This is a genomic window from Chelativorans composti (assembly GCF_039541695.1).
GTDB classification, from domain to species: domain Bacteria; phylum Pseudomonadota; class Alphaproteobacteria; order Rhizobiales; family Rhizobiaceae; genus Chelativorans; species Chelativorans composti.
In genome coordinates, this window is sequence record NZ_BAABGS010000008.1 from 1 (window position 1) to 56,077 (window position 56,077).

The 56,077-nt window shown below is 63.5% G+C and carries 53 protein-coding genes, 1 tRNA gene and 3 pseudogenes (1 of these 57 cut by a window edge); 32 read left to right on the top strand and 25 right to left on the bottom strand.

Features of this window, described 5'->3' with window-relative positions; all coding sequences use genetic code 11:
* Positions 1-305: 305 nt before the first annotated feature.
* From ccoS to ABD906_RS00600, 9 genes are all read right to left on the bottom strand, one after another.
* Positions 306-467 carry a cbb3-type cytochrome oxidase assembly protein CcoS gene (ccoS, locus tag ABD906_RS00560; RefSeq protein WP_345097635.1) on the bottom strand — a complete coding sequence of 54 codons (162 nt, stop codon included), beginning with the start codon at positions 465-467 and terminating at the stop codon, positions 306-308.
* Entirely contained in the window at positions 464-2,722 is a 2,259-nt protein-coding gene (locus tag ABD906_RS00565) for a cation-translocating P-type ATPase (protein WP_345097636.1), read from the bottom strand. Before ABD906_RS00565 ends, ccoS begins: the two co-directional genes overlap by 4 nt.
* Positions 2,719-3,213: a FixH family protein gene (locus ABD906_RS00570; RefSeq protein WP_345097637.1), complete on the bottom strand. Its 495-nt coding sequence runs from the start codon at positions 3,211-3,213 to the stop codon at positions 2,719-2,721. The genes ABD906_RS00565 and ABD906_RS00570 overlap by 4 nt, the downstream gene beginning before the upstream one ends.
* Positions 3,214-3,225: 12 nt before the next feature.
* On the bottom strand, positions 3,226-4,788 hold the full coding sequence (gene ccoG, locus ABD906_RS00575; protein WP_345097638.1) for a cytochrome c oxidase accessory protein CcoG: 1,563 nt from the start codon (positions 4,786-4,788) through the stop codon (positions 3,226-3,228).
* 208 nt (positions 4,789-4,996) lie between these two features.
* Positions 4,997-5,869 (bottom strand): cytochrome-c oxidase, cbb3-type subunit III, encoded by an 873-nt coding sequence (gene ccoP / locus ABD906_RS00580; RefSeq protein WP_345097640.1) that lies wholly within the window; start codon positions 5,867-5,869, stop codon positions 4,997-4,999.
* Entirely contained in the window at positions 5,862-6,023 is a 162-nt protein-coding gene (locus ABD906_RS00585) for a cbb3-type cytochrome c oxidase subunit 3 (protein WP_345097641.1), read from the bottom strand. Before ABD906_RS00585 ends, ccoP begins: the two co-directional genes overlap by 8 nt.
* 11 nt (positions 6,024-6,034) lie before the next feature.
* Entirely contained in the window at positions 6,035-6,766 is a 732-nt protein-coding gene (ccoO, locus tag ABD906_RS00590) for a cytochrome-c oxidase, cbb3-type subunit II (protein WP_345097642.1), read from the bottom strand.
* 12 nt (positions 6,767-6,778) lie between these two features.
* Positions 6,779-8,410: a cytochrome-c oxidase, cbb3-type subunit I gene (gene ccoN, locus ABD906_RS00595; protein WP_345097643.1), complete on the bottom strand. Its 1,632-nt coding sequence runs from the start codon at positions 8,408-8,410 to the stop codon at positions 6,779-6,781.
* A gap of 207 nt (positions 8,411-8,617) precedes the next feature.
* Positions 8,618-9,436 carry a universal stress protein gene (locus ABD906_RS00600; protein WP_345097644.1) on the bottom strand — a complete coding sequence of 273 codons (819 nt, stop codon included), beginning with the start codon at positions 9,434-9,436 and terminating at the stop codon, positions 8,618-8,620.
* Positions 9,437-9,740: 304 nt separating this feature from the next.
* Here ABD906_RS00600 and ABD906_RS00605 point away from each other — a divergent pair, with 304 nt between their 5' ends.
* The 3 genes from ABD906_RS00605 to ABD906_RS00615 all read left to right on the top strand — a co-directional run bounded on the left by ABD906_RS00605 (position 9,741) and on the right by ABD906_RS00615 (position 12,515).
* Complete coding sequence (locus ABD906_RS00605; RefSeq protein WP_345097645.1) at positions 9,741-11,117, top strand: PAS domain-containing sensor histidine kinase; 1,377 nt, start codon at positions 9,741-9,743, stop codon at positions 11,115-11,117.
* Positions 11,107-11,730 carry a response regulator FixJ gene (fixJ, locus tag ABD906_RS00610; RefSeq protein WP_345097646.1) on the top strand — a complete coding sequence of 208 codons (624 nt, stop codon included), beginning with the start codon at positions 11,107-11,109 and terminating at the stop codon, positions 11,728-11,730. Before ABD906_RS00605 ends, fixJ begins: the two co-directional genes overlap by 11 nt.
* Before the next feature lie 134 nt (positions 11,731-11,864).
* Positions 11,865-12,515 carry a helix-turn-helix domain-containing protein gene (locus ABD906_RS00615; protein WP_345097647.1) on the top strand — a complete coding sequence of 217 codons (651 nt, stop codon included), beginning with the start codon at positions 11,865-11,867 and terminating at the stop codon, positions 12,513-12,515.
* A 102-nt stretch (positions 12,516-12,617) separates the two neighbouring features.
* Here ABD906_RS00615 and cydB read toward each other — a convergent pair whose 3' ends face one another.
* The 4 genes from cydB to ABD906_RS00635 form a co-directional block, all read right to left on the bottom strand.
* Positions 12,618-13,622 (bottom strand): cytochrome d ubiquinol oxidase subunit II, encoded by a 1,005-nt coding sequence (cydB, locus tag ABD906_RS00620; protein WP_345097725.1) that lies wholly within the window; start codon positions 13,620-13,622, stop codon positions 12,618-12,620.
* Between the two features lie 5 nt (positions 13,623-13,627).
* A complete protein-coding gene (locus ABD906_RS00625; RefSeq protein ID WP_345097648.1) occupies positions 13,628-15,061 on the bottom strand; it encodes a cytochrome ubiquinol oxidase subunit I in 1,434 nt (477 codons plus the stop codon).
* Positions 15,062-15,352: 291 nt separating this feature from the next.
* Positions 15,353-16,363: an asparaginase gene (locus ABD906_RS00630; protein ID WP_345097649.1), complete on the bottom strand. Its 1,011-nt coding sequence runs from the start codon at positions 16,361-16,363 to the stop codon at positions 15,353-15,355.
* Positions 16,364-16,491: 128 nt separating this feature from the next.
* Positions 16,492-17,178, bottom strand: coding sequence for an SDR family NAD(P)-dependent oxidoreductase (locus ABD906_RS00635; RefSeq protein ID WP_345097650.1), 687 nt, complete (start codon positions 17,176-17,178; stop codon positions 16,492-16,494).
* Positions 17,179-17,364: 186 nt separating this feature from the next.
* On the opposite strand from ABD906_RS00635, the gene ABD906_RS00640 reads away from it, so the two are divergent.
* Together ABD906_RS00640 and ABD906_RS00645 are read left to right on the top strand one after the other, a co-directional pair.
* Positions 17,365-17,658, top strand: coding sequence for a DUF982 domain-containing protein (locus tag ABD906_RS00640; RefSeq protein ID WP_345097651.1), 294 nt, complete (start codon positions 17,365-17,367; stop codon positions 17,656-17,658).
* Between the two features lie 132 nt (positions 17,659-17,790).
* A tRNA-Pro gene (locus ABD906_RS00645) sits at positions 17,791-17,867 on the top strand.
* Between the two features lie 613 nt (positions 17,868-18,480).
* Here ABD906_RS00645 and ABD906_RS00650 read toward each other — a convergent pair.
* Positions 18,481-18,882: a GFA family protein gene (locus ABD906_RS00650; protein ID WP_345097652.1), complete on the bottom strand. Its 402-nt coding sequence runs from the start codon at positions 18,880-18,882 to the stop codon at positions 18,481-18,483.
* Between the two features lie 234 nt (positions 18,883-19,116).
* Positions 19,117-20,493, bottom strand: coding sequence for a methylmalonyl-CoA mutase family protein (locus ABD906_RS00655; protein WP_345097653.1), 1,377 nt, complete (start codon positions 20,491-20,493; stop codon positions 19,117-19,119).
* A 257-nt stretch (positions 20,494-20,750) separates the two neighbouring features.
* Between ABD906_RS00655 and ABD906_RS00660 the strand changes: the two genes are divergently transcribed.
* Positions 20,751-22,301, top strand: coding sequence for a helicase HerA-like C-terminal domain-containing protein (locus tag ABD906_RS00660; protein ID WP_345097654.1), 1,551 nt, complete (start codon positions 20,751-20,753; stop codon positions 22,299-22,301).
* A gap of 191 nt (positions 22,302-22,492) precedes the next feature.
* Here ABD906_RS00660 and ABD906_RS00665 read toward each other — a convergent pair whose 3' ends face one another.
* Entirely contained in the window at positions 22,493-23,254 is a 762-nt protein-coding gene (locus ABD906_RS00665) for a L,D-transpeptidase (RefSeq protein WP_345097655.1), read from the bottom strand.
* A gap of 405 nt (positions 23,255-23,659) precedes the next feature.
* On the opposite strand from ABD906_RS00665, the gene ABD906_RS00670 reads away from it, so the two are divergent.
* The 3 genes from ABD906_RS00670 (at position 23,660) to ABD906_RS00680 (ending at position 25,840) form a co-directional block, all read left to right on the top strand.
* Positions 23,660-24,262: a superoxide dismutase gene (locus ABD906_RS00670; RefSeq protein WP_345097656.1), complete on the top strand. Its 603-nt coding sequence runs from the start codon at positions 23,660-23,662 to the stop codon at positions 24,260-24,262.
* Positions 24,263-24,484: 222 nt separating this feature from the next.
* Positions 24,485-24,925 (top strand): c-type cytochrome, encoded by a 441-nt coding sequence (locus ABD906_RS00675; RefSeq protein WP_345097657.1) that lies wholly within the window; start codon positions 24,485-24,487, stop codon positions 24,923-24,925.
* Positions 24,926-24,931: 6 nt separating this feature from the next.
* Positions 24,932-25,840, top strand: coding sequence for a c-type cytochrome (locus ABD906_RS00680; RefSeq protein ID WP_345097658.1), 909 nt, complete (start codon positions 24,932-24,934; stop codon positions 25,838-25,840).
* 116 nt (positions 25,841-25,956) lie between these two features.
* Here ABD906_RS00680 and ABD906_RS00685 read toward each other — a convergent pair whose 3' ends face one another.
* From ABD906_RS00685 to ABD906_RS00695, 3 genes are all read right to left on the bottom strand, one after another.
* Positions 25,957-28,059 carry a S9 family peptidase gene (locus tag ABD906_RS00685; RefSeq protein WP_345097659.1) on the bottom strand — a complete coding sequence of 701 codons (2,103 nt, stop codon included), beginning with the start codon at positions 28,057-28,059 and terminating at the stop codon, positions 25,957-25,959.
* 104 nt (positions 28,060-28,163) lie between these two features.
* Entirely contained in the window at positions 28,164-28,961 is a 798-nt protein-coding gene (locus ABD906_RS00690; protein ID WP_345097660.1) for a DUF6456 domain-containing protein, read from the bottom strand.
* 14 nt (positions 28,962-28,975) lie between these two features.
* Positions 28,976-29,353, bottom strand: a complete 378-nt coding sequence (locus tag ABD906_RS00695; protein ID WP_345097726.1) for a helix-turn-helix domain-containing protein — start codon at positions 29,351-29,353, stop codon at positions 28,976-28,978.
* Positions 29,354-29,609: 256 nt separating this feature from the next.
* On the opposite strand from ABD906_RS00695, the gene ABD906_RS00700 reads away from it, so the two are divergent.
* The gene (locus tag ABD906_RS00700; protein WP_345097661.1) at positions 29,610-29,891 is read left to right on the top strand and encodes a cytoplasmic protein; all 282 of its coding nucleotides are present in this window, start codon (positions 29,610-29,612) and stop codon (positions 29,889-29,891) included.
* 244 nt (positions 29,892-30,135) lie between these two features.
* Positions 30,136-30,549 (top strand): peptide-methionine (R)-S-oxide reductase MsrB, encoded by a 414-nt coding sequence (msrB, locus tag ABD906_RS00705; protein ID WP_345097662.1) that lies wholly within the window; start codon positions 30,136-30,138, stop codon positions 30,547-30,549.
* 105 nt (positions 30,550-30,654) lie between these two features.
* Here msrB and ABD906_RS00710 read toward each other — a convergent pair whose 3' ends face one another.
* On the bottom strand, positions 30,655-31,080 hold the full coding sequence (locus ABD906_RS00710; protein ID WP_345097663.1) for a SufE family protein: 426 nt from the start codon (positions 31,078-31,080) through the stop codon (positions 30,655-30,657).
* A 108-nt stretch (positions 31,081-31,188) separates the two neighbouring features.
* On the bottom strand, positions 31,189-31,527 hold the full coding sequence (locus ABD906_RS00715) for a DUF5330 domain-containing protein (protein WP_345097664.1): 339 nt from the start codon (positions 31,525-31,527) through the stop codon (positions 31,189-31,191).
* Between the two features lie 282 nt (positions 31,528-31,809).
* On the opposite strand from ABD906_RS00715, the gene ABD906_RS00720 reads away from it, so the two are divergent.
* The 3 genes from ABD906_RS00720 to ABD906_RS00730 all read left to right on the top strand — a co-directional run bounded on the left by ABD906_RS00720 (position 31,810) and on the right by ABD906_RS00730 (position 34,924).
* Positions 31,810-33,576, top strand: coding sequence for an ATP-binding protein (locus ABD906_RS00720; RefSeq protein WP_345097665.1), 1,767 nt, complete (start codon positions 31,810-31,812; stop codon positions 33,574-33,576).
* Positions 33,548-34,348 (top strand): peptidoglycan-binding domain-containing protein, encoded by an 801-nt coding sequence (locus ABD906_RS00725; protein WP_345097666.1) that lies wholly within the window; start codon positions 33,548-33,550, stop codon positions 34,346-34,348. Before ABD906_RS00720 ends, ABD906_RS00725 begins: the two co-directional genes overlap by 29 nt.
* A 231-nt stretch (positions 34,349-34,579) precedes the next feature.
* Positions 34,580-34,924 carry a DUF1491 family protein gene (locus ABD906_RS00730; protein WP_345097667.1) on the top strand — a complete coding sequence of 115 codons (345 nt, stop codon included), beginning with the start codon at positions 34,580-34,582 and terminating at the stop codon, positions 34,922-34,924.
* Here ABD906_RS00730 and ABD906_RS00735 read toward each other — a convergent pair.
* Positions 34,900-35,820, bottom strand: coding sequence for a hypothetical protein (locus ABD906_RS00735; protein WP_345097668.1), 921 nt, complete (start codon positions 35,818-35,820; stop codon positions 34,900-34,902). The genes ABD906_RS00730 and ABD906_RS00735 overlap by 25 nt on opposite strands.
* Before the next feature lie 203 nt (positions 35,821-36,023).
* Between ABD906_RS00735 and ABD906_RS00740 the strand changes: the two genes are divergently transcribed.
* Positions 36,024-36,248, top strand: coding sequence for a hypothetical protein (locus tag ABD906_RS00740; RefSeq protein WP_345097669.1), 225 nt, complete (start codon positions 36,024-36,026; stop codon positions 36,246-36,248).
* 80 nt (positions 36,249-36,328) lie between these two features.
* On the opposite strand, the gene ABD906_RS00745 is transcribed toward ABD906_RS00740, so the two are convergent.
* The 3 genes from ABD906_RS00745 to ABD906_RS00755 form a co-directional block, all read right to left on the bottom strand.
* Positions 36,329-36,874, bottom strand: coding sequence for a DUF1254 domain-containing protein (locus tag ABD906_RS00745; RefSeq protein ID WP_345097670.1), 546 nt, complete (start codon positions 36,872-36,874; stop codon positions 36,329-36,331).
* The gene (locus tag ABD906_RS00750) at positions 36,867-37,454 is read right to left on the bottom strand and encodes a DUF1214 domain-containing protein (RefSeq protein WP_345097671.1); all 588 of its coding nucleotides are present in this window, start codon (positions 37,452-37,454) and stop codon (positions 36,867-36,869) included. The genes ABD906_RS00745 and ABD906_RS00750 overlap by 8 nt, the downstream gene beginning before the upstream one ends.
* A gap of 180 nt (positions 37,455-37,634) precedes the next feature.
* Positions 37,635-39,776 (bottom strand): transglycosylase domain-containing protein, encoded by a 2,142-nt coding sequence (locus ABD906_RS00755; protein ID WP_345097672.1) that lies wholly within the window; start codon positions 39,774-39,776, stop codon positions 37,635-37,637.
* Positions 39,777-40,329: 553 nt separating this feature from the next.
* On the opposite strand from ABD906_RS00755, the gene ABD906_RS00760 reads away from it, so the two are divergent.
* The 17 genes and pseudogenes from ABD906_RS00760 to ABD906_RS16070 form a co-directional block, all read left to right on the top strand.
* On the top strand, positions 40,330-40,821 hold the full coding sequence (locus tag ABD906_RS00760; RefSeq protein WP_345097673.1) for a hypothetical protein: 492 nt from the start codon (positions 40,330-40,332) through the stop codon (positions 40,819-40,821).
* Positions 40,763-42,048, top strand: a pseudogene (locus ABD906_RS00765) (DNA-packaging protein). The gene ABD906_RS00760 and the pseudogene ABD906_RS00765 overlap by 59 nt, the downstream one beginning before the upstream one ends.
* Positions 42,049-43,898: 1,850 nt before the next feature.
* A pseudogene (locus ABD906_RS00770) lies at positions 43,899-44,624 on the top strand (phage portal protein); the annotation flags it as partial.
* Positions 44,617-44,943 carry a DUF6107 family protein gene (locus ABD906_RS00775; RefSeq protein ID WP_345097674.1) on the top strand — a complete coding sequence of 109 codons (327 nt, stop codon included), beginning with the start codon at positions 44,617-44,619 and terminating at the stop codon, positions 44,941-44,943. The pseudogene ABD906_RS00770 and the gene ABD906_RS00775, both read left to right, overlap by 8 nt.
* A gap of 128 nt (positions 44,944-45,071) precedes the next feature.
* Positions 45,072-45,737 (top strand): HK97 family phage prohead protease, encoded by a 666-nt coding sequence (locus tag ABD906_RS00780; protein ID WP_345097675.1) that lies wholly within the window; start codon positions 45,072-45,074, stop codon positions 45,735-45,737.
* Positions 45,738-45,746: 9 nt separating this feature from the next.
* On the top strand, positions 45,747-46,994 hold the full coding sequence (locus tag ABD906_RS00785) for a phage major capsid protein (protein WP_345097676.1): 1,248 nt from the start codon (positions 45,747-45,749) through the stop codon (positions 46,992-46,994).
* 247 nt (positions 46,995-47,241) lie between these two features.
* A complete protein-coding gene (locus ABD906_RS00790) occupies positions 47,242-47,814 on the top strand; it encodes a head-tail connector protein (protein WP_345097677.1) in 573 nt (190 codons plus the stop codon).
* Positions 47,811-48,146 (top strand): phage head closure protein, encoded by a 336-nt coding sequence (locus ABD906_RS00795; RefSeq protein ID WP_345097678.1) that lies wholly within the window; start codon positions 47,811-47,813, stop codon positions 48,144-48,146. The genes ABD906_RS00790 and ABD906_RS00795 overlap by 4 nt, the downstream gene beginning before the upstream one ends.
* 141 nt (positions 48,147-48,287) lie before the next feature.
* Positions 48,288-48,695 carry a DUF3168 domain-containing protein gene (locus ABD906_RS00800; protein WP_345097679.1) on the top strand — a complete coding sequence of 136 codons (408 nt, stop codon included), beginning with the start codon at positions 48,288-48,290 and terminating at the stop codon, positions 48,693-48,695.
* A gap of 90 nt (positions 48,696-48,785) precedes the next feature.
* A complete protein-coding gene (locus ABD906_RS00805) occupies positions 48,786-49,202 on the top strand; it encodes a phage major tail protein, TP901-1 family (RefSeq protein WP_345097680.1) in 417 nt (138 codons plus the stop codon).
* Positions 49,199-49,540: a gene transfer agent family protein gene (locus ABD906_RS00810; RefSeq protein ID WP_345097681.1), complete on the top strand. Its 342-nt coding sequence runs from the start codon at positions 49,199-49,201 to the stop codon at positions 49,538-49,540. Before ABD906_RS00805 ends, ABD906_RS00810 begins: the two co-directional genes overlap by 4 nt.
* On the top strand, positions 49,537-49,785 hold the full coding sequence (locus tag ABD906_RS00815) for a phage tail assembly chaperone (RefSeq protein ID WP_345097683.1): 249 nt from the start codon (positions 49,537-49,539) through the stop codon (positions 49,783-49,785). The genes ABD906_RS00810 and ABD906_RS00815 overlap by 4 nt, the downstream gene beginning before the upstream one ends.
* Positions 49,778-50,335, top strand: a complete 558-nt coding sequence (locus ABD906_RS00820) for a phage tail tape measure protein (RefSeq protein ID WP_345097684.1) — start codon at positions 49,778-49,780, stop codon at positions 50,333-50,335. The genes ABD906_RS00815 and ABD906_RS00820 overlap by 8 nt, the downstream gene beginning before the upstream one ends.
* A gap of 120 nt (positions 50,336-50,455) precedes the next feature.
* Positions 50,456-51,088, top strand: a complete 633-nt coding sequence (locus ABD906_RS00825) for a phage distal tail protein, Rcc01695 family (protein WP_345097685.1) — start codon at positions 50,456-50,458, stop codon at positions 51,086-51,088.
* Between the two features lie 71 nt (positions 51,089-51,159).
* A complete protein-coding gene (locus ABD906_RS00830; RefSeq protein WP_345097686.1) occupies positions 51,160-51,972 on the top strand; it encodes a DUF2163 domain-containing protein in 813 nt (270 codons plus the stop codon).
* Positions 51,969-52,421: an NlpC/P60 family protein gene (locus tag ABD906_RS00835; protein WP_345097687.1), complete on the top strand. Its 453-nt coding sequence runs from the start codon at positions 51,969-51,971 to the stop codon at positions 52,419-52,421. Before ABD906_RS00830 ends, ABD906_RS00835 begins: the two co-directional genes overlap by 4 nt.
* 3 nt (positions 52,422-52,424) lie before the next feature.
* Positions 52,425-56,077, top strand: a pseudogene (locus ABD906_RS16070) (baseplate multidomain protein megatron); it runs 233 nt beyond the window's last position.

The following is a 56,077-nucleotide window of genomic DNA, read 5'->3' on the forward strand; positions in this document are numbered from 1 at the left end:
TTCGTGACGATCTCGTCGGGCTTGTGTCGCTTGTTGGCCATTGTGGTCCTCCTTCATGGTCAAAACCATACTTCAAGGTGGACCCGTTCAATGGGGGTGGATCATGGCCGGCAACCTGGATCTCACAGCATTGCATCAATTAGTGTCCAGGCTGCTAAAGGAGCAGCTGGCCGGCCAAATCCCCTCGTCCAGCGTATGATTCCGCACCAGTCTAACCGTCACCAACGGATGGTGATCGGAAAAGCAGATGCGGGCCGAGACCTCGAGCGTTATTACCTGCTCGGGGCGCATCAGCGTTAGACGTGTCAGGACGTGGCCGGACGATCGTCCTCGTCGTCGATGAGGATGCGTTCGGCCGCGCCGTCCAGATCCTCATACTGACCGCTGCGCAGTGCCCAGAGGAAGCTGGCGAGGCCCAGTCCTCCCAGGAAAAGCGCAATCGGGATCAGTATCGAGAGAGTGGTCACATTACCTCCTGCAACTTGTGAGAGGCGCGCCTTGCGGTAGCGGCGGCGGAGCGCTTCTGTCCGCCGCCCAAGCGCAGAAGGCGCAGGGCATTGGCAACAACTATGACAGAAGAGCCAGACATGGCAACAGCCGCGACCAGGGGCGTGACGTAGCCGAGGATCGCGATCGGCACGGCAATCAGGTTGTAGACGACCGCGATGCCGAAGTTCTGTCGGATCAGTTGGCCGGAACGGCGGGCGACCCGGTGGGCAAAGGGCACGGCGTTCATGCTCTCGTGCAGGAACACGAAATCCGCCGCGTTGCGGCCAACGTCGGCGGCCGTGGCGGGCGCCATGGAGACATAGGCCGCGGCAAGGGCGGGAGCATCGTTCAAGCCGTCGCCCACCATCAGAACCTTGCGGCCCTCGGCGGCGAGCTCGGCCATACGGACGGCCTTCTCGCCCGGCAGGACGCCGGCGTGGTAGCGGGTGACACCCAGCTTGGTCGCGATCGCCTCCACCTGAGCGCGGGTGTCGCCGGACATGATCTCGACCTCGATGCCACGCTTGCGCAAGGCCTCGAGCGCCTCGGCGGCATCCTGACGGAGGCGGTTCTCGAAGCGGAAGGAAGCGAGGAGCTGGCCGTCGCGGGCAAGGACGGTGCCCTCGGCAGCGTCATCGCTCAGGGCCCAGGAGGCGCGGCCCAGACGGTAGACCGAAGAGCCGATCTTCGCCTCGACGCCGAAGCCGGGCTGCTCGGTGATGCCGGCGAGCTGGACGGGCTTCGTGTTCGCCGGCGCGGCAGCGGCGATGGCGCGGGACAGCGGGTGGTTCGAGCGGGCGCCAAGGGCCGCGGCAATGGCCAGCGCCTCAGCGTCGATCTCCCCGGCGTTGGCCAGGCGGGCCTCGCCAACGGTCAGCGTGCCCGTCTTGTCGAAGACGGCGGTGTCGATGTTGGCCAGGCGCTCCATGGCAGAGCCGTCCTTGGCCATGATGCCATGCTCGAACAGACGGCGGGCGGCCACCACCTGGACCATCGGAACGGCAAGGCCGAGGGCGCAGGGGCAGGTGATGATCAGCACGGCGATGGCGATGGTGATGGAGAGATGCCAGTCGCCGCCGCTCCAGATCATCCAGCCAATGAAGGTAAGAAGGGCGGTCAGGTGTACGACCGGCGCGTAGAGTGCGGAGACCCGGTCGGCAAGGCGGCGGTAGGCGGCACGGCTGCTCTCGGCGGCCTCCATGAGGCGGACCATTTCAGCTAGGAAGGAGTCCTTGGCCGCGGCCGTGGCCTTCATTGTGATTGGATGGGTGAGGTTCAGCATGCCGGCGCGGATGTCGCTGCCCGGCTGGGCGGGCTGCGGGGCGCTCTCGCCGGTGGCCATCGAGCAGTCGATGTCAGTGGAGCCTTCCATCACCACGCCGTCGACGGGAATGCGTTCGCCGACGGCCACGGCGATGACCATGCCGGGCTCGATCTCGTTCAGCGGGACGTAATCGCGGCTGCCGTCGGGGTGCAGGACGGTGGCGCCGCGCGGGGCGAGCCTGGCAAGGCTGGTGACGGCCACGCGGGCGCGGTTGCGCATCACATGGTCCAGCGTGCGGCCGATCAACAGGAAGAAGAGCAGGGACACCGCGCCGTCGAAATAGGCGTGAGGTCCGCTATGGATGGTCTCGTAGAGACTCAGCGCGTAAGCGAGAATGACGCCGATCGAGATCGGCACGTCCATGTTGGTGCGGCCGTGAAGCACCGCGTTCCAGGCCGATCGGAAGAAGATGCGGCCGGCATAGAACAGGGCGGGAATGGCAATCAGCGCGGAGATCCAGTGGAAGAGGTCGCGCGTGGCGGCCTCAGCGCCGGACCAGACGGAGACGGACAGGAGCATGATGTTGCCGGCGGCAAAGCCCGCAACGCCCGTCGCCCAGAGGAGTTCGGAGAGGACAGCGTCCTTCGTGCCTTCCTCCTCGAAGAGGTGCGGCGGGTAGCCAATGGAGACAAGCGACTCCACGATGGGCGGAAGCTTGCCTTCCCGGTACTTGATGGTGACGCGCCTGGTGGACAGGTTTACACGCGCGGAAAGGACGCCATCCAGCTTCGAGAGGGTGCTCTCGACGGCATGGATGCAGCCTCCGCAGTGAACATCCGGTACGGCCAGCTCGACCTGCATCACCCCGCCACCCAGCGAACGGCTGGCGAGACGGAGCTCCTCTGCCGACACGACAGGGCGCTCGGCCGCAGCCAGAGCACCCTCCGCCACCGGAGCGCAGCAGCTCATCTCAACACTCCCTCACGGATATGGATACGACGCACGTCACGGTATGGGAACTCCAGGCCAGCCTCGGCTTCGACCTCAATGATCCACGCCCCATCTCCCAGAGCGACGTCGGTGGCATAGCTGCCGTCAGGCTGCCGCTCCAGGACAAGAACCGTATCCTGCAGGCCGGAAACCGGGCGGTGGAGAAGGACCTGGACCCGGTCGAGCGGGATAACGGAACCGGACTTGTCCGTCAGGCCGTAGGAGAGCCTGCCATTCTCGAACCTGAGCACGGGCTGCCAGCCGAGCGAAAGCTGGTGACGCCCGCGCTCGGTGCGCTCATTGAACTCCTGGCTTGCCACGTAGGTGTTGGGAACGACCAGGCCCGTCCAGGTCCGGTTGGCAAAGACGGCCAGGGTGATGTTGACCGCTATGACCACACCGAAGAACGCGACCATGATCAGAAGCAGGTGGAATCCGGTGAATTCACGCTGATGTCCGGCCGTCTTCATGTCACGTCTCCCTTACGGTCTGATGAACTTTGCCCGGTAGACGGCGCGTTCGCCGCCTTCGACGTCCTGTACCACGAAGTGGAACAGTTCTTCTCTGCTTCTTGATCCATGGCGATGGCCATGATCCTGAGGCTCCTGGCTCACAAAGATGTGGATCTGGCGCAGGCGGTCCGGCTGGACCGTGAGGCGCAGCTCCGTTCCGGATTCCTCAAGCTCGGGCGAAGTCATCGTAGCACCCTCGAGGCCCTCGATCGACAGCACGAACTCGCGCGGCTGCGGGATCATGTTCAGGAGCTTGACGGTGTAACCGTTGCGGATCGAGCCGTCGGACAGAACCACGTACTGCGGATTGCGGTCGTGCAGGACGTTGACGTCGAGACGGTCGCGGGTGACCAGCACGTACAGCATGCCAAGGCCGACAGCCGCAAAGATTGTCGCATAGATGAGCGTCCGCAGCCGGAAGACGTGACGCCAGTCGAAACGGGCAACCTTGTCCGACAGCGTGCCGTCCGGGTTGCGCACGCGGCGCGGGTCGATGGGCTGGGTACCGTTGGCGGTGGCAAGCGCCATGTTGTCGTTGTACTCGCTCAGCGTCGCGTAGGAGATCAGGCCACGCTCCTTGCCGAGCTTGTCCATGACGTTGTCGCAGGCGTCGATACAAAGGGCGCAGGTGATGCACTCCAGCTGCTGTCCGTCACGGATGTCGATCCCCATCGGGCAGACCGCGACGCAGGCGTTGCAGTCCACGCAATCACCGACAACCTGACCTGCCGCCGCGGCCTTCTTGGCGTGGGCGGAACGCGGCTCGCCGCGCCAGGCGTTGTAGGTGACGGTGAGCGAGTTCTCGTCCAGCATCGCGCCCTGGATGCGCGGCCAGGGGCACATGTAGGTGCAGACCTGCTCGCGCATCAGGCCGCCGAAAACGTAGGTGGTGGCAGTCAGGATGGCGACGGTGGTGTAGGCCACCATGGGAGCCTGGCCCTTCGCGAAGTCGACCAGAAGCGTCGGCGCATCGGCAAAGTAGAAGATCCAGGCGCCGCCGGTCATGACGCCGATCAACAGCCAGCAGGCGTGAACAGTGGTCCGCTTGATGATCTTCTCGGCCGTCCACGGGCTCTTGTCGAGCTTGATGCGGGCATTGCGGTCGCCTTCGATCAGCCGCTCCACGGCGATGAAGAGGTCGACCCACACGGTCTGCGGGCAGGTGTAGCCGCACCAGGCACGACCGATGGTCGAGGTGATCAGGAACAGGCCGATGCCTGCCATCACGAGCAGGCCGGCGATGAAGAAGAATTCCTGGGGCCAGATCTCGATGAAGAAGAAGTAGAACCGGCGATGTGCCATGTCGACCAGGACGGCCTGGTCGGGGGCATAGGGACCACGGTCCCACCGCACCCAGGGCAACAGATAGTAGATGCCCAGGGTGATAAGCATCACAAGCCACTTGAAACGCCGGAACCGCCCTGTGACACGCTTTGGGTAGACCTTCTTGCGTGCCGCGTAGAGCGGCTGGCGATTGCGCTTCGCGTTGACGGGCTGTGCGTCGTCGTGGGGGATATCAGTAACGTTTGCCATGAGAACCCTTTGCGCCCCTTTGGCGCTTCGGGGCCTTGATCAGGATCAAATGGACCGGAATGCCGCAGGCGCAGAATGCCGCGCCCAAAAAATTCGGGGGAGGAACTTCCGGGACCAAAGTCCCTGAAGTATCTCCCCCGGCTTCCCCCCACGGGATGCGCTCTACATTGATACAGGAGCAATCGATCCAGTCATTGACCGGGATCAATTACTGTATCTGTTCGGCGCCTCCGAGCGAGTAGACGTAAACGGCCAGCTCCTTCACGGTGACGTCGCCGAGACGTGCATGCCAGGCGGGCATCACGCCATGCTTCGGCTTGCGGATCTGGGCTGCAATGTCGGCCTCGGTCGCGCCGTAGAGCCAGATCGCGTCGACCAGGTTGGGCGCGCCGACAGTCTGGTCACCGCGGCCATCCTCGCCATGGCAGGATGCGCAGTTGTCGACGAACAGCTGCTTGCCGGCCTCGGCGAGGGCAGGATTGGACGGCTCGCCCGACAGCGACTTCACGTAGGCAGCGATGCTACGGATCTCCTGACCGGTCAGCATCTCGCCGAATGCGGGCATCTCGGACACGCGGGTGTCCGGATCCGAGTTGTAGCGGATGCCGTGCGAAATGGTCTGGTAGATGTCCTGGATGGTGCCACCCCAGAGCCAGTCGTCGTCGTTCAAGTTCGGATAGCCAGGGAAGCCCTGGGCGCCGGTGCCGTGGCACTGCACGCAGTTCACCTTGAAGGCGGCCTCGCCGGCAGCGCGTGCGAAGCGATAGAGCGAGTCGTCCTTGACGATATCCTCGAGGGACTTCTCGGCGATCGCCGTCTTGATGGCAGCCTGGCTGTCGGCAACCTGGCCCATGGTCTCAGAGAGCTGGGCGCGGCTCGACCAGCCCAGCACACCCTTGGTGGCCGAGCTGATGAGCGGCCATGCCGGATAGGCAATGGTGTAGCCGATCGTCCAGATGATGGTGGCGTAGAAGGTCAGCAGCCACCAGCGCGGCATCGGATTGTTCAGTTCCCGAATGCCATCCCATTCATGGCCGGTCGTTTCGACACCGGAGAGTTCGTCAATATGCTTCTCAGTCATCGTGATCGTCCTTGAGTGGGATCATGGCTGCTTCCTGGGCCCGGACCTTGGCGCCGGGGCGGAACACGAAGAGGATCGTGCCGACGAAGAAGACCGTCATGCAGAGCAACCCCCAACTGTCAGCGAACTGGCGCAGAGCGGTATAAGTCTCCATGGATCCCTCCCTTAGCGGTAACCGCCGGTCTCGTCGTAGGTGGAGAAGTCGACGAGCGTGCCGAGCATCTGCAGGTAGGCGATGAGGGCGTCCATCTCGCTCACCATGTTCGGGTTGCCGTCGAAGTCACCCACCACGGCCTTGGGATAGCGGGCGAGGAGCTCCTCGTGATCCGCATCCGGGTTGGCCTGGGCGAGAAGGTCCGCGTTGGCGTTGGCGATCATCTCTTCCGTGTACGGGACGCCAACCTTCACGTTGGCGACGAGGTGGGTCGAGAAGTCGCCGATCTCAAGCGGCTTGTCCTTCAGGAAGCCGTAGCTCGGCATGACCGATTCCGGCACCACCGAACGCGGGTCGATGAGATGCTGCACGTGCCACTCGTTGGAGTAGCGGCCGCCGACGCGGGCGAGGTCGGGCCCCGTCCGCTTCGAGCCCCACTGGAACGGGTGGTCGTACATCGACTCCGCGGCGAGGCTGTAGTGGCCAAAGCGCTCGACCTCGTCACGGAAGGGACGGATCATCTGGCTGTGGCAGACATAGCAGCCTTCGCGGATGTAGATGTTGCGACCGGCGAGCTCCAGCGGCGAGTAGGGCCGCATGCCCTCAACCTTCTCGATGGTGTTCTCGAGATAGAAGAGGGGGACGATCTCCACGATGCCGCCGATGGTGACGACAAAGAGCGAGCCAACCAGAAGAAGTGTGGCATTGCGCTCGATAATATGATGTTTGTCGAGAAGTGCCATTCGTACGGCTCCTTATTCAGCTGGTTGCAGCGCCGGTGCCTTGCCGCCCATAGGCGCTTCCTCACGCACGTAGCCGCGGATCGTCATGTAGACGTTGTAGGCCATGATGACCGCACCCAGGAGGTACAGGGCACCACCGAGCGTACGCAGGACGTAATACGGATGCATGGCCGCGACGGTCTCGGCGAAGGTGTAGACCAGGAAGCCCTGATCGTCGTACTCGCGCCACATCAGGCCCTGCTGGATGCCGGACACCCACATGACAGCGGCGTAGATCACGATGCCGATGGTGGCGAGCCAGAAGTGCCAGCTGACCATGCGGATCGAGTACAGGCGCTCACGCTTCCACAGACGCGGCACGAGGAAGTAGATCGCACCGAAGGAGATCATGCCGACCCAGCCAAGGGCGCCGGAATGGACGTGACCAATGGTCCAGTCGGTGTAGTGGCTGAGAGAGTTGACCGACTTGATGGACATCATCGGGCCCTCGAAGGTGGACATGCCGTAGAAGGCGACCGCCATGACCATCATGCGGATGATCGGGTCGGTACGAAGCTTGTCCCAGGCGCCGGACAGGGTCATCAGACCGTTGATCATGCCGCCCCAGGACGGCATCCAGAGCATGATGGAGAAGACCATGCCAAGGGTCTGCGCCCAATCGGGGAGAGCGGTGTAGTGAAGGTGATGCGGACCGGCCCAGATGTAGAGGAAGATCAGCGCCCAGAAGTGAACGATCGACAGGCGGTAGGAGTAGACCGGGCGGTTGGCCTGCTTCGGCACGAAGTAGTACATCATGCCAAGGAAGCCGGCGGTCAGGAAGAAGCCCACCGCGTTATGGCCGTACCACCACTGGGTCAGCGCGTCCTGAACACCGGCGAAGAGCGAGTAGCTCTTGGAACCGATCAGCGAAACCGGCATCGACAGGTTGTTGACGATGTGCAGCATCGCGATGGTCACGATGAAGGAGAGGTAGAACCAGTTCGCGACGTAGATGTGAGGTTCCTTGCGCTTCAGGATCGTACCGAAGAACACCAGGAAGTAGCAGACCCAGACGATGGTGAGCCAAATGTCGACGTACCACTCCGGTTCCGCGTATTCGCGACTCTCGGTGATGCCCAGCACATAGCCGGTGGCGGCCATGATGATGAAGAGGTTGTAGCCCCAGAACACGAACCAGGCCAGGTTGCCGCCGAAAAGGCGGGCACGGCAGGTGCGCTGCACGCAGTAGAATGACGTGGCAATCAGTGCGTTACCGCCGAAGGCGAAGATGACCGCGGAGGTGTGGAGCGGACGGAGGCGACCAAAGGTCAGGAACGGTTCAAAGTTCAGCTGCGGGTAGGCGAGCTGAAGAGCCACAAAGACGCCCACCGCCAGTCCGACGACCGCCCAGAAAACGGTTGCGATCGCCCCGTAACGGATGGGGCCGTCCATGTAGGTCTCGGCTTCGTCCGAACGAAGCGGGATGGCTGCGGCGTTTGACTCTGCCCATGATATGTTGCGCATCAGGACAATCGTACCGCCCGCAAGCGCGAAAAACAGAACCCACATATGGGCTCTGAATGCGGAGTCTGCCCCCAAGGCTGCACCGGCGAGCGCAGCAAACGCCGCCAGTGGCAATAGAACAATCTCTTTTCCGTATTTCATTGAGCCTTCCTCGGATGAGTCGCGGAACGCATTGCTGCGGTCGCTCACGCTATCCATGGCCGTGTGCTCGGAGGAAAAGCCTTGATCTGAGTCAATCAATCGGGGCGAGAGGGTGCGCGGATTGTCACCCCTCGGGTCAAAATGAGCGATTTTCGTGATACGGTGCCCGTGACGACACGGCAGGTGGGGTGGGGTGGGGCGGGCTGGTCAGTGGGCCAGGAAAAGCGTCGCGGGCGGCTGGTCGAGCATGCCGCGGATCACGCTGCCAAGACTGGTGCGACGGACGCGGGAATGGGCGGTCGCACCCAGAACGAGCATGTCCGTGCCGCTTTCCGTGACGAACCTGCGCAGACGGCCAATGACGTCGCCGCCGGAGGCCGAAAGCATCTCGGTCCGCACTTCGGCGATATTCTTGTGGAGCAGATAGTTGGCGAGGTCCTGGCCGGAGGTCATGGCGGACAGATCCTTCTCGCCCGTCACGGTGACGATCGATACGCTCTCGGCGGCGCGGAGGAACGGAAGGGCATCGCGAACGGCGCGGGCGCTGCTTGCGCTTCCGTCCCATGCAATGGTGATCCTGGCCGGGAATGGTGAGCTGCCGCCCACCGGAACGATGACAACGGATCCGCCGCTTTCCAGCAAAAGCTCTTCGGTTGCGGCGTGGCGGAGGGCGTTGTCGGTGGTGGCCGCATCCAGAATTGTGAGATCGTTCACGCGGGCAAGCCGAACGAGCCTTGCAATCGCGATGCTGTCCGAGCGGGGTTCCACGGTCGCGAGAATTGCGGTGCCGCGGTTGCCGAGGTGCTTCTGAGTCTCGGCGGCGTTCAAGCGGGCGATCTCCTGCGCGCGTTCGGCGTGAAGGGATGGGTCAGCTTCGGATGTTGACGCTTCCTGCGGAGGCATGACGCACACGGTAAGGCGGGCGGCATTGCGCTCGGCGAGGGACGTGGCGAAAACGAGAGCAGGAGATGGCACAAACGGCTCGACGGCAACCGAGCCAACAAGCAGGCATTGTAGCTGCTCCATTTTTTCCGATACCCCTTTCAGCGCAAGCCAGCTCGGCGGTTCGGATGCAAGACCGATCCGTACTGCGTAAGGGATGCCTTCCTGATGCCCGCGCCAGCTATCCCTTCCCCCCAAATTCATGCAACATTACTATTGTTGCACCGACGATCCATTGAGACAGATCAACGAGTAACGGGAACGCGACGATGGGGCGCTTCTCTCTGCGATGCGTATCGTTGATAAATTTGCTACTACCTGCATATCTCGCGTCTCAAACCGCAGAGCGTTCACCCCACTTGTTCGATCGGCAACAGGGAGCGCCGTATTGAGTCTTGTATGGTTGTTACCGATTGCCCCGGCTCTCGTGCTGGGGGCGGCCTACCGATGGGGCAATGTCATCGGGGCGATTGTTTTTTCGGGGCTGGCAGCCATGGCGCTGGCTCTCTACGCCTTCGATTATGCCGATGTGCCGCTCGTTCCGGGACTTCTCTGCGTGTTGACCTGCGGGCTGGCGCTGCTGGCGGGCACCGCTTTCCGGGAGACGCAGGAGGAGGCGCTCAGGAACCGTCAGGACCTCGAGGCGAAACAGGCACATCTGCAATCGCTCCTCGATACGGTTCCCGACGCCACCGTGGTCATAGACGAGACGGGCAAGATCATCACGTTCAACGATGCCGCCATCCGCCAGTTCGGCTACGAGGCGGAAGAGGTGCTCGGCAAGAACATCAGCATGCTGATGCCGGAACCGTATCGCAGCAAGCACGACGCGTATATCGAACGGTACATGAAGACGCGGGAGCCGCGGATCATCGGTACGGACCGCGTGGTGGTCGGCCAGCGCAAGGACGGTTCGACGTTTCCGATGAAGCTCGCGGTGGGCGAGATGCACAGCGGTGGCAAGGTCTTCTTCACCGGGTTCATCCGCGACCTGACCGACAGGGCGGAGACCGAGGCGCGCCTGCAGGAAGTCCAGGCGCAGCTCGCGCGGCTGGCGCGCATCAGCGAACTGGGCGAGATGGCATCCACGCTGGCGCACGAGCTCAACCAGCCGCTGGCGGCAATCTCCAACTACGTGCAGGGCTGCCGGCGACTGGTCGAAAAGCTGGACGGACCGGTGGCGGAGCAGATGAGCAAGGCGATCGAAGAAACCGCCAAGCAGTCGCTGCGCGCGGGGCAGATCATCCGGCACCTGCGCGAGTTCGTCACGCGGGGTGAGACCGAAAAGAGGCCCGAAGACATCCAGAACCTGGTGGAAGAGGCGGCCGCCCTGGCCCTCGTGGGATCCCGCGAGCTGGGGGTGCGCACGCTGTTTTCGTCCAGCGGCTTCCTGCCGGCGACGGTCGTGGTGGACCGCGTGCAGATCCAGCAGGTCCTGATCAATCTCATCCGCAATGCGATGGAAGCGATGCGCGAAAGCGAGGTGCGCGAACTCAAGGTCGATGTCTCGGCCGTGGGAAATGGCTTCGTCGCCGTGGAAGTGGCCGACACCGGCCCTGGCGTCTCGGACGAGGTGGTCACACGGCTGTTCCAGCCCTTCGTGACCACGAAGGCCGGCGGCATGGGCATTGGCCTCTCCATTTCAAGACGGATCATCGAGGCCCACGGCGGGGAGCTGACATGCAGACGCAACGAGAGAGGGGGCGCGACTTTCCGGTTTACGTTGCCCGTATCCATGGAGCAGAGGGTGGTCAATGAGCGCTGAAGTGGTAGTCCATATCGTCGATGATGAGGAGGCGGTGAGGAACTCACTGGCCTTTCTGCTGTCCATCTCGGGTTATGCCGTCAAGGTCCATGATTCAGCGACGGCATTCCTGCGACACGCCAAGGGACTGACAAGCGCGTGCCTGATAACCGACCTGCGAATGCCGGACATGAGCGGGGTCGAGCTCATCAGGCGACTGCGCAGCGAAAACATCATGATACCGGCGATCGTGATCACGGGCCATGGCGACGTGCCGATGGCGGTGGAAGCCATGAAGGCCGGCGCGATCGACTTCCTGGAGAAGCCGTTCGAGGACGACGTGATCGTCAACGCTGTGGCGCGCGCCATCGAGATGATCGAAAAGAGGCCGGTGGTGAACGCGGACGTGGACACGATCCGCGAGAGGATTGCGCAACTGTCGGAGCGCGAGCGCCAGGTGATGCAGGGCGTGGTCGCGGGACAGTCGAACAAGACGATCGCCTACAACCTCGACATCAGCCCGCGCACGGTGGAAGTCCACAGGGCCAACGTGATGGCGAAGATGAACTGCAAGAGTCTGCCGGAGCTGGTGCGCATGGTCCTTTCGGTCGGTGACCTGCCCCAACACAGCTAGCAGTGCGCGCTGCGACATATTGTACGTGCTGCGACATATTGTATACGTAGGATCCCTTAGGGGCTGTCCGAATTTCCCGCCTGCCGGGATTCAGCTATCAGGCAAGCGTGCTTGTTTAACCACTGGAGAGAGCAATGCTTGCCTATCGGGCCCAACCTCATCCGGAGATGACGGACCAGCGGGTAGGGGGTGTCACTGCGGATGGCGGAGCTCTTGCTTACGGACAGCCAAGACAGGTGGAGTTTTTCCCCGCCAACGCCCAGATCTACGCTCAGGGCGATCGTTCGGCTGCTCTCTACCAGATCGAATACGGCGTGGTGAGGCTGTTCCGTCTTCTCTCCGACGGGCGGCGCCAGATTTGCGCGTTTCATGTTCCGGGCGAATATTTCGGCTTCGAGGCCGACGGCGAGCACCATCTGTTCGCCGAAGCGGTGTGCGACTCGGCCATCCGGATCCTGCGCAAGCCGCTGCCCGAAGACGGGTTCATGCTGAAGCTGGTCACCAAGGAGCTGGTGCGGGCGCAGGAGCATCTGCTGGTCATCGGCCGGCAGACGGCGGTCGAGCGCATCGCGGCCTTCATGGTCGATCTCTACGAGCGCATGGGCGAGGACGGCCACGTCGAGCTGGCGATGTCGCGGACGGATATCGCCGACTATCTCGGGCTGACGATCGAGACGGTTTCGCGTGTGTTCTCGAAGTTCCGCAGCGAGGGCTACATCAAGCTGCACGGAACGCGGGGACTGGAGATCGTTCATCTGGAGGCGCTGCGCGACATCTGCGCGTAGGCTACCTGACGGAATTCCCAAACGGAGAAGGGGAGGCTGGCGACAGTCTCCCTTTTCTGTTCGAGCGGTATCAACAACGGCGACGCTTTGGCGAGGGTTGCCTCAGTGATATCCCTCGCCGGGCGCGATGCGGCCACGGAAAATCCAGTAAACGAATATCGTATACCCGAGCACGATCGGCAGCAGAAACATCGTCCCCAGCAGGAAGAAGAGCTGGGAGGCGGGTGCGGCGGCCGTGTCCCAGAAGGTTAGGCTGGGCGGCACCAGATAGGGCGCGTAGGAGATGATCAGCCCCGCATAGCCCAGGACGAAGAGAGCGATCGTGCCCGCGAAGGGAAGGAATTCGCGCCCGCGCAGGATGCCCTGCCAGATGCCGTACGCAATGAGCACGACGGCAATCGGAATCGGCCAGAGGAAGAGAATGTTTGGAATGCTGAACCAGCGTTCCGCGACGCTTTCCAGCATCAGCGGGGTCCAAAGGCTGATGATGGCCATTGCGACGAGCACCGTGGCGAGAAGCACGGGTGCGACGCGGCGGCCGAGCTCGCGCACCGGACCGACGGTTCGCATGTTAAGCCAGGTCGCGCCGAGGAGGGCGTAGCCCGCCACCACGGCAAGGCCGACGAAAACGGAGAAGGGGGTCAGCCAGTCATACGGACCGCCGGCATACTGGCCGTCCACGACGGGTATGCCCTGGAGCAGGCCGCCCAGGATGACGCCCTGCAGAAAGGCAGCGACGATGGAGCCAGCGGCAAATGCCAGGTCCCAGGCCCGGTGGCGCGGCTTGGCCACCCAGCGGAACTCGAACGATACGCCGCGCAGGACGAGGGCCAGAAGCATGCCGATGACCGGAAGGTAGAAGGCCGGCATGATGATGGCATAGGCCTTGGGAAAAGCGACCCAGAGGCCGCCGCCGCCCAGGACGAGCCATGTCTCGTTGCCGTCCCAGAAGGGAGCGACGGAGTTCATCATCAGATCGCGCTCCTCTTCCTTGCGGGTGGCCGGGAACAGGATGCCGATGCCCAGGTCGAAGCCGTCGAGGATGACATACATCATCACGGCAACGCCGATGAGGCTGGCCCAGATGAGGGGCAGGTACCATTCCATCGGTGTCATGATCTCGTCTCCCCTGCGGAATAGCCCGGGATGTCAGACGTCTTGCCGAGCGCCTCGCGTGTTGCCTCTTCAGCGGCGGACAGCGGCCGGTTCGGGACGCCTTGCGATGGCACGTCCGCGACCGGGGCTAGGCCGCGGTTTATCAGGCGGTTCATGTAGTAGACGCCGACCGTGAAGATGACGCCGTAGATAAGGACGAAGAGGGCGAGGGTGCCGGCGACGCTCGACGCAGGAACCGGCGAAAGGCCGTCCACGGTGCGCAGGTGGCCATAGACCAGCCAGGGCTGGCGGCCCTGCTCGGTGACGAACCAGCCGGCGAGGATGGCGATGAAGCCGAGCGGCCAGACGTAGTAGGCTACTCTCAGGAAGAGGCGGTTGTCGAAAAGGCGTCCGCGCCACCAGAGCCAGGCACCCCAAAGGCCGATGGCAATCAGCAGGAGGCCGATGCCCACCATGATGCGGAAGGCGAAGAAGACATTGGCGACGGGCGGCCATTCGTCAGGCGGGAACTCGGTCAATCCGGGGAAGCGGCCGTTCCATTCATGGGTGAGGATGAGGCCGGCGAGGCCAGGAATGGCGATCTCGAAATGGTTGGTGCGCGCCTTTTCGTCCGGGATGCCGAATAGAACGAGGTCGCTCCCCTTGTCGGCGTCCCAGTGGGCCTCGATGGCGGCCACCTTGGCCGGCTGATGCCGGAGCGTGTTGAGGCCGTGCGAATCGCCCACCAGAAGCTGAAGAGGAGCGACGATGGCGATCATGCCGACGGCCATGCGCAACATGGTGCGGCTTTCCTCGCGGAAGCGGCCCTGCAGCAGGTATCGCGCGCCGACGGCGAGGACCACGGCGGCAGTGGTGAGATACGCCGCAATGAGCATGTGGACCAGGCGGAGCGAGAAACTCGGATTGAAGATCACCTGCATCCAGTCGACCGGATAGGCGATGCCGTCGCGGATCTCATGGCCCGCGGGCGTCTGCATCCAGCTATTCGCTGAGAGGATCCAGAAGGCGCTGGTGGCGGTGCCGATGGCGACGAGGAACGAGGCCAGCGTGAGGAGCCAGTCGGGAAACCGGTTCCAGCCGAACAGGAGAATGCCGAGGAAGGTCGCTTCCAGATAGAAGGCGGTGAGCACCTCATAACCGATCAACGGACCGATGACATTACCGGAAAACTCGGAGAAACGGCTCCAGTTCGTGCCGAACTGGTACGTGAGCACGATTCCGGAGACGACACCCATTGCAAAGGAAACGGCGAAGATCTTGGTCCAGAACCTCGCCAGGCGATGATACTTCGGGTTTTTCGTTCGCATCCACATCGCCAGCAGTACGGCGACATAGGCCGACAGGCCGATGGTGAAGGCGGGAAAGATGATGTGGAAGGATACGGTAAATGCGAACTGGATTCTGGCCAGTAGCACCGGATCAATGTCCATGCTTCGCTCCTCCGTCCGCGAGCATATTAAATACGTTATAGTTACACTAACGGGCGGGTGCGTCCAGTGCGGCGGCCGGTCGGAGGAAGTTGGCCCGCCGAAGGCGTGCGGCGGAGGCCCGGGAGGCGGGTCGCCGCGAGGGCGGCGGCTGCCGACAATGCACGAAGAAGATCAGATGGTCATGGGCTTCCTGATCCGGCCGTTCGTGCCTGCGGTTGCGGTCAGAAGGCCGGACTTCACCTTTTCGGGAGCCGCAGGTGCAGCAAGGCAACCGGGGTCAGGATGCCCCCTTCAGCCGAGCTGCACGGGGCCGGCAGGACGGAGGCTGCCGACCTCGATACCGCGCCAGTTCTTCAGCACCGGATTGGCCATCTCGACGAGGGCGGCGCGCAGCGGATCCTCGGCTGGCAGAAGGCTTGCCAGCGTCGCCATGACCATGATCTCGGCAGCGCGCGTGGCGCCGTCGTCGCACTTCAGCGCGATGCCGAGGCCGAGTTCGGGAATGGCGGCGCAGAACACGCCCTCAGCTCCGGTCTTGGTAAAGAGCCGGCCCTTGCCGGCTTCCATGATTTTCGTGTCGACGCGGCCGGTTCCCGCGACGAGGAAGGGTTCAGCCATGCAGGCGGCAAAGATGCGGCTGGCGGCCTTCGCGCGCTCAGGCGACAGCCCCTCGCCGGTCGCCATGCGGGCGAAGCCAAGCGCGAGGCTTTGAAGGGGAACGGCGTAGGTCGGAATCGAGCAGCCGTCGGTGCCGCAGGTGTCGACGTCGTGGGCCGCACCCGTCACGTCTTCGAGGGCGGCGCGGACCAGCTTCTGGAACTCGTGGTCCTTCGAGACGTAGCCGTGGCGGTCGAGCCCGGTGTGGACGCAAGTGCAGAGGAAGCCGGAATGCTTGCCGGAGCAGTTGTTGTGCAGCGGGCAGGGTTCGGCGCCGCTGCGAGCAAGGTCGATCATCGCGTGCTGGCCGGAAGGCCAGTGGGCGCCGCATTCAAGCGCGGATTGATCGAGACCCGCGCGCTCAAGCATGGAAGCGGCGAGGTTCACGTGTTCCGGCTCGCCGGAATGGGAGGAGCAGGCAAGCGCTATCTCGCGGTTGCCGAACCCGAAGGCATCGGCCGCGCCGCTCTCGACAAAGGGGAGGGCCTGAATGGACTTCACCGCGGAACGGGGGAACACCGGGCGCTCGACATCGCCGATCGAAAGCACGAGCCTGCCCGAACCGTCGCAGACCGCGACCGCGCCGCGATGACGGCTTTCCACCACGCTTCCGCGCCGAACCTCAACCAGAACCGGATTGCTCATTTCCACCTGCTCCAAACTTGTCTTCGCGCTTGTTGCCTCCCGCAGGCGTCATAGTCCCATCGTAGCGCGGCTTCAATGGTGCGACGGGAGCGTTTGACGGCTTTGGCGCGGAGCAGGCCCAGGCCATTTCAGCCGGTGTCGTCATCGCCCAGCCGGATGGTTTCGCCGTTCACCAGGCGCGCATCGTCGGACAGGAGATAGCGCACCAAGGAGGCGACGTCCTCGGGCGTCGGGATCCTGACGGGCTTGCCGGTCCAGATCGTCCGGCGTCCTCCAGACCCTGCGGTGGCGATAGAATTGATGCGGACGGGACGGTCCGTGTTTTCGAGGACGAAAATCTCGCTGAGAGCCTGCAGGCCCTTCTGCGAAGCGGCGAGGCCGGCATTTCCTTCGCGGATGCGAAGGGCGCTTGCGGGCATGATGTTGACGATGGAGAGCTGGTCCGCCATGCGGGAGCAGGCGGCCTGGATTGCGACGAAGGGGCCGACAAGATTGAGCTCCAGCAGTTCGCGCAGCATCTCCGGGGAGGTCTCCTCGAAAGGAGTTTCGTGCCGGCTGGCGATGCAGTTGATCAGCGCGGAGCACAGGCCGAGGGTATCGACGACGGTGTCAAAAACGCGGTCGGCCTCGTCCTCATCTGACATGTCGGCGGGAAGGATGAGGACATCTTCGCCGGACAGAGCCTCCTCGGTCATGCGCAGGGCGTCCTCGTCGGTGTCGAGAATGGCCACCGACCAGCCATCGTGCAGAAGTGATTCGGCGATGGCGATGCCGGTGACTGTCGCCCCGCGCGTGATGATTGCCGTCCTGTTCATCGGTCCCCTCAAGTGGTTGCGGCAAACCCGTGATCCCCGCCGCCAAGGATGCGCACAGCGCGGAAGCCGCGGCAAGATCCCCCCGCGAATCAGCATTCCCGGCCGCTGTGGTGACGGAACCTTTGAAAGGCGCGACGGTTAAGGCGTCGCATCCGACAACAAGCTCAAATTCGCAAGGGAGCGGTCATGACAGAACTCGATTTTCCGCGGCCGGTGCGCGTTGTGGCCGGCCTGGGGCAGGTGCGGGTGATTGGAACGGTGCGCGAGGCCTTCGACTACCTTCCGCATGAGGTGGCGCCGCCCGGTGACGAAGCACTCGAAGCGGTTCTCGATGCCTGCAGGGGCGCAATCCGCAGGGAGTGCTCGACCGACGAGGCGCATGACGTTTTCGTGGCGTATGCACGGCGCCGCAACATTCTTGTGGATGAAGAGCTCGAGACGCTCCCAGGAACTGCGGACGGCGCGCGTTTTCCCGCCTGATTTCCGCCGGCAGAGCCAAGCCGAAAGCGGCATTCCAGAGACGAAGGAAGAAAATTCAACGAGCTGTCATTTCGATCGCGGTTAGGACTTGAAACGAAAATTGGAGATGGGTATATAGCCGCCAACTGGTCACGGAGTGTAGCGCAGCCTGGTAGCGCACCTCGTTCGGGACGAGGGGGTCGGAGGTTCGAATCCTCTCACTCCGACCAGTTCAATTTTTCTCCGCACAAGTTTTCCCCCTCAATAATGTCTGATCGTTGCGGCTGATTGCAGCGCGCAAAGCGCGCGGCTCGCTTGTTCACGGCTTCATGGGATTTGCTAGCTCGCCTGTCCGCGCGGGCACGGCCGCTGTCGTGAAGGCGGCAAGGTCAATCCATTTCATTCCGATTCTGCGAAGCTCAGAAAGCGACGGCTGGCCGCCGGGCGAACCACCGGAAGGCGCTTCAAGTAACCGCTGTGAGGAGAATGGCGCCGCTGCGATCAAACTGCATCGAGATGAGGGCGCAGCGCATCGTTGCAAGAAGATGCGGTGAAGCGGCATCCGGCGTGTGTGGGGCACAAATCGTAGAGACACCGCAACACCGTTCACAAGTTTTCAAAATAGCTTGGCTTCAGTCATTGATTTAGATCAATGTCTAGGCGCGAACGCATTGATTTTGCTTTTTTTTGCGATTTTTCGAGCAGGTGCGCCGCGTCGGCGCCGGGAACGCTCGTCCGGCTGCGGGCGGAGCCGGCAGTGGAATCAGTTGTTCGTCGCGCAGCGCATCGGGCCGGGAGGCGGGCGCAGGGCGCGGTGCCAGGCTCCCGGGAGCCGCTAGAAGTTCAGCCCTGCATCTCGGTGGCGGGAAGGTCAGGAAACGCGGCCCATTCCGCAGCAGAGCGGCACCAGATCTGGCGCGTTGGGACGAGTTGCATGCGTTCGTTGATGCTGCCCCAACGGATGCCCCACGGGCGGGCGTGTTCGTCCTCATCGCTGGCGAAGAGATGCGAGCCGCATTCAGGGCAAAAATACATGAGGCGGATTCTGCCGCTGTCGGCCTGGCGGCGGTACGCCTTGGGCTCGCCTTCGATACGGATGTCTGACCGTCTTGCGGTCACGGTCACCCGGTACGGGGAGCCGGTAAGGCGCTGGCAGTCCTCGCAGTGACAAACCGTGACCACGTCCGGGTTGATGTCGGCCTCGTATCTGATCCTGCCGCAATGGCATTGGCCATGAACCTTCATGAAAACCTCCCAGGACACTTCGTTTCGCAATTATAGGGCGCAGAGGCCGGCAGGTCTCGCAAATATGGGAGCAGGCGGCGGGACGGGGGCGGAACCCTGCAGCCGGAATGGTTCCGGGCCTTTGCGAGATGAAGAGGGAGACAAGACCGGCGGAGCAGATGGAGAACCCGGACCGCCAGGCCTTTCCGTAAAGGCCGAACCGATCCGGGTGTTGCCTCAAGTGGAACCGTCCGGTCAGGCTGCGGGTGAACCGGCAGCCAGCGACTCCAGGAGCTGCGGCAGGAGAGGTTCGCAGGTCACGGCCGCATCCGGCGCGATCTGCGCACAAATTTCCGGCAGAGCATCGGAGAGGGCCGCCTGCGCAGCCGCGTGAACGGTCGATCCCACGATGGCGCTACGGCGTTCGATCTGCTGCTGTCTCGCCTCGGCGATCCGCTTCTGGAGGGAGCCGGAGTGGATGCTGCGCAGGATGCCGCCATCGGCCTCGATGCGGCGGAATTCCTCACGGGCGCCTTCGCAGAACCGATCAACGAGCGTCGAGAGGGCTTCGGAACTGGCCGAGACCAGGTCTTGAGCCGCCACTTCGATGCTCTGCACCAGACTGGTGTTGAGGGCAGTGCGGCGGGCGGCAGCGTCGGGAAGTCCGACGGCAAGCGTGTGTGGCAGGACCGTTATGGAAGTCGCGCCGCCCGCGGCGGCTGCGAAGGCCGCCATCGTGTTGCGGATGATGTTGGTCTGCGGGTCGCGGGCGCTCAGCATGCGGAAGGACGTTTCCGCATGGATCGGAATGGGGGTGGGCTCGACGCCATACTCGGCCAGCAGATCCGCCCAGAGACGACGAAGGGCGCGTAGCTTGGCGACGGACGCCAGAATGTTCTGGTCGACGCTGACGGCGAAGCCCAGGTGCGGCAGGCCATAGACCACCGGCTGGCGCGCGTCCTCGAACATCTTGAGGTGGGAGGCCACGGAGGCAAGCGTGATACCAAGCTCCTGCGCCTCGCTGGCGCCGGCGTTGTGATAGACGCGGCTGTCGGATTCCAGCAGGACGCCCGGAAGCGACAGGGCGAAGAAGCCGCCGAGAGACTGGGGCAACGAAGCCTCGAGCGCCTCGAGAGACATGCGAAGCTGGCCTGTGCCTACGAACAGCGAGGCGGGATCGACGCCGAAGGAAAGGTGGACGCCGGAGGGATCGACCTGCTCTTCCTGCAGGATCTTGGCCAGCCAGTCGATAGAGGCACGGCTTTGCGGATGCACGTCGATGCGGAGATTGACCTCGCGCAGCGGAAGGTCACGGAGGGCGGCACGCAGACCGTCGGCGCTCGACGGAATGCCGAAGCCGAAGGCATTTGGCGCGCCGGCAAACACGATCGAGAGTCCGTTCGCGCCGTTCCGCAGGTCCTCGCCGGCCTGAACCGACGCGCGGACAGGATCCGGGTCATCGACACGCTGCATCACGAGCCACGGCCTGCCGCGCACCGCAGCAGCCTTGTCCTCACCGCTGGAAGCCTCGCCTGTTCTGGCCGGGTGGCTCAGCTCCCCGAACGAAGCTCTTGCCTCTCGTGTCTCTTCAGGCGCCGGAGCATCCGAAACGGTTGGTGTCGAGGGGACCATCTCATCCCTTTCCATTAGTCGCGAATGGGTACCAGGATCGTAATGTATGCCGGGGATGGCGCGGCTGCAATGCCGAGGGGAAAAGTGCCGGGGGCGGGTTATGGCGCAGCACAAAATGCTTGTGGGCGCAGTCCGGCCGTTGCGAACAAGCGGGGGCGCGCCGTTACTTTGGAAAGGCCGGAGCCGGCATTGCCGAGGCGGCCGACGATGTCTATACGGAAATAGGGAAAGGATGGCCGCGAAAGGGATGGAGCAGCATGAGCGCCGAGGACAGCATCTTCATTGGAGCAAGCCGCAATCCGGATGACAGCTACCAGAGGCCCGAACAGCTCCTCCTGCGGTACGGCAACCGGCACGGTCTGATCACGGGCGCGACGGGCACGGGCAAGACCGTAACGCTGCAAGTGCTGGCGGAGAGCTTCGCGCAGGCCGGCGTGCCGGTGTTCTGCGCGGACATGAAGGGCGATCTCTCGGGCATCGCCGCCGCGGGCGAGGCCAAGGATTTCCTGCTGAAGCGCGCGGAAGAGGTGAGGTTCGAGAATTACACGTTCGAGAAGGCGCCGGTCATCTTCTGGGACCTTTTCGGCGAACAGGGGCATCCGATCCGGGCGACCGTTTCGGAGATGGGACCGCTGCTCTTGTCCCGTCTCATGAACCTGAGCGAGGCGCAGGAGGGTGTGCTCAACATCGCCTTCCGCATCGCCGACGAGGAGGGGTTGCTGCTGCTCGACCTCAAGGACCTGCAGGCCCTGCTGAACTATATGGCGGAGAACGCGGCGCAATTCTCGGGCCGCTACGGCAACATCACGAAGCCATCGGTGGGCGCGATCCAGCGGTCGCTGCTGGTGCTTGAGCAGCAGGGTGGCGACAAGTTCTTCGGCGAACCTGCGCTGCAGATCGCTGATCTCATGCGCACGACGCGGGACGGGCGTGGCTATGTGAATGTGCTCGCCGCCGACAAGCTGATGATGAAGCCCAAGCTCTATGCGACGTTCCTGCTGTGGCTCCTTTCGGAGCTGTTCGAGGAACTGCCGGAGGTGGGCGATCCGGAGAAGCCGCGGCTCGTGTTCTTCTTCGACGAGGCGCACCTGCTGTTCGACGAGGCGCCGAAGGCACTGCTCGACCGGATCGAGCAGGTGGTGCGGCTGATCCGCTCGAAGGGCGTGGGCGTCTATTTCGTGACGCAGAACCCGCTCGACATTCCCGAGACGGTGCTGGCGCAGCTCGGCAACCGCGTGCAGCACGCGCTGCGCGCCTATACGCCGCGCGAGCAGAAAGCCGTGAAGGTGGCGGCCGAAACGTTCCGGCCGAACCCGGCCTTCAACTGCTTCGAGGCGATCACCAGCCTGGGTACGGGCGAGGCGCTGGTGTCAATGCTCGAGAACAAGGGCGTGCCGGGGATCGTGCAGCGGACACTGATCCGTCCGCCATCCTCACGCATCGGGCCGCTGACGGACCAGGAGCGGCAGGCGGTGATCAACGAAAGCCCCGTCGCGGGCATCTATGACCGCATGATCGACCGGATCTCGGCCTTCGAGATGCTGCAGCAAAGGGCGCAGGAGAGCGCGGCGGCCGAAGAGCGGATGCGGCAGCAGGAGGCCGATCAAGGGGCGTCGAACCGCACCGGCTGGACATTGCCGGATTTCGGAACCTCTTCGCGCGGTACCCGCAGCAGTGGCGGCAGAAGCGGCTACCAACGGCAGACGGTGACGGAGACGGTCGTCAAATCGGTGGCCAGGACCATCGGCACGACGCTTGGACGCGAACTCGTCCGCGGCATCCTGGGAAGCCTGAAGCGGGGGCGGTAAGGGCGGTTTCTGCCGTTTCATTCCCCCTCTTTTGCCCTTTGACACTTGGCTTCGCCAAGATTGCGCTTTTCTTCTCCGCAATGGGGGAGAGACAGGGCACGGCAGCGACGAATGAGGGTCGATTGAAAAACGAGAAGGGGCGGTGCCGATGGCGCCGCCCCTTGCTTTTCCGATGGATGCCGGTGGTCGGGTCAGACCGTGCGAAGGCCGCTGGTGACCAGAACCGGGGTTCCTTCCGACACGCGGTCGTAAAGGTCGATCACGTCCTGGTTGATCATGCGCACGCAACCGGACGAGACGGACTTGCCGATGGACCACCATTCGGGCGAACCGTGAATGCGGTACAGCGTGTCCTTGCCATTCTCGTCATAGAGATAGAGGGCGCGGGCGCCGAGTGGATTGTTGATCCCGGGCTCCATGCCGCCCAGCCAGGTGTTGGTCGCCTTGTCGTAGGAGGCGCGATACTTCTCGAGGTTGGGCTGGCGGTCGATCATCTCCGCCGGCGGGAACCACTTCGGCCACTTGGACTTGCGCTCGACCTTCGCGCGTCCGGCCCAGGCGAAGCCATCCCGTCCCAGGCCGACGCCGTAGCGCATAGCCCGGCCGCCGTAGCCGACCAGATAGAGGAAATGGGAGGAGGTATCGACAACGATCGTTCCGGGACGCTCACCGGTCGGGTCAGCCACCTCCTGGCGCAGGAAACGGGGATTGATCTTGTCGACCGGAACGGCCGGGAGGGCAAAACCCTCGTCCACCATGGCGGCGTACATTTCCCTGGGCGGGGCAAGCCTGATCGGCTCAGGCGCCAGGGCGAGCGGACGCTGGGGGAAGGGGCGGCTGCTGCCGCTCGGAACGTTAGTGCATCCGGACAGCGCAAGTGTTGCGGCGCCGGCTCCCAGGGCAGAGAGGAACCCGCGCCGGGAAACGGGGGAGGAAGGATCGATTCTGGACATCCTTGTTGGTCCAAACGATTTGACGGGAATTATTTATAATCGCAGGGATGAACCTTAAAAATGGTGGGGATGCAAGCCGGGAAACTGAAAACGAGGCCAAAATGGCGTATTTCCGGTGTGCGAACCGCAAAGAGTTATCCTCTATTGCGTTTCTGCAACGGTATTATTCACCCTCCGGCCTTCCGGGACCGACAGAACACCGCCCGCCGGCCAGAGGGGATGATATCCCTGTCGGGTGAAAAGCTGCCGGCGGAGTGGCAAACTCCTCAAGATGCCTATATTGGAGGAACGGACTCATTCGACGTCCGTTGGTTGAGCTGCCATGAAACCGGCACGAAGGGCGCAACGCTGCCCGCGTTGCCGGTTCGCATGGGTTTCGACATATCAAGCTGAGGGAGAGCAAGCATGGCTTTTGAACTGCCGGATCTGCCGTACGACTATGAGGCGCTCCAGCCTTTCATGTCGCGGGAGACACTCGAGTATCACCACGACAAGCATCACAAGGCTTACGTCGACACCGGCAACAAGCTGGCCGCAGAAGCCGGGATGGACAATCTCTCTCTGGAGGAGATCGTCAAGCAGTCCTACGGCAAGAACCAGCCGCTCTTCAACAACGCGGGCCAGCACTTCAACCACATTCACTTCTGGAAGTGGATGAAGAAGGGCGGTGGCGGCAACAAGCTTCCGGGCCTTCTACAGCAGGCCATCGACAGCGACCTCGGCGGCTATGACAAGTTCCGCGCCGACTTCATCAATGCCGGCGTGACGCAGTTCGGTTCGGGCTGGGCGTGGCTGGCGTTCAAGGACGGCAAGCTCGAGATCATGAAGACGCCAAACGGCGAGAACCCGCTGGTCCATGGCGCGACGCCGATCCTCGGCGTGGATGTGTGGGAGCACTCCTACTACATCGATTACCGTAACGCCCGCCCGAAATATCTGGAGGCGTTCGTCGACAATCTGATCAACTGGGATTACGTGCTGGAGCTGTATGAGAAGGCTCGCGGCTAATCGGAAACTTATGGCTGCCATCACGGAGCCCGGCCCTTGCGGCCGGGCTTTTGCTTAACCGCGCCATTTCTGTATCTGTTTATTTCTGTATCGTTTCAGACGGTCGAATCAAAGTGAGGCGGCAAACTGTCTTCACGAAGGATTGATTCAACCGGACGAACTTTTGCGATGTCTTTTCTCTGCCGCTAGCTATCTTGCGGTATCAACTTTCTGGAGAATCTCATGAAGAAACTAATAGCATCTGCACTTGTTCTCATGGTGAGCGCGGGAACCGTTGCCGCTCAGGACAATCCGATCAAGTCTCGGCAGGCGCTGATGGACGCCGCTGCTGGTGCTGCCGGAATCGCCGTGCCGATGCTGAAGGGGGAAATGGAGTACAATCCTGCTGTCGCGAAGGCGGCCATCGCAACTTTCTACGGCGTGGCAACGGCCGGACAAGCCTTCTTCCCTGAGGGTTCTGCCGGAGACAGCAAGGCGGCTCCCAAGATCTGGGAAGATCCGGAAGGTTTCAAGGCCGCGTTCGCCAAGTTCCAGTCGGCGGCCGAGGCCGCATTCCAGGCCTCCGGAAAGGAAGGCCCGGCAGACCTGAAGGCTTTCCAGGCCGCCGTTGGCCCCGTTCTGCAGAACTGCGGTTCCTGCCACGAGACCTATCGCCTTGAGTAGAGCTTGATGCGTCGGATTCTGTATGCCGGCGTCGCACTGGCGGTCATCGCCGGTGCGGTTGCCTGGTTTCTTTCAGCGCCTCGTCCGCTTGACGAGTCTGTTCTGGCCGGCCTTCAGCCGGCCGACGCCACGCGCGGCGAGCGCGTGTTCTGGGCGGGAGGCTGCGTCTCCTGCCATGCACGTCCCGGAGCCGAGGGCGATGCTCAGCTCGAGCTGGCCGGAGGTCTCGGCCTCGGGTCGCCATTCGGGACCTTCGTGGCTCCCAACATTTCTCCACATCCGACGGACGGCATCGGAAGCTGGAGCGAGCTTGACTTCGTCAATGCCATGATGCGTGGCCTTGCACCGGACGGAAGCCATCTCTATCCGGCGTTTCCATATGCGTCCTATGCCCGCATGACGCCGCAGGACGTGGTCGATCTGTTTGCCTTCATCAAGACCCTGCCGCCGGTCGAAGGGAAGGCGGGCGAAAGCGATATTCCATTCCCATTCTCGATCCGCCGCGCCGTGGGGTTCTGGAAGCTCCTCTATCTCTCCGACGAACCGGTGGTGGCTTTCGGAGACGGCACTGATCCGGCTGTCCGCCGCGGCCAGTATCTGGTCGAAGGGCCGGGGCACTGCGGCGAATGCCATACGGCGCGAACCGCACTCGGCGGACTCGAGTACAGCCAGTGGCTGGCCGGGGCACCGTCGCTGGAGGGGAGAGGGCGGATTCCGAACATCACGCCCAGTCAGGATGGCATCGGCTCCTGGAGCGCCTCCGACATCGCCTACTATCTGGAAAGCGGCTTTACGCCGGATTTCGACTCCGCCGGCGGAGAAATGGCCAAGGTTGTGCGCAACATGGCCAGACTGCCGTCCGAGGACAGGGAGGCGATCGCGGCCTATCTGAAGGCGATTCCGCCGAAACCATAGAGAGGTCTAGGGAGAGCCGCCTCGCGTTCGCGGACGGCTCACGTGGGGGGAAGGGCCGTCGCTCCGATGGGGCGAACGGCCTTTTCCCTTGAACCGGGTACCGTGCGGGCGGGTGATTACGCCAGGCCAACGGCCTTAAGCGTGAAGGCGTAGCAGAAAGCGATTTCCTCCAGGCGCGAGAAGCGGCCGGCGGCGCCGCCGTGGCCAGCGTCGAGGTTGACCCGGAAGAGGATCGGATTGCCGCTGGTGGTCTTGTCACGCAGCCGCGCAACCCACTTGGCCGGCTCCCAGTAGGTGACGCGGGGATCGGTGAGACCTGCCAGCGCCAGGATGGCCGGGTAGGGCTGCTCGTGCACGTTGTCATAGGGCGAATAGGCCAGGATCGTGTCGTAGTCCTCCTTGCTCACGATCGGGTTGCCCCATTCGGGCCACTCCGGCGGGGTCAGGGGCAGGGTGTCGTCCAGCATGGTGTTGAGGACATCCACAAAGGGGACCTGGGCGACGATCGCGCAGAAATCTTCCGGAGCCATGTTGGCGACGGCGCCCATCAACATGCCGCCGGCCGAGCCGCCCTCGGCGACCATACGGTCATGGCTGGTGTAGCCTTCCCTCACAAGGTGCCGGCCGCAGGCGATGAAGTCGGTAAAGGTGTTGGTCTTCTTCGCGCGCTTGCCGTTTTCGTACCAGTCCCAGCCCTTTTCCTTGCCGCCGCGGATGTGGGCGATGGCGAAGACGAAGCCACGGTCCACGAGCGACAGGATGTTGGTACGGAAGGAAGCCGGGATGGAGATGCCGTAGGAGCCATAGCCGTAGAGCAGGCACGGGGCGGAGCCGTCCAGCTTCAGACCCTTGCGGTGAACCAGCGAAATGGGAACCAGCTCGCCATCGGGGGCAGGGGCCATGAGACGGCGGGTGACGTAGTCGTCCGGGTTGTGGCCGGAGGGCACCTCCTGAGTTTTCAGCAGCGTGCGCTCGCCGGTGCGCATGTTGTAGTCGTAGAGCTGCTCCGGCGTCGTGAGCGAGGAATAGGTGAAGCGGATGACTTCCGTGTCATATTCACGGGCGCCAACGAGGCCGAGCGCATAGGCCTCCTCGTCGAAGGCAATGGTTTCTTCCTTTCCGGTCCTGCGATCGCGGAGAACGATGCGGGGGGAGCCGTCCTTGCGCTCGAGGCGGACGAGATAGTTCTCATAAGCCTGGATGGCGAGGATCAGCCGGCCCTTCTCGTGCGGGATCACCTCGCGCCAGTTTTCGGGCCGCGGATCGGAGGCCGGGGCGGACATGACCTTGAAGTCCTTGCAGCCATCCACGTTGGTGAGGATGAAGAACTCGTCGCCGGCGGGTTCCAGATCATAGATGATGCCTTCCCGGCGCGGGGCGACCAGCCTTGGCGCGGCCGAAGGATCGGTCGCGGGGATAAGGTAGCATTCGCTGGTCTCGTGGTCGTGCAGCGAGAGGACGATCCAGTCGTTGAGCGGACTGTCGTCGATTCTCATGAAGAAGCCCGCGTCCGTGTTCTCGAAGATCAGGCGGTCGTCGGAGGCGGGCTTGCCGATCTCATGGAAGAAGAGCTTCGCCGGCCGGTGGTTCTCGTCGAGCTGGATGTACCAAAAGCCATGGCCGTCAGCACTGAAGCAGCCGTCACCGCCCGTGCCCTCGATCATGTCGGGCAAATCCTCGAGGCTCTCGGGATTGCGGATGCGGATCGTGTAATACTCGGAGCCCTTGTAGTCATAGCTCCACAGCAGGAGATCGTGAGACGGGGAGGGATTGACGGCACCCACCTGGAAATAGACCTTGCCCTCGGCGAGCGCATCGCCGTCGATCAGGACACGCTTCTCGCCGCCGTCATGGGGGGTACGGAAGTAACGGGGATGCTGGCCGCCCTCGCGATAGTCGACACCATAGGCGTAGGGACCATGCTTCATGGGCACGGAAGAGTCGTCCTCCTTGATGCGGCCGCGCATCTCGGCGAAGAGTTTTTTCTGCAGCTCGGACGTGTCGGCCATCAGCTGCCGGACGTATGCGTTCTCCGCTTCGAGATGGCTGCGCATCGCCGGATCGAGTCTGGAGGGATCGCGCAGGACCTCCTGCCAATTGTCGGCGCGGAGCCAGGCATATTCATCAATGCGGGTGTGACCGTGGAAGGTGATTTCGGTCGGGCGCTTTTCAGCACGCGGGCCCGGGATATTCGGGAAACGGCCTTTGACTGCGGTCATGCACGGACTCCGAACTCGTGAGACGCGGCCGGCAAGCGCCGGCCGTTTCTGCTCATGCCTATCAGATGGAGTCTGCTAGTACACGCCGATTCTCGCGGGGACAATCACGAGCGCGTTAGCGTTGGACGATAGTCGGGGGTTCCCCAATGCAGGATCTCCTGCCGCCGGGACGTGGTTTCCGGTTCATAGTGGCGGCTCAGGACCGAAAGGGCGGTCTTGAGGATCAGTTTCGCGGAGCGGGGAGGCCAGCCGCGCTCGGATTCCACCTGTTCAATGCCCTTCAGGAAGCAGCAGACGTCCACCAGAGGACCGGCAAGTTCCGGTCCGACGGCCTGGAGCGCACGGTTGACCCGCATGCGGGCGGCGAGCGCGGCATCCGTCAGATCGGTAATGCGATCGCGAGGTCCGCGGCGGGTGTTCGACACGGGTGTTTCCCAATTGGCGCTCATGCGCGGCATGAGCTGGCCGCGCGTGTAGTCGGCACGGAGACGTTCGCCGGCGCGAAACTCGCGCTCGGAGAGGAAAGGGTTGCCGTTGCGGTCCTTGCGGCGTGCGAGCATCGCGAGGGGGGATTCCGAGCGGTTGACCTGAAGGGGGACAAACCCCTCTTCGGTATGGACGGTTTGATAACCCACCTCCGCATGCTGGTGACGATGCGGGGATTCCTGCAGATCTGCTAGCAAGGCTGCACCGAGCGGCGTGAGGTTCAGTTGACTGGCCGACCAGATCACAAGTCCCTCTTCGATCAGATAATCCACCAGCGTTCTCTGCACGGAAATGCGGCCGCGGTCGCCTCCGTCCAGCAGAAGCTGGTCCGGGGCCGCCGCCGCTTCTGCCGCTGCCGCGGACTTTCGCAGGAAGCGCAGGAGGCGAATGCGGCCGCGACGGTCGTGGATCGTCATCGGCGCGCCATCCTTCATTGCGCGGCCCCCAGGTGGCGGAACGCTATGGCGGTAATCCGCTCGGTCATTCGCACGATCTGATCGAACTCGGGATCATCGCGCATGTCCTCGATGAGATGACATGCGTGCATGACGGTGGTTCTGTCCCGGCCAAAGCCACGCCCCACCTCGGCCATGCTCAGGCCAAGCGTGACATGTGTCACGTACATCCCGATCTGGCGGACGCGCGCGACGCTTGTCGAAGACCGGCCCGGCTGACGTAAATCGCGTCCGCTTACGTTAAACAGGACCGACAGAATATCGAGTACGCAATCGCATATATCCGTTACGCGCTCGTCGTTTACCTGGCCAATTTTCTCGCGCAGGTGGTGATTTGGGGCTGACTGTCCCAGCGCTCCTCGGCCTCAGCCAAGTAGTTCAGGGCCTTCGTAGCAGTTGCGGTCACGGAACAAACCCTCCTTAAGCCAATGTAATCGTTATAGCGCGAGAGGTATTCAGCGTGAACAAATAAAGAACTATACTTCGAGCGCAATGGCGGTAGAAGATTGTTTTATCAGGGGATTTTATTTCCCCCTGTTGCGGGTACTCCGGAATCTGTCCCCAACCAATGGTTGTATGAAAGTGTATCCTCCATAAACGGAGGAAGAAATGGGTAGTATCGAGAAAGAGGCTGCGGCCTTTGCGAAGGGGCGCAGAGGTGCGGAGCGGGAAGCGCGTCAGAACGCAGCCCTGTACCTGATGAGCGGGGTCGACCTGGCCGAAGCCCTGAAGCAGGGAGGAGAAGAACGGAGGAAAACGCTCCTGCGGCTGGGGCGGCTGCTCGAACGGGAGCGGCTGAAGGGCATCCGAAAACACTGGAGCTATGATCTCAACCGGCACATCGCGCTGAAAGAAGCCTATGACCGGTTGCTGGGCGCGGGAGCCAAGTAGGCAGGGAAGCGGGGGCGGAAGGCAAAACGGAGAACGGGACCTTTGCTGCAGGCAAGGTGTGCTCTGCCCGCAATCCCATCGGTGCAGGATGGGCTTATGGCGCTCGCCCGGATGCTTCGCATGGCGGAGCGATCAGCCATTTCTCAGCGTGCTTCTCGGTTCGCCGCTCACGGCAAAGTGCGCAGCCGATCCTGACAGGGGCACTCCTGTATCCTATGTAGTGGGACAGTAAAGGAGATCTCCCATGACTGAAGAGACTGGCCCCAAGGTTCAGAGAAGCGACGAGGAATGGCGCAAGCTGCTGACGCCCGAGCAGTATCAGGTGACGCGGTGCGGCGGCACGGAGCGCGCCTTTACCGGTCCGTACTGGGACAACAAGAAGCCGGGACGGTATTACTGCATCGCCTGCGGCAACCTGCTGTTCGACTCGGAGACCAAGTACGACTCCGGTACGGGGTGGCCCAGCTTCTGGGCGCCGGTGGACGAGAAGGCGGTGACGTTTGCGGAGGACAATTCCTACGGAATGCGGCGGGTTGAGGTGAAATGCGCCGCCTGCGACGCGCATCTGGGCCATGTATTCCCTGACGGGCCGAAGCCCACCGGCTTGCGCTATTGCATGAACGGTACCGCGCTTTCGTTCGAGGAGCGGGAGGAGTAGGCACGGCGCGCGGATTTTGCGGTTCGCGCCCGTTCTGGAGGTCTTGCAGGGCAGCGAAGTGAAGCTTCGCTGCCTTTTCCGTCTCGGGTTCCCGCGCGCGGGTTTTCAGGCCCCGCCGAGGGCTGCGGCCGCTTCCTGGCGGATGCGCTGAACCATGGAGCGAAGGCCATTGGAGCGCTGGGGAGTCAGGTGCTCATCGAGGCCGAGCGAGCGCAGGATTTCCTCTGCGTCGATGGCCAGGATCTCGCTCGCCCGCCGGCCGGAATAGAGCGCCAGCAGGATGGCGACGAGGCCGCGCACGATGTGTGCGTCGGAGTCGCCAAGGAAAAACAACTCGGGGTCGGAGCCTTCCCCGCGTGTCGTGTAAAGCCAGACCTGGCTCACGCAGCCGCGCACCTTGTGCGCGTCGTCGCGGGCTTCCTCCGGATAGGGCGGAAGGTCGTTTCCAAGTTCGATGATGTAGCGGTAACGCTCCTGCCAGTCGTCGAGGAAGGCGAAGTCGTCCCGGATGGTGTCAATGGTCGCAGTCATGGGCGTGCATATAGACAGTGAAGGCGGAAAGGTCACGGGAAATCAGGGTGCAGAAGCAAAATTTCGGGGCGGGATGACTGCGATCGCGCGGGTCTCCGGGGTGCGGAGCTATTCCGCGGCGTGCTGCCCGGGATCGGCGGGACTGGACGCCTCCTGGACCCCATCCGGCTCCTGCGCTGGTTCATCCGCGGCGTTGGTATCGATCATCTGCTGGGCGAGGCGCAGGCCTTCGCCGGCCCTGGCCACGATGGTTTGAACGGCCGCGCTGGCGGTCTGGCAGATGGTGGGCTTACGCTCGCAGATGGAGGCGATGTCGGCGACGGCGTCGCGCGCGGCGATGAGGGCCTGAAGCGGGTTGACCTGTGGCTCGCTGCCATCGCCGGTGCTGATCGGGACGAACAATAGCGCGAGGCCGATCCAGAAACAGCAGCGAAGCAGGAAACCCATTACACAACAATCCCTACGCCTGAGTGCCGGTGCTGCGGCCTGTGCGCTGACGACCGGCGCGGTCGGGCTGAATTTAACGGCCGAGATTTGTCAATTCGTTAAGCTCCCGTTGCTTATGCAGCGCGGGCGCGGCCTGTCGACCCTTTGTTAACCATGGGAACAAGCCTGGGCCCCAAAATCCTTCCGGAGGGGATGCGGCGGGCAGGTCATTTACACTTTTCTTAGTGCTCGGTGCGAGGCTCGGCCCATCAAAACTGCCTCGTGAACATAGAGCGCGTCCCGTTGAGTACACACCAGTCCATGCTTTCAGAGCGACTTGAAGCTGCCGGCGCCTTCTGTGACCGGCTGCTGCATCCGTCCGTGACTGAGGATGCCGAGCGCGGCCGCCAGAGGCGCCTGCTGCAGGTGCTGCTGCTTGCACCGGGCGTGATCCTGCCGGGTGCCGTGCAGATCCTGACTCAGCTCCACCACAGTCCGCATGCGATTGCGAGTGTTGCGGCCATTTTCGCGGTGATGATGGCGCCGCTGCTCGGCCTGGTGGCCACGGGCAGGGGGCGGCTGATGGAAGCGGCAACGCTCATCGCCGGTACTGTGGCCGTGGCGGCGCTCGTCGCTCTCGGTGGCGGCATCGGATCGGCCTATACGGCATTGCTCGCCGCGCTGATGATCGAACCCGTGTGGGTTGCGCGCCGGCGCCAGGCGGCGGTTGCAGGGCTCGGTGCCGCTTTCGTTGCAGGCGCGCTTGCAGTGTTGTTTTCCACGGCGCTGCCGCTCCAGGCAGAGCCGACGGCATGGAGCTGGCTGGCGCCGCTCGCCTATGGCCTGTTTCTGGTAGCGCGTCTGGTCGCCGGTGGCGAAGCTCGCGATGAGAAGCCCGTTTCAGCCGGCGCCGATGCCGTGGTGGCGGCGACCGGCTCCATCATCCTGAGGCTGCGGGCCAATGGCGATGTGTGCGCGGCGACGGCGCAGACCCGGGTCGCTATGGGCATCGAGCCGGAGATGCTGCTTGGCTCGGGCCTGTTCGAGCGGGTGCTGGTGTCGGACCGCGTGGCTTATCTCTCGGCACTCGCGGATGTGCGCGATGGCCGGTCGATGAGGTCGGTGCGGCTGCGCGTGCGGGTTCCGGGGACGTACAATTCCGTTCCGGCGGCGGTGTACCGCAGCTTCGTGGCGGACATGGCGGCAGACCAGGATGGCGAAATCCTGATGGTGCTGCGCGATGACGAGGCGCTGGCGCGGCTCGAGGCAGAGGTTGTGGAAGCGCGGAAGGAAGCACGCGAGGCGGTCGAGATGCGCGACCGGTTGCTGGCTTCGGTGAGCCACGAGCTCAGGACGCCGCTCAATGCGATTGCAGGTTTCTCCGACGTGCTGACCAACGAGCTGTTCGGGCCGTTCGCCAACGGCAAGCAGCGCGAGTATGTGACGCTCATCAACGAGGCGAGCTGCCACCTGCTCAATGTGGTGAATACGATCCTGGACGTCTCCAAGATCAAGGCGGGCACCTATGTGGGCGATGTGGAGGAGTTCGACCTCGGTGAGGCGGCCCGGCTGTCGATGGCCATCGTGGCGCGCGAGGCCAGTTCCAAGCCGGTGCGGCTGGAACTCGATGTCGACCAGGCGATCGGCACGGTGCGCTGCGACCGACGCGCGCTGCAGCAGATCCTGATCAATCTGCTCTCGAATGCGGTAAAGTTCACCGAGGAGGGTTACGTTCGCCTGACGGCGCGGAAACAGGGCAAGAGGCTGTTCCTCACAGTCGCCGACAGTGGCATCGGAATTGAGCCGCAAGATCTTTCGCGTCTTGGCAAGCCGTTCACGCAGATCAGAAACGAGCATGCGAGCAAGGGAACCGGTCTTGGCCTTGCCCTGGTGAAGGGACTTGTGGAGGCCTGCGGAGGAAGCCTGAGCATCGACAGTGCTCCGGGTGTGGGAACGAAGGTCCACGTTTCGCTTCCCGTGGGCGAGACGGTGGTAAGTGTGCTTGAAAGGGAAAACGGAGCGAAGTCGAGTGTCGAGTGGAATGAAATCCCGTTACGCAAGACAGCCTAAGCGGAAGGCTCGTAAGGGCCTCTTTCTTACGGGCCTGTCGTGGCTGGGCTCAGCCATCGCGCGTAATCCGGTTTCCTTCGGAGGCTCGACAGCCTTCCTGGTCACGCTTGCCGTCGTGTCGGTGAATGCCGTCTGGAAGCAGCCGCAGGTGCATCCGAACGCCTTCATTGCGACGCGCGCACCGGCGAGGCCGGTGAAGCCCGTGCCCACGCCGACCCCCGCGCCGACGGAGGTGCGTTCCGAGGTGCCGCCGAGGGTTGACCATCCGGCGCCGGCCGTTGCCCCGGTGGAGAACGGCTCGACGGGATCCATCGCGCCGCTCTCCGGCAACAGCAATGTCGCAGCCGTGCAGCAAGTCCTGCATGACCTGGGCCTTTACCAGGGACCGGTCGACGGTCTGACGGGACCGCAAACGCGCACGGCCGTACAGAACTACCGTCGCATCGTGGGGCTTCCGGCAGGAAGCGACATCGACGACGCGCTGCTGGTGCAGCTTGGCCTGAAGAGGCCAGCCGCGGAGGCTTCGGTCTCCGAGCCCGTAAGGATTGAACAGGTATCGCTCGGTGCAGGCTCGGCCGGCAACGATTCCGTGAAGAAGGTGCAGGCTGCGCTGCGCGCCTTCGGCCACACGGAAATCGAAGTGGACGGGATACTGGGCAAGGGTACGCGCGAGGCGATCCGCGAGTTCCAGTCGCTGTTCGGCCTGCCGGTGACGGGCGAGGTGGACCGGGAACTGCTCGCCAAGATGCGGGAAATCGGCCTGGCGGATTAGGCCGACCGTCGAATGGAGCATGGTCCGTGTCGCGGGCGCATGCCGCGGCCGGGGCGGACCAGAGCTCGAGCTGTTCGGAGGAGCATCGAACTGCATCAGCCATTAGATTCCACCGGTTTCGGCCGATGGACCGGTTTCGAGTCTCCCCGAAGTCCCGGGTTCTTGCCGGGACAGCCAAGGCAGTGATAGAGCGCTTTTCAGCAAGAGGACAGCAATCCCGGAAGTGCAGCGATGCGGGTGACAAGCGATCTATGGGTTTCCGCACTGGTGCGCCGGGTGTTCGCCGACGGCGGATTTGCCGCGGTGGAGCGCAAGGGCGCGGCCGAGGCGGGCGCCATCTTCGTCATCCGGCGCAACCGGCTTGGGGAATACGAGCTGTTCGGCCCGGCGTCGCAGACGAGCTACGACGAGGCGAAGCCGGCCGACAGGCAGTTTGTGCGCGTGCTGGTGACCGCCGACGAGGACAAGGTGAGGGAGCGGCTGGCGCGGGAGATGCGTTTCGATCCCGACGTGTGGTTCGTCGAAGTGGATTTCGACGGCGATCCGGGCAACTACATGGAGATCGCCGCCGACTGACGCTGCAGGGCAGCGGCTTGCGCTGCCTCGTCCTGAGTGCGCCACTCCTCCAGACGGAGCTCGACATCGTCGATACTCAGCGTCTCGTAGCGGTCCAGGAACAGGCGGATGGCCGGACCATAGAACAATTGCGACGGATAGTACGCGGCCGTCAGGAGGAAGGCCTCCTCGGGACGCAGGTGCAGGTATTTCAGGCAGGCGATCAGGTCGCTGTAGGTGATGGCCGAGCAGATCCTGCGGGCGCGGACGACGGTCAGGTCGAGAGCGCCGGCGAGCGCGCGCGGGAACGCGTCCGCATTGGACGACAACGCAGCGCGGAGAAGATCCATGTAGAGGCCGGACGGCGCCTGCGGAGCTTCTTCCGCCTCGGGTTCGGGTTCCTGCTGGGTACTTCCCGAGGCCAGGGCGCGAAGGCGGTCGCGAACCTGTTCGAGGAGCGGGCTTGCCGCAACTTCCCGGCGCGAGGCGGCCTCGCTCTCGGCCTTGGCATTCAGCAGGCGGACCAGATTGACGATGACAGGATCGACATTGCGGCGGCGCACGATGATGCGCGCATGCGACAGCCCGTGCCGGCTGATGAGCCGGAGAAGATCGATGGTCGTGAGAAGGGGAGAATTGACCAGCAACGGCGCGGAAATGTCGACCGGCTCATTGCAGAGGCGCTGGAAAAGGCCCGGGGGCACATCCTTGCTGCGGCTGAGCACCGTGGCGGCATAGTGCCGGGCCTCACGGGAGACGGAATCGTAAAGGCCGAGCGCGAGATCGTCGATCTGCGCGATCTCCTCCCGGCTGGGCCGGGGCTTTTCGGAAAACTCTGCAATAGCGGCACGGAACAGCCCCTCACACCGACGAGGGCCATCCTCAAACTCGATTTCCCTGAAGTCAGCCGTGATCACCAAGAGGCCCGAACACCCGACATGAACCGAACGCAACATTTCCGCTGAAAGCGGTGCTTGAAGGATAGAAGCAATTTGTTATCGTCCGATTAATTGAGCTTTCAGCAGCTCGCGAAAAGCTGTGGTAACTGGCGGTTAACCATAACGGGGGAGTGTTGAAGCCCAGGGGCATTGCTCAACCATCGTTCCCGACAGGAGGCAACATGGCAGCAATCGTTCTGACGATGAGGGGAAGACAGAGCTCCAAGCCTCGGAGCGAAGGGAGGCCGGGGCAAGGCGCGACCATTACGATCTTTCCGGGAGTCCGTTACGAGCGCCTGCCCGACGATCATGTTTTCGCCAGCTTCGAGCGGAAGGGCAAGAGCGGCAGCCGCGGGCGATTGGTGCGCGGCCTGCAGGCCGACGGCCAGCAGAAGGACGCAAGCTAGACGGCCACGGCGGTCGGCGGAGCGGAGCCAGCTCGGGCCATTCCCTCGCAGGCCAAGGATGAGCTGGCGGCGCGGGGACCTCATTGGGTCTCGACGGCCTCACAGCGGATAGAGTTCAGAAATGCGCGGACCTGCGGCTCCCAGGTCTCGTCCGGAATGAAGGCACGCACGAGCACGAAGCCTTCAACGACATCCGTTTCCACGAACAGCGATTGGCCGAGATCGGCGGAGGGATCGTTCTTCAGACGCTGCATCTGAATGGGCGTGAGCAAAATCGTGTCGAGCGAATGGTCCTCGGCCACCCGGTCGTTGAGACTGAAGGTATTCTGGCTGCGGTTGTCGAAGATTGCCAGGGTCCAGAAGGGAATTTTTCCCTCGCTGCGGACATGCAGCAGGCCGTCCTCCAGACTGAACCGGCAGGCAGCTCCTGCGAAGTAGGGATTGTCGATCCGCAGGGGGCTGTCCGGGCGGGCGTCCAGCTGGATGGTCTGGTAATAGTCCGCAGCATTGGAGATGCGGGACCAGGCATCGCGCACGGTGTGGTCGGGCAGCATGAAGACGATCGCTAGGTGGACGACGCCTGCCGCAATGAGGCCAAGGATGCAGGTGTGAACGAACCTAAGCATGGCAATCCGCGCGGGTGATCGTGGGGAGCCGGAGATCAGAGAACTGGTCGGAGGTGACGGCCACCGACGTATCGAACAGTGTGAGCACGACCTGCATGCGGCCGTTGCCTTCCGACGGAAGCCAATTGCCGGGCTGCGGTTGGCGCGAGACGTGGACGGTGAGACTGTTGCCCTCGCCGTAGACGACCATCCACGAATGGAGCGCGGCGCGCTTGCGGCCATGGTCGGGCAGGAAGCCGCCGTCCGCATCGGTCAAATGCAGGGTCCACAGACGTGCGGGTGGCAGCTGGCCTGATATCACGTAGGTGCAGGTGCGGCGTAGCGGATCACCGTTGCTGTCCTCCCGGGCTGTGAGCACGATTCCTTCGGAAGGCCCGAGGGGCAGACCGCCACTGCGGGCGTAGCGCGCGCGGGAATAGGGATCCGCCTGGGGTGTGCCCAGCAGCGGAAATGCCTGCCAGGGGCCGGACGTGAACCGGCCGGTCAGCGGCGCGTTGTCCAGCGCGAACCAGACACTGGCTGCGCCGCCGCCAATGGCAATCGCGAGGAAGACCAGCAGGAGAAAAACCCGGTAAACCATGCAGATCCCTGAAGACGTTGGCGGGGAGAGTAAATCATTCCAAGCCGTTACAGAAACCCCGAATTGTTCCAAGGTGCTGTTTTACGCAGGTTTGGATGAAGGAGAGCTTGCCAACCGAAGGTAGGCGTCCGCCGAAGGGAAGACCGCATGCGATTTTCCTGAACCGCTCCGGACTTCGGGTCACAATGCGGAGAGATCCCCCGATGCGGCGCTCGCCTCCAGCTGCGGGGCGGATTTGAACTGCTCGGCAATGTCGCGCAGGGCCCGGGTGGTGGCCGCCGACATGCTGCGCAGCGATATGGCGGATGGTTCCTCGGCGGAACCGGACGAAACCGCGACCTCCGGAGGACGCTGGCCGGAGGGTAACGGGTTCTTGATTCCGGGAATCGGCTTCAGCGTGACGTTCTGGTGGGCGAAGGCCATCAGCCGCTGCCAGATCATGGCCGGAAGGGTACCGCCGGTCATGTTGCGGGTGGGCGAGTAGTCGTCGTTGCCGAGCCAGACCGCAGCGACGAAATTGCCCGTGTAGCCGACGTACCAGGCGTCGCGGTAGGACTGCGCGGTGCCCGTCTTGCCAGCGGAACGGATGCCTGGAAGGGCGGCACGTCGGCCGGTGCCCGATTCCGGCACCTGAACGAGCATGCTGTTCATGCCCGCGACGACCTCGTGGCTCAGCACCTTCTTCGGGGGCGGTGCATCACGGTCGTGATCATAGATGATGCGCCCGTCAGCCGTGCGGATCTGGAGAATGCCGTGGCGGATGCCGGTGTAGCCGCCGCTGGCAAAGACACCGTAGCCGGTAACCTGGTCCATGACCGTGACGCCGGAGGTGCCGAGGACCATCGTCTTGTGGCCGTTCAACTCGGACTCGACACCCATGCGCTTGGTGATTTCCACGATTGCGTCGATCCCGAGGTGGTCGCGGGCGAGGCGCACCGGAACGGTGTTGTAGGAGTGGATCAGCGCGGAGGTGAGGGTAACCTTGCCGGCGTAGCCGCGCGAGTAATTCTTGGGAGACCAGTTGCCCCAGGAAATAGGCGCGTCGGAAATGAGGTAATCCGGAGTCAGGCCCTTTTCCAGGGCAGCCGCGTAGACATAAGGCTTGAAGGATGAGCCAGGTTGGCGGAGGGCCTTGGTCGCACGGTTAAACTGGCTCTTGCCATAGTCGCGTCCGCCGACGATCGCACGGACCGCGCCGTCGGTTTCCATGACGACGATCGCGCCTTCAGAGGCGTTGTAGTCCTTGCCGTACTGGCGCAGGTGGTACTCGAGGGATTCCTCGGCGGCGCGCTGGATGTCGGGGTCGTGGGTGGTGTAGGCGACGAGCGAATGCGTGACGCCAGGCGGCACGAGTTCCTTCACCTGCTCGAAGGCCCAGTCGAGGAAATAGTCGGGCGTGTCCTTCTTGCCCCGATCGACGACGGTCGCGGGATGGAGCCGGGCCGACAGCACCTGTCCTTCCGTCATAAAGCCTGCCTTAACGATGTTCGACAGGACCACGTTTGCCCGGGCGCGGGCGGCCGGCAGGTTGATGTGGGGCGCGTAGCGGGCGGGGGCCTTGAACAGGCCGGCGATCATGGCCGCCTCGGCGAGCGTCAGGTCCTGCACGCGCTTGTTGAAGTAGAAATCCGCGGCCGCGGCGATGCCGAAGGTGCCGCCGCCCAGATAGGCGCGATCGAGATAGAGCTGGAGGATCTCGCGCTTGGACAAGTTCGCCTCAAGCCAGAGGGCGAGGAAGGCTTCCTTGATCTTGCGCTCCATCGTGCGGTCGCTGGAGAGGAACAGGTTCTTGGCGAGCTGCTGGGTAAGCGTGGAGCCGCCCTGGACGATGGTGCGCGCGCGGATGTTTTCCGTCATGGCGCGGAACAGGCCGACGAAGTCGATGCCGTAGTGCTCGAAGAAGCGGCGGTCTTCGGTTGCCAGCACGGCCTTGATGACGTGGTCCGGCATTTCCTCGACCGGAACGGAATCGCGTTGGATGATGCCGCGCTGGCCGATTTCGTTGCCGTAGCGGTCGAGGAAGGTGACGGCATACTGATCCTGCGCGAGCCAGTTTCCTTCAGTCGCCTTGAAGGCGGGAATGGCGAGGGCGAGCATCAGGACGGCACCCACGGTGCCGAGCGTGAAGCCTTCACTTGCCAGCTCGACGAAACAGCGCTTGAAGCCGGTGACGCGGAAGCGCCTGGAGAAGATGGAGATGCTCTCCCAGGCGTCAGCAGCCCTGAAGCGAAGTTCGTACAGCGTGGAGTCGATCCATGCGTCGACCTTCAGAAGGTGCTTGCTCCACGGTTTCCACCTGTACTTGTTCACTTTCTTGCTCATCTGGCGGCCGCAGGTGTCGCTTGAACGTGTTCGGGCGCTTTCGTCGCGCGGCGGGCCTTGGGAGCCATCCCGTCACTTTGTAAATCATTAACATAAGCCTGACGGGAAATGGAGAACGGGATGGTGACGTGGTAAAGATTTGATCAGAGGTGATCAGCGGGGCAAAGACTATTTGCGGCTTGACAGCGTTACGCTGAAAGGGTATTGATTAGATACAGTCGGATAAGTGGGTTTTGAAGTCGAGCGCCGAGCAAATGCCGGCGCTTTTTGTGTTTCCGGGGTGTGGGACTCCTGAGTTTCAAGCATAGTTTCGGCTGATCACGGGCGATCCAGATCAGGGTGCATGGCTTCCGGCATTTCATCGGACGGACCGACAGCGAGGGACGGCAACGCGCACAGGCGATCACATCTTGCGGGAGGTGACGTCGGTTCGGCCCCGTCAGCGTGCGCTGTTGCCTGTCCCGTTTCGCCGGATTGGCGTGGCCGCTTGCCCGATCGTCTCACTCGCCCGCGACTTGATCCTCACATGAGTGACATTGTTGGAGGGGGCTGTATGGCCAGCGGAAAGGCTGCCGGGATGCTGCTGGCGGCACGCTCGCTGATGGAGGGGGCGCCGCCGGATTTCGGGTTGATTTCGCTGCTGACGGGTCGGTCGGTAGCATATCTTGAACAGGTCGCCCGCAAGGAGGGTTGGAAGGTTCGCGAGGTGGCGGCCGAGAGCCGGTCGGGGCTGGAGGAGCGGCTTGCCGCGCTCGCTCGCCGCCTGATGGAAGAAATGGAGAAGCTGGCATTCGAGGCGCTCGCCGGCCAGTACGACAAGCAGCGCATCGATACGCTGGGGACGCTCCTGAAATTGGCGGAGCGTCTGGAAGCAATCATTCGCGGGTCAGGGTACTCAGCCCAAAAAGAACAAGAAGACAATGCAGAACTGGCCGCCGCACTCGCCCTCGTGGACGCCCGTATCGTTGAGCTCGCTTGCGAGCTCGCTGCTTCCCTGGGCTGCCAAACATCTTTCTGCGCCGATCGCGGCGAAGGTGCTTCGTGAGTGGGTGGGAACCGCGCGGATTGCGCAATATCCGGCGGGTGGCAGGCTGCGGGACATCTGGCTTGTTCTCGGTGGCCGCGGGGCAGGGAAAACGAGGCTCGGCGCGGAGTGGGTGAACGCGCTCGTGAACGGGTTCCGGCCATTTGCCAACCAGAAATACGGACGGATCGCGCTCATCGGGGAAACGCTCAATGACGTGCGCGAAGTGATGGTCGAGGGTGCGTCCGGGATTCTCGCGGTGGCACGGGGAAACCGTCCGAGCTACGAGCCGAGCCGCCGCAGGTTGGTGTGGGAGAATGGGGCGATAGCCCAGATCTTCTCGGCGACGGAGCCAGACAGTCTTCGCGGTCCGCAGTTCGATGCCGCCTGGTGCGACGAGGTGGCCAAATGGAAGGATGCGGAAGCGTGTTTCGACATGCTGCAATTCGGGCTGCGGCTGGGGACGCGGCCGATCCAGATCCTCACAACTACGCCACGCCGGTCCCGTTGATCCGCAAGCTGATCGCCAGCGACCGGGTGACCGTGACGCGGATGCGGACGGCGGAGAATGCGGCGAATCTCGCCCCGGGCTTCATAAGGTCCATCGAGGAACGCTATGGCCGCAGCTGGCTCGGCCGCCAGGAGCTCGAGGGGGAGCTGATCGAAGAACGGCCTGGTGCCTTGTGGACGAGGGCGATGATCGAGGAGGCCTGCAGTTATGCCGCGGAGCCGAGGAGCATGAGGCGCATCGTGGTTGCTGTCGATCCGCCGGCCAGCAGCAGGAAGAGTTCGGACGCGTGCGGGATCATCGTGGCCGGCCTGGATGAAGACGGAAAGGCCTGGGTTCTCGAGGACGCGACCATGAAAGGCGCCAAGCCCCAGGATTGGGCGAGGCGGGTCGTCGAACTGTTTCACGGCTTCGAGGCGGACCTCGTGGTGGCGGAGGTCAACCAGGGTGGGGAGATGGTGTCAAGCGTGCTGGCTACCGCGGACGAGCGTGTCCCGGTGCGGGCGGTGCGCGCAACGCGGGGAAAGTGGACGCGGGCAGAACCGGTGGCAGCGCTCTACGCCCAGCATCGGGTGCGGCACGCGGGGCGCTTTCCGGCACTGGAGGACGAGATGTGCAGCTTCGGACCAGACGGGCAGGCCGAGGGCCATTCGCCGGACCGGGTGGACGCGCTGGTGTGGGCCATAAGCAGCCTCCTGCTGGAGGGGGGCGCCCAGCCGAAGATCCGGCACCTGGGCTAGCGCAGTTCCGATTTCAGAGAAACTCCAACGACCCGGCGGCACGTTTGCGGCGGTTCCGGAAGGACAACTCCTGTCCTCTTTTCCGGGACGCTTCCGGCCCATTTCGTCCTGCGCCGGAGGGGGGCATGGGCGCACATTCCCCGAAGCTGTTGCAGGGGCAGCGATCACAAGGGGGCAAGTACGAGCGGGGGCATGGTGGGCAGCGAGCGGCATTGCAGCAGGAGATTTCCTCGCTTTGTTGCCGGCTTATTTGAGGAAGAAGGTATACTGAGATGGCCAATGCACTTTGTTATCAGGAAGACTGCCATATATTCTTGATGTATAATAAGAAGAAGGATGGGGCGGGAAACGACGTCATTGATCCCTTCATCAGAGAAGTCTGCAATCTCGGCAATTTCCTCCACGTCAACAACTACAAGCTGGACGGAACCGCCTACACCGATACCATCGTCGAAGCGGTCGTGGCGGATGACATCGAGGTCGAACAGCAACTGATGTGCGACGGGACGAACACCTTCGTCAGGTGGTTCGTCTACGTGAAGGGCAACCCGACCCAGAATTTCGTTTACGACACAACCCTTGCAGGAGAAAAGTATACGCCGGCGGGCAGTGTCATGGTAGGCGACTGCCAGGCCGGGGAGGGTTGCGAGACGATTGTATACTCGGCAGTCAACGGCAAGCAGATCACGTCATACCGGGCGAAGTTCTGTCCGGGCCAGGATCCCGTCTACTATGACAAGGACAATGTCGAGGTCGATGTCAGTTCGATTTCGGGAACGCTGGTTCCTGCGAGCGACGTCGACGTCGAAAAGCAGATCATGTGTGACGGGACGAACATCTTCGTCCGCTGGTTCGTCTATGTGACGAGCGACCCGAGCCTGAACTTCAGCTATGACACGACGCTGGAGGGCCTTGCATATACCCCGGCCGGCGACGTTCGAGTCGGTGAGTGCAATGCTGGCGGCGACGGTTGCGAGACGATCCTGTACTCGGCGGTCAATGGCAAGCAGATCACGCCGTACCGGGTGAAGTTCTGTCCGGGTCAGGATCCCGTCTACTATGACCAGAACAATGCCGAGGTCGACGTCAGCTCGATTTCGGGAACGCTGGTTCCGTCGGGCGATGTCGACGTCGAAAAGCAGATCATGTGCGACGGGACGAACACCTTCGTACGCTGGTTTGTCTACGTTGCAAGCGATCCGAGCCTCAACTTCAGCTACGACACAACGCTGGAGGGCACGGCTTACACGCCGGCGGGCGCCGTCACTGTGGGCGACTGCAGGTCCGGCGACGGCTGCGAGACGATCCTGTACTCGGCGGTCAATGGCAAGCAGATCACGCCGTACAGGGTGAAGTTCTGTCCGGGCCAGGATCCCGTCTACTATGACCAGAATAATGCCGAGGTCGACGTCAGCTCGATTTCGGGAACGCTGGTTCCGTCCGGCGACGTCGACGTCGAAAAGCAGATCATGTGTGACGGGTCGACGACGTTCATCCGCTGGCTCGTCTATGTGACGAGCGACCCGAGCCTGAACTTCAGCTATGACACGACGCTGGAGGGTGCGGCTTACACGCCGGCGGGTGATGTGCGCGTTGGTGAATGCACGTCCGGCGACTGCGAGACGATCCTCTACTCGGCGGTCAACGGCAAGCAGATCACGCCGTACAGGGTGAAGTTCTGTCCGGGCCAGGATCCCGTCTACTATGACNGGCCAGGATCCCGTCTACTACGACAAGAACAATGCCGAGGTCGATGTCAGCTCGATTTCCGGAACACTGGTTCCGTCCAGTGATGTCGACGTCGAAAAGCAGCTCGGGTCGCTTGCCACATAGACGAACCACCGGACAAACGTCGTCGTCCCGTCGCACATGATCTTGACGAGCCGCCGCTGGCGCTGCACGTGCGGCTGTTCCACCCGCTCGACGATCACTACGGGTTCGCGCCGCTGTCGGCGGCTGTGCACGCGCTCGACATTCACAATGCCGCGGCCCGCTGGAACAAGGCGCTGCTCGACAATTCGGCCCGGCCGTCCGGAGCGCTGGTGTATGCGCCGAAGGACGGGGGAAACCTGACGGACGAGCAGTTCGAGCGCCTCAAGGCGGAGCTGGAGCAGGGCTATGCGGGTACCAGCCGGGCCGGGCGGCCGCTGCTGCTCGAGGGCGGGCTCGACTGGAAGGCGATGAGCCTTTCGCCCAGGGACATGGACTTCATGGAGGCGCGCAACGGTGCGGCGCGCGACATCGCGCTCGCGCTCGGCGTGCCGCCCATGCTGCTCGGGATTCCCGGGGACAACACCTATGCGAACTACCAGGAGGCAAACCGCGCCTTCTACCGGCTGACGGTGCTGCCGCTGGTCGGAAAGATCGTGAAGGAGTTCGAGGTCTTTCTCGGACGCAGGTTCGGGGACGGATTGCGGCTAGCCATCGACGCGGACCAGATCGAGGGGCTGGCCGCCGAACGTGAGGCCCTGTGGTCTCGTGTCGGCAACGCCACATTCCTGACGGATGACGAAAAGAGGGCGGCGGTCGGCTACCAGCCGCTGGACCTTGGCAATACAGGTGACGATCATGGCTGATCTCAATGAGGCAGGCGGGTTGTGGCTCGCCAAGACAAGCGGTGCGATCGCCGGATCGGCCATTTCCATCGCCTATTTTCTGCCGGCGGGACGGCGCGAGGCGGCTATCCGCTTCGCGGTTGGCGTGGCGTGCGGTCTCGTTTTCGGCAGTACGGCGGGGATCAAGATCGCCACCGAGCTGGGTGTAGCCGAGTATCTCGCGCCGTTCGAGATGGTGCTGATGGGATCGGCGACCGCGAGCCTGTGCGCGTGGAACGCCATCGGGATAGCGGTGCGGATGCTCGATCGGCGGGCAAAGGGCGGTTCCGAAAAGACATAAAGGGTATTGTGCTGCGTCGGGCGGGTCGCAGCGGGGCTGAAAATTGATGGCCGGCGGCGGGTCTTCCCGGACGCCGGGATGAAGCATTGCGCCGCGCAAGGCGGCGCACGCGTGGGGGCGACATTTCCATGATAGCGAGAGAACGCAAGTTCGCCGGGCTCGACCTGGCGGAGGTGCAGGAGGACGGCACCTTTTCAGGCTATGCCAGCGTGTTCGGGCGGGTGGATCTCGGACGGAACGTGGTCGAAAGGGGCGCATTCGCCGACTCCATTATCAGGCGGGGTCCAGCTGGTGTCCGAATGCTGTTCCAGCATGATCCGGGGCAGCCGATCGGGAGCTGGCAGGAGATCCGCGAGGATGCGCGTGGGCTGTTCGTCGTGGGCAAGCTGACGACGGGCGTGGCGCGGGCGCGCGAGGTGCTGGAACTCGTGCGCAGCCGGGCCATCGACGGGCTTTCGGTAGGGTTCCGCACCATTCATTCAACCAAGGATGCGCGCACGGGCATCCGACACATTCGCAAGGCCGACCTGTGGGAAATCTCGGTAGTGACATTTCCCATGAATCCGGAGGCCAGGATCGAGCAGGTGAGAGGGATCAGAACAGGGGGAGAACTGCCAACCATCAGGGAATTCGAGCACTGGCTCCTGCGGGATGCGGGGCTGACCCGAAGCGAGGCCCGGACAGTGATTGCAAAGGGCTTCGCTCATCTCAAGCGCGAGCGGGACGCCGCGAAAGGCAAGCCGCTTCAACTGGCGGAGACGATCCGCAGGGCGGCAAGGTTGTTCCAACAGTGAGCGAATGTCATGACAGCAGGGGCACAGGCGGGCGCGGTGGAGACCAAGTCCGCGGATATCAGCGCGGCGCTCGAGGAGCTGATGTATTCCTTCGAGGCCTTCAAGGAAGCCAACGATCAGCGGCTGAAGGAGCTGGAGCGGCGATCGGCCGATCCGCTGACGGCGGAGAAGGTGGAGCGCATCTCCGAGGCGCTCGATGAGCAGAAGCGTCTCATCGATGCGGTGGTTCTGAAGAATTCCAGGCCGCCGCTGGCGCTGGACGGTGGGGCGTCGGCACATCCACCAAGCGAACACAAGCAGGCCTTCGAGGCCTATGTGCGCACGGGCGATGAGCGCAGGCTGCGGAGCCTGGAAGAGAAGGCCATGTCCTATGGCACGCCGGCCGATGGCGGCTATCTCGTGCCGGACGAGACGGAAAACGAGATCGGCCGACGGCTCGCGCAAATCTCGCCGATACGCTCCATCGCTTCGGTGCGGAAGATTTCCTCGGCAGTGCTGAAGAAGCCGTTCGCGACGACCGGCATCGGCACCGGCTGGGTGGCGGAAACGGCAAGCCGCACCCAGACCACAACGAACACGCTGGCGGAGTTGTCTTTCGCGACCGCGGAGCTGTACGCGATGCCGGCGGCGACTGCGGCGTTGCTAGAGGACAGCATGGTTGACCTCGACGCCTGGATCGCGGGCGAGATCGAGACGGTGTTCGCGGAACAGGAGGGCAAGGCGTTCGTCGAGGGCGACGGGTCGAACAAGCCGAAGGGGTTTCTCTCCTACACGACGGTGGCGGATGCCAGCTGGAGCTGGGGAAACCTGGGCTACATCGCGACGGGCAATGCTTCGGGTCTTGCCTCCTCTAGCCCGACGGACACGCTGATAGACCTCGTCTATGCGCTCAAGGCGGGCTACCGCCAGAACGCGACCTGGGTGATGAACCGCAAGACGCAGGCGGCGCTGCGCAAGCTCAAGGACGATAACGGCCAGTACATCTGGCAGCCGCCGGCGGCAGCCGGAAGCCGGGCGATGCTGATGGGCTTCCCCGTCGTGGAGGCGGAGGACATGCCCGACATCGGCGCCGGCAATTATCCGATCGCGTTCGGCGATTTCCGCCGCGGCTATCTGGTGGTCGACAGGGCTGGGGTGCGGATCCTGCGCGACCCGTATTCCGCCAAGCCGTACGTGCTGTTCTACACGACCAAGCGTGTGGGTGGCGGCATCCAGGATTTCGAGGCGATCAAGCTGCTGAAGGTCGCTGCGAACTAGGGGCGTTCCGATTTCCAAACGGAAAACGCTGAGCAAATCAGCATCTCGTCTTGCACGGTTCCGGACGGACGGCGACTGCCTTCGGTCCGGACCTGCGGCACCATCGACGCCGGTTCGCTGCGGCACCAGGTTGTGCATGCCGCGGCGGGGCAGCGGTCCCGGTTGTCCTCCCGCCGGGACCGCCTCCTTTTCAATGCGCGCCGGTCAACAGGCAGGCACGGGAGGATTCTCGAAAGGGGGCGTTTCCATGACATTGATACGGACGGTCGAACCGGCCGCCGAACCCGTCACACTTGCCGGAATGAAGGCCCATCTGCGCGTGACGCATTCGAGTGAGGACGAGCTGATTTCCGGTCTCATCAAGGCTGCGCGCGAAGAAGTGGAACGTAGCACATCGCTTGCGCTCATCCGCCAGTCGTGGCGGCTGGTGCTGGGCGAGTGGCCGCGCGACGGCTGCATTTCCCTCCAACCCAATCCGGTCATCGGTGTGTCATCCGTCGCCGTGTTCGACGAGAACGGGGACGAGACGATCCTGCCGGCCGGATCCTATCTCCTGGACAACATTTCCAATCCTGCCCGACTTCAGCTCAAGGATATGGCGGCACCGGGGAAGGCGCTGAACGGCATAGAGGTCGAATTCGAGGCCGGTTACGGCGACAGCGGCGTGGAGGTGCCCGAGGGCCTGAAGCGGGCGATCGGCATTCTCGTCGCCTACTGGTACGAGTTCAGGGGCGCCTATGGGGCGAAAGACCAGCCGGTAGCCATTCCAGGCGAGTACCTGCGGATCATCCGGCATTTCAGGGCGCCGAGGCTCAGATGAAGCTCGAATATCTCGATCCGGGAAAACTGAGGACCGAACTCAGGGTCGAACGGGTCGCGACCGTGGATGACGGGGCGGGCGGCCACGAGGAGACCTGGGAGGAATGGTGCGTGCTGTTCGGACAGGTCGAGCCGGTGCGGGCGCAGAGCTACTTCGGCGCGGGGCAGGCGCATGAGCGCGTGACGCACCGGGTGGTCGTGCGCTGGCGAGAGGGGTTGCGGAGCGGGATGCGGTTTGTCACGGACGGGCGGCGGCTCCACATCGTGACGTTGCGCGATCTCGACCAGCGAGGGCGGTATCTCATGTGCGAGGTGCGGGAGGAGGGGCAGTGATGATTTCGATTGGCGTTGCGATGAACGGGCTGATCCGTGCGCTGCGGGTGAAGCGCCTGGCGCTGGCGAACAGGGTTGAGCGGCGGGAGGTGTCACCGAGGCTCGCGCAGGCAAGGCGCGGAAGGAAAAGGGAGCGAGGCGATGAACGCGGCCGCGCTTGACCTGCAGGAGGCAGTAGTTACGGCGCTTCGGGGGCACGAGGCGCTGGTGAGCGCGCTGGGCGGTCAGAAGATCCACGATCTGACGCCGGCCGCGCTGCCGTTTCCCTACATCACCTTCGGCAGGACTGAAGTCTACGATTGGAGCGCAGACCAGAGCGAGGGCAGCGAGATTCTGTTCAGCCTGCATGTCTGGTCCAAGCACAGGGGGCGCAGGGAAGCATTGCAGCTCATCGACCTGGTGGCGGAGGCTCTCGATGAGGGACGGGTGGTGCCCACGCGTCATCATCTCGTCACCTGCACACCGGATGCAACCGAGGTCCGGTACGACGAGGACCTCGACGCGTTCGAGGGCGCCGTACATGTCCGCGCCCTGATGGAGCCGGCCTGAGCGGCCGGTCCGATCTTCTTTCCACAAAACGTTTGGGCAGTTCCGGGGGGCGGCTTTGCCGTTCACGGAACCCACTCAGGGGGCATTCTCATGGTGGCGCAGAGGGGCAAGGACCTGATCCTAAAGCTGGATCTGGCAGGGGACGGCACGTACGCGACCGTCGCCGGGTTGAGGTCGAAACGGCTCGCGTTCAACAGCGAGACCGTCGATATCACAGATGCGGAATCCGAAGGACGCTGGCGGAAGCTGCTGGCGGGAAGCGGGGTGCAAAGGGCTTCCATAAGCGGTTCGGGCATCTTCAAGGACGCGGCGTCGGATGCGGCAATCCGCGAGCGGTTCTTCAATGGAACAATTGCCCAGTGGCAGCTGGCGATACCCTCGTTCGGGTTTGTCACAGGGCCGTTCCAGATCACGGCACTAGAATATTCGGGCAATCACGACGGCGAGGTGGTGTTCGAGATCGCGCTCGAATCCGCGGGCAAACTCACCTTCACGGAGGCCGCATGATCGTCAATCGCAGGCGGGGCGAGATCAGCGCGAGGCTCGATGGGCGGGAGTATCGCCTGTGTCTTACGCTGGGGGCGCTGGCGGAGCTGGAGGCCGCGTTCGAGACGCAGGACATCAATGCGCTGGTGGAGCGGTTCTCGAACGGCAGGCTGTCGGCAAGGGACATGGCGGCGGTGATCGGCGCGGGGTTGCGCGGTGGCGGCAACGATATCCCCGACGCCGAGGTGCTTGCCATGCGATGCGAGAATGGGGCGGTGGGTTTCGCGCGCATCGTCGCTGAACTGCTTTCCGTGACATTCGGGGAGCAGGAAGGGCGAAAGAGCGAGGCAAACCCTTGAAAGCCGCAACGGCGCAGCGCGAGCCGTTTCCCTGGCAGCAGGCGATGGGGATCGCGTTCGCGTGGTTGCGGCTTTCGCCAAAGGATTTCTGGGCAATGAGCCCGCGGGAGCTCGCCGCTGCGCTCTCGGTCTTCGAGCCGGGCGAAGGGCAGGCGCTGCAGCGCAGAGAACTGGAAGAGCTGATGCGGCTGTTCCCCGACGCAGGTGTGCCGGGCAGCAAAGGAGGGGGTAGACAGGATGGCTGAAGAGGTACGGGTGCCAATCGTTGCGGATACCGCGCCCTTCGAGCGCGCGCTCAACAACCTGACGGCCTTGTCGCAGACGTTCGGGGAGCAGCTTGGAGGGGCGCTCAAAGGCGCCGTGGTGAACGGAAAGTCGCTCGAGGACGTGTTGCGTCGGATCGGGCTCAGCCTGGCGGGCATGGGGCTGGAGCAGGGGCTCAATCCGCTGAAGAGCCTGATGGGCAACGTTTTCGGCAGTGTGTTTCGCGGGATCATGCCGTTCGCGGAGGGGGGCGTGGTGCCGTTCGCAGCCGGCGGTGTGGTATCGAGCCCTACCTATTTCCCGGCTGGGAGAAACATCGGCCTGATGGGTGAAGCGGGGCCGGAAGCTATCCTGCCGCTGCAGAGAACGGCGGACGGGCGGCTTGGGGTCGCGGCTGCGGGCGGGCGCGGGGGAGCTGTGCAGGTGGTGTTCAACGTGACGGCGCAGGACGCGGCTTCCTTCCGCAAGTCCGAGGCACAGATCACCACGATGCTGGCGCGGGCCGTCTCGCGCGGGGCGCGAGGGCTCTGACCGGTCTCTCTTGAAGGTATGGGAGGGAGCCGGGGCCGCATCTCCCGAAGCGCATCCCTTCTTTGGGCGGGCTCGCTGCCCGGCAAGCAGAAAGTCACCTGAAAACTGGCGGGGGCCAGAATGGACAGTTTTCATGATGTGCGCTTTCCGGCGCGGATCGCGTTCGGCGCGACCGGCGGGCCGGTACGGCGTAATGAAATCGTTCAGCTCACATCCGGAGTGGAGAAGCGGAACGCCAGAACCGCGCATTCGCGCAGGCGGTATGATGCGGGGACGGGGCTCCGTTCGGTTGAAGACCTTTACCTGGTGATGGAGTTCTTCGAGGCGAGGCGGGGTTCCCTGCATGCCTTCCGATTCCGAGACCCGTTCGACATGAAGTCATGCGCGCCCAACGAGACCGTATCGGCGCTCGATCAGACGCTCGGCATTGGCGACGGCGAGACGAAACGGTTCCAGATTGTGAAGATCTATGGGAGCGGGCCGGACGCCTATTCCAGGATCATTCGATATCCGGTGGCGGAGACTGTTCGGGTGGCCGTGAACCGGGTGGAAAAGATTCGAGAGGAGGATTTTTCGGTCGGCCCCGGCGGCGAAGTGGTGTTTGAGGAGCCGCCGCCGGAAGGATCGGTCATCACCGCCGGATTCGAGTTCGACGTGCCGGTGCGCTTCGACACGGAGCAGATTTCGGCGGGCATCACGTCCTTTCAGGCCGGGCACATTCCCTCCATCCCGCTGATCGAGGTGCTGTCATGACCGTGCTGCCGGACGATCTTGCGTCCCATCTGGAAGGGGAGGTGACCACCGTCTGCCAATGCTAGCGTATCGTGCGGCGCGACGGGCACACCATGGGATTCACAGACCATGACGGCGCGCTGGACTGCGACGGCACGGTGTTCCGGCCGGAGAGCGGGCTTGCCGCGTCTGAAGCGCGGCGTTCGCTGGGGATGGCCGCCGACGCGACCGACGTGCAGGGGGTGCTCTCCTCGGCGGACATCAGCGAGGAGGACATCATCGCGGGTGTTTATGACGGGGCGGTGGTGGAGACGCTGCTCGTCAACTGGATGGCTCCCAGCCAGTTCGCGCGGATCGGGCGATGGGTCATCGGGCAGATCTCCCGACGCGACGGGCATTTCGTGGCCGAACTCGAAAGCCTTGAACGGATGCTCGACCGAACGAACGGGCGGACGCTGAGACGCACCTGCGACGCCGAGCTGGGAGACGCACGATGCGGCGTTGACCTCCATGCGCCGGGTTTCAAGAGCGAGGGGATCGTAGAGGAAGTCAGGGCGTTTGCGGTGCTGGTTTCGGGGCTGGAAGGTTTCGAGGGCGGCTGGTTCAGCCATGGCATTCTGACGTGGGGGAGCGGAAGCCTGGCAGGGCGCAGTGAGCAAATTGTCGCGCACCGCAAGGAGGGCGGACTGGACCGGCTGGATCTCCGGGGGGTGGAGCCTATTGCAGCGCTGAAGGGTGATGTCTTCACGGTGACGGCCGGCTGCGACAAGTCCTTTGCAACGTGCAGGGCAATATTTGGCAACGCCATCAATTTCCGCGGTTTCCCCCACCTGCCGGGCAATGACGCCGCATACAGCTACGTCACCGAGGATCAAGTGTTTGACGGGGGGCCGATCGTTCCATGAGCGACCAAACAGCAATGTGGGGACGGACCGTGGCGGCTGCGGCTCTGGAATGGGTGGGAACACCGTACCGCCATCAGGGCAGCTGCAAGGGCGTGGGCTGCGACTGCCTCGGACTGGTCAGGGGCGTTTGGCGTGCGCTCTACGGCAGGGAGCCGGAACCTCCGGTCCATTACAGCCGGGACTGGGCCGAGGCGGGTGGCGAGGAGCTGCTGCTGGAAGCTGTACGCAGGCACTTCGTCACCTGTCCAGACGGGAAGACCGATACAGGACGGCTCATCGTGTTCCGCTGGCGGCCGGACGTGCCGGCCAAGCATGCCGGCATCTGCATCGATGGCGAACGCTTCGTTCACGCCTACGAGGGGACGGCCGTGACTGTCTCCCGCCTGGTGCCGCAATGGCGGCGGAGGATCGCACGTGTCTTCGCTTTTCCAGAGAGAGTGGGGGCTTGAGCCATGGCAACGATCGTCTTGCAGAGCGCGGGCGCGAGGCTAGGCAGCATGTTCGGTGCCGTGGGGGCGGCGATCGGCGCGGCCGTCGGAGCTTTTGCGGGCTACATGGTCGACCGGGCGATCCTTACGCGCGGCCAACACTACGAAGGACCGCGGCTCGGGCAGGGCCGTCCGATGACGGCCGAAGAGGGCAGTCCGCTGCCCAGGGTCTATGGTACCATGCGCGTGGGTGGCGCGCTGATCTGGGCGACGCGCTTCGAGGAACGCTCGACGACGACGCGGGCCGGCAAGATGGGGCCCAAGCAGACCACGTATTCCTATTTCGCCAATGTCGCGCTGGCGCTGTGCGAAGGGGAGATTGCGGGGGTGCGCCGCATCTGGGCGGACGGGCGCGAGCTCGACCTCAGCAACTACGAGTTCCGCGTCTACCGGGGAGACGAGGAGCAGCTTCCCGACCCATTGATCGAGGCGAAGCAGGGTGTTGGCAATGCTCCCGCCTATCGCGGCGTGGCCTATGTGGTGTTCGAGCGGTTCCCCATCGACGATTTCGGACGGCGCATCCCGCAGTTCCAGTTCGAGGTGCTGCGCCCGGGCGGGGCGCTCTGCGAACGGATCCGTTCGGTGGCGCTGATACCAGGATCTACCGAATATGGCCTCTCACCACACCTCATCACCGTTGCTGGCGAACCAGGGGAGACGATCGCGGTCAACCGTCACAATGCTTACGGTCGCACGGATTTCGATGCGGCAGTGGACGAGCTGCTGGCCATCTGCCCCAACCTGAAGAGCGTTTCACTGGTGGTCAGCTGGTTCGGGACGGACCTGCGGGCGGCCATTGCCGGATCGAGCCGCGCGTCACCCGGGCGGAAGGCAACTATTCACTGCCGTGGCGCGTGTCCGGCCTGACCCGGGCCCAGGCGCAGACCGTCTCGCAGCACGACGGCAGGGCCGCCTACGGAGGAACTCCCGCCGACAGGACTGTCGTCGACGCGATACGGGCGCTCAAGGCGCGCGGTCTCAAGGTCACCCTTTATCCGTTCGTCATGATGGACGTGCCGGAGAACAACGGGTTTCCGGATCCCTACGGCGACGTGGCGCAGGCGGCGTATCCCTGGCGCGGTCGGATCACCTGTGATCCGGCTCCCGGCAGGCCGGGCAGCGCGGACCGGACGGGGACAGCGCGGACGCAGGTCGAGGCATTCCTGGGATCGGCCGGAGCAACGCAGTTCGTCCATGGTGGCGATACGGTGGCCTTCACCGGCAATGCGAACGACTGGGGATTCCGCCGCCACATCCTGCACTACGCCCATCTCGCTGCCATGGCGGGGGGCGTCGACGGGTTCATCATCGGTTCGGAGATGCCCGGTCTCACCCGCGTGCGAGATACGGGCAACGCGTTTCCGTTCGTGGAAGGGCTGGTGGCGCTGGCAGAGGATGTCCGTTCCATTCTCGGTGGCGGAACGCGGATCACCTATGCCGCCGATTGGAGCGAATACTTCGGCTACCATCCGCAGGACGGGTCCGGCGACGTCTTCTTCCACCTGGACGAACTATGGGCCAGCGAGGCGATCGACTGCATCGGCATCGACAACTACATGCCGCTTTCCGACTGGCGGGACGAAGACGTATCCGGGGGTAATCCTGACGGGGCGGCCAGCGCCTATGATCTTGTGGCCCTGAAAGCGGCGATTACGGGCGGCGAAGGCTTCGACTGGTACTATGCAAGCCCTGCCGACCGGCATGCGCGCGTGCGGACGCCGATAGGAGATGGAGCCACGGCAAGGACTGGGTGTTCCGATACAAGGACCTTCCCGGTTGGTGGTCGAATCTGCATTACAATCGGATCGGCGGCGTGGAACAGGCACAGCCCACGGCGTGGGTGCCCATGTCGAAGCCCTTCCATTTCACCGAGCTCGGTTGCGGGGCGGTGGACAAGGGGCCCAATCAGCCGAACCTGTTTCGCGACCCGAAGTCCGCTGAGAACGGTATCCCACATTTTTCGAACGGCGGCCGGTCCGACCTCGCACAGTACCGGTTCCTGCTAGCCCATCACCTGCACTGGCAGGAGGGTGGCGAGGAGGCTAACCCAACGTCTCCGGTCTATGGCGGTCGGATGGTGGATCCGGACGCGCTCTCTGTCTGGGCATGGGACCTGCGGCCCTTTCCGGCCTTTCCCGTCCAGAAAGAGGTCTGGGGAGACGGCGAGAACTGGATCTGTGGCCACTGGCTCAACGGGCGGCTGAACGCGATACCGGTCGGCGCGCTGATCGACCGGATCATGGCGGATTTCGGCCTGCCGGCGGCCGCCACGTCGCGGGCGGACGGAATGGTGAGCGGCTATGTGATCGCCAATCCCACGACGGCGCGCGCCGCGCTCGAACCGATCGTGGAGCTGTTCGGCATTTCCGTACGCTCGCAAGGGGACCGGCTGGTGTTTGCGACCGAGGGGATGGAGCAGACCGATACAATTCCGGCAGGCGATCTCGTCATTCCCGACGAGGGCGACGTGCTCGCCCGCGTGCGGACGCCGGATCACGATCTCCCCGGCCAAGTGCACCTCGACTTTCGCGACCAGCTCAACGAGCATCAGTCCGCCACCGCCTGCGTCGATTTGGCCGGGACCGAGGGGGCGGGCACGCGCTTCATCAGCTTTCCGGGCGTGCTGGCGGCGGACGAGGCGGAGACACTGGCTGCCAATTTCCTGCACCGCATCTGGGACAGGCGGGAGGGGGTCTCCTTCGCCTTGCCAATAACGCGTCAGGACGTGCGGGTCGGCAGGATAATCCGCCTCGACGGAGAGGATCGGGACTACCTGGTAACAGAGATCGAGGAGGGGCTCGTCCGTCGGGTACAGGCGGTGCGCATCCGACGCTCGCCGGACATGCCAGCGACTGAAGGAAGAATTCCCGCAGGCGGCGGTGGCGAGCCGCTGACCTTCGGGAAGCCATACGCCCTGCTCATGGATCTGCCTCTCGTGAATGGGGAGGATCAACCGCATGAGCGTCTGCGCATCGCGGTGCGGGCGAAGCCGTGGAAAAGTCAGGCCGTCTACCGTTCGCCGGAGACGACGGGCTTTTCGTTCCGGGGAGTGGTGGCTGAGCGAGCGATCATCGGCGAGCTTGTCGCGCCGCTACCGGGCACGGCTGTAACCGGACGGCTCGATCCCGTTTCCCGGGTGGACGTGCGGCTGTTCGATGGCGAACTGGAAAGCGTGTCGCTGCCGCTCCTGCTGGGGGGCGCAAATGCGGCGGCCGTGCTTGCAGACAATGGCGTCTGGGAAATTCTCCAGTTCCATAAAGCGCAGGAGATTGCCGTCAACCGATGGGTTCTGGACGGTCTCTTGCGCGGGCAGCACGGCACGACAGACGCAATGCGCGCTGGGGCCGGCGCGGGTTCTCCCTTCGTGCTGCTTAACGGGGCTGTCACCGCCGCAGGACTGAGGCCCGAGGAGACGGGACTTCTCCTCAACTGGCGCATCGGACCAGCCGGATTCGATCTTTCCGACACCCATTTTTCCTCGCTTGGCGCAAGCGGAGGAACGAGGGCCCTGCTGCCCCTTGCTCCGGTCCATCTCCGGTGCAGGATCAATGGCGGGGACGTGCATTTCTCCTGGACACGAAGCGATCGCAGCGCGGAGTCCGACAGCTGGCTCAGCG

Bases quoted from the DNA above. Each gene is read 5' to 3' on its own strand.
- ABD906_RS00785 (WP_345097676.1), top strand. From the start codon at position 45,747: ATGACAGCAGGGGCACAGGCGGGCGCGGTGGAGACCAAGTCCGCGGAT.
- ABD906_RS00625 (WP_345097648.1), bottom strand. From the start codon at position 15,061: ATGGACATTGATCCGGTGCTACTGGCCAGAATCCAGTTCGCATTTACC.
- msrB (WP_345097662.1), top strand. From the start codon at position 30,136: ATGACTGAAGAGACTGGCCCCAAGGTTCAGAGAAGCGACGAGGAATGG.
- ABD906_RS00750 (WP_345097671.1), bottom strand. From the start codon at position 37,454: ATGGTTTACCGGGTTTTTCTCCTGCTGGTCTTCCTCGCGATTGCCATT.
- ABD906_RS00615 (WP_345097647.1), top strand. From the start codon at position 11,865: ATGCTTGCCTATCGGGCCCAACCTCATCCGGAGATGACGGACCAGCGG.
- ABD906_RS00805 (WP_345097680.1), top strand. From the start codon at position 48,786: ATGGTGGCGCAGAGGGGCAAGGACCTGATCCTAAAGCTGGATCTGGCA.
- ABD906_RS00730 (WP_345097667.1), top strand. From the start codon at position 34,580: ATGCGGGTGACAAGCGATCTATGGGTTTCCGCACTGGTGCGCCGGGTG.
- ABD906_RS00640 (WP_345097651.1), top strand. From the start codon at position 17,365: ATGACAGAACTCGATTTTCCGCGGCCGGTGCGCGTTGTGGCCGGCCTG.
- ccoG (WP_345097638.1), bottom strand. From the start codon at position 4,788: ATGGCAAACGTTACTGATATCCCCCACGACGACGCACAGCCCGTCAAC.
- ccoN (WP_345097643.1), bottom strand. From the start codon at position 8,410: ATGAAATACGGAAAAGAGATTGTTCTATTGCCACTGGCGGCGTTTGCT.
- ABD906_RS00570 (WP_345097637.1), bottom strand. From the start codon at position 3,213: ATGAAGACGGCCGGACATCAGCGTGAATTCACCGGATTCCACCTGCTT.
- ABD906_RS00565 (WP_345097636.1), bottom strand. From the start codon at position 2,722: ATGAGCTGCTGCGCTCCGGTGGCGGAGGGTGCTCTGGCTGCGGCCGAG.
- ABD906_RS00835 (WP_345097687.1), top strand. From the start codon at position 51,969: ATGAGCGACCAAACAGCAATGTGGGGACGGACCGTGGCGGCTGCGGCT.
- ABD906_RS00760 (WP_345097673.1), top strand. From the start codon at position 40,330: ATGGCCAGCGGAAAGGCTGCCGGGATGCTGCTGGCGGCACGCTCGCTG.
- ccoO (WP_345097642.1), bottom strand. From the start codon at position 6,766: ATGGCACTTCTCGACAAACATCATATTATCGAGCGCAATGCCACACTT.
- ABD906_RS00795 (WP_345097678.1), top strand. From the start codon at position 47,811: ATGAAGCTCGAATATCTCGATCCGGGAAAACTGAGGACCGAACTCAGG.
- ABD906_RS00635 (WP_345097650.1), bottom strand. From the start codon at position 17,178: ATGAACAGGACGGCAATCATCACGCGCGGGGCGACAGTCACCGGCATC.
- ABD906_RS00820 (WP_345097684.1), top strand. From the start codon at position 49,778: ATGGCTGAAGAGGTACGGGTGCCAATCGTTGCGGATACCGCGCCCTTC.
- ABD906_RS00675 (WP_345097657.1), top strand. From the start codon at position 24,485: ATGAAGAAACTAATAGCATCTGCACTTGTTCTCATGGTGAGCGCGGGA.
- ABD906_RS00685 (WP_345097659.1), bottom strand. From the start codon at position 28,059: ATGACCGCAGTCAAAGGCCGTTTCCCGAATATCCCGGGCCCGCGTGCT.
- ABD906_RS00715 (WP_345097664.1), bottom strand. From the start codon at position 31,527: ATGGGTTTCCTGCTTCGCTGCTGTTTCTGGATCGGCCTCGCGCTATTG.
- ABD906_RS00660 (WP_345097654.1), top strand. From the start codon at position 20,751: ATGAGCGCCGAGGACAGCATCTTCATTGGAGCAAGCCGCAATCCGGAT.
- ABD906_RS00655 (WP_345097653.1), bottom strand. From the start codon at position 20,493: ATGGTCCCCTCGACACCAACCGTTTCGGATGCTCCGGCGCCTGAAGAG.
- ABD906_RS00790 (WP_345097677.1), top strand. From the start codon at position 47,242: ATGACATTGATACGGACGGTCGAACCGGCCGCCGAACCCGTCACACTT.
- ABD906_RS00745 (WP_345097670.1), bottom strand. From the start codon at position 36,874: ATGCTTAGGTTCGTTCACACCTGCATCCTTGGCCTCATTGCGGCAGGC.
- ABD906_RS00755 (WP_345097672.1), bottom strand. From the start codon at position 39,776: ATGAGCAAGAAAGTGAACAAGTACAGGTGGAAACCGTGGAGCAAGCAC.
- ABD906_RS00710 (WP_345097663.1), bottom strand. From the start codon at position 31,080: ATGACTGCGACCATTGACACCATCCGGGACGACTTCGCCTTCCTCGAC.
- ABD906_RS00810 (WP_345097681.1), top strand. From the start codon at position 49,199: ATGATCGTCAATCGCAGGCGGGGCGAGATCAGCGCGAGGCTCGATGGG.
- ABD906_RS00650 (WP_345097652.1), bottom strand. From the start codon at position 18,882: ATGAAGGTTCATGGCCAATGCCATTGCGGCAGGATCAGATACGAGGCC.
- ABD906_RS00800 (WP_345097679.1), top strand. From the start codon at position 48,288: ATGAACGCGGCCGCGCTTGACCTGCAGGAGGCAGTAGTTACGGCGCTT.
- ABD906_RS00780 (WP_345097675.1), top strand. From the start codon at position 45,072: ATGATAGCGAGAGAACGCAAGTTCGCCGGGCTCGACCTGGCGGAGGTG.
- ABD906_RS00825 (WP_345097685.1), top strand. From the start codon at position 50,456: ATGGACAGTTTTCATGATGTGCGCTTTCCGGCGCGGATCGCGTTCGGC.
- fixJ (WP_345097646.1), top strand. From the start codon at position 11,107: ATGAGCGCTGAAGTGGTAGTCCATATCGTCGATGATGAGGAGGCGGTG.
- ABD906_RS00665 (WP_345097655.1), bottom strand. From the start codon at position 23,254: ATGTCCAGAATCGATCCTTCCTCCCCCGTTTCCCGGCGCGGGTTCCTC.
- ABD906_RS00700 (WP_345097661.1), top strand. From the start codon at position 29,610: ATGGGTAGTATCGAGAAAGAGGCTGCGGCCTTTGCGAAGGGGCGCAGA.
- ABD906_RS00740 (WP_345097669.1), top strand. From the start codon at position 36,024: ATGGCAGCAATCGTTCTGACGATGAGGGGAAGACAGAGCTCCAAGCCT.
- ABD906_RS00690 (WP_345097660.1), bottom strand. From the start codon at position 28,961: ATGACGATCCACGACCGTCGCGGCCGCATTCGCCTCCTGCGCTTCCTG.
- ABD906_RS00585 (WP_345097641.1), bottom strand. From the start codon at position 6,023: ATGGAGACTTATACCGCTCTGCGCCAGTTCGCTGACAGTTGGGGGTTG.
- ABD906_RS00680 (WP_345097658.1), top strand. From the start codon at position 24,932: ATGCGTCGGATTCTGTATGCCGGCGTCGCACTGGCGGTCATCGCCGGT.
- ABD906_RS00600 (WP_345097644.1), bottom strand. From the start codon at position 9,436: ATGGAGCAGCTACAATGCCTGCTTGTTGGCTCGGTTGCCGTCGAGCCG.
- ABD906_RS00725 (WP_345097666.1), top strand. From the start codon at position 33,548: ATGAAATCCCGTTACGCAAGACAGCCTAAGCGGAAGGCTCGTAAGGGC.
- cydB (WP_345097725.1), bottom strand. From the start codon at position 13,622: ATGGAATGGTACCTGCCCCTCATCTGGGCCAGCCTCATCGGCGTTGCC.
- ABD906_RS00670 (WP_345097656.1), top strand. From the start codon at position 23,660: ATGGCTTTTGAACTGCCGGATCTGCCGTACGACTATGAGGCGCTCCAG.
- ccoP (WP_345097640.1), bottom strand. From the start codon at position 5,869: ATGACTGAGAAGCATATTGACGAACTCTCCGGTGTCGAAACGACCGGC.
- ABD906_RS00630 (WP_345097649.1), bottom strand. From the start codon at position 16,363: ATGAGCAATCCGGTTCTGGTTGAGGTTCGGCGCGGAAGCGTGGTGGAA.
- ABD906_RS00775 (WP_345097674.1), top strand. From the start codon at position 44,617: ATGGCTGATCTCAATGAGGCAGGCGGGTTGTGGCTCGCCAAGACAAGC.